This window comes from Ruegeria sp. B10 (assembly GCF_056539825.1).
The window spans coordinates 111,590-169,260 of record NZ_JBQFVP010000012.1; the positions used below are offsets into that span (position 1 = coordinate 111,590).

A 57,671-nucleotide genomic window follows, 5' to 3' on the forward strand; every position below is an offset into this window, starting at 1 on the left:
TATGCGGCTGAAAACAATATCGAAACGCGCTGCAACTAAAGCGCTCTGAACCAAGCGGGGCGGCGGTTTGCTGCCGCCCTGACCCGAACACGCGAACGAGGATAGGCGCTGATGCTGGATGCGGCCCAAACCACGGATGTGCAGGCGGAAACCCTGCTTGAGGTCAACAATATCGAGGTGATCTACAATCACGTGATCCTCGTGCTGAAGGGCGTCAGCCTGACGGTTCCCAAAGGCGGCATCACGGCGCTGCTTGGGGGGAATGGTGCGGGCAAGACCACGACGCTCAAGGCGGTGTCGAACCTGCTGCATTCCGAACGGGGTGAGGTCACCAAGGGCTCGATCAAGTATCGCGGCCAAAGCGTTCATGAAAGCGACCCGGCGGATCTGGTGGAAAAAGGCGTCATTCAGGTGATGGAGGGTCGCCATTGTTTCGAGCACCTTACGGTCGAGGAAAACCTGCTGACCGGGGCCTATACCCGCAAGGACGGCAATGCCGCGATCCAGAGCGATCTGGAGCTGGTTTACAATTACTTCCCGCGCCTGAAAGAGCGCCGCAAAAGTCAGGCGGGCTATACCTCGGGCGGGGAACAGCAGATGGTCGCGATGGGCCGCGCGCTGATGTCACGACCCGAGACGATCCTGCTGGACGAACCCTCGATGGGGCTTGCCCCGCAGCTGGTCGAAGAGATTTTCGGCATCGTAAAAGACCTGAACGAGAAAGAGGGCGTCTCGTTCCTGTTGGCCGAACAGAACACCAATGTTGCGCTCAGGTTTGCCCATTATGGCTACATTCTGGAATCCGGCCGCGTGGTGATGGACGGCCCTGCTGCCGAACTTCGCGAGAACCCGGATGTGAAGGAATTCTATCTCGGCATGTCAGATGAAGGCCGCAAAAGCTTTCGCGATGTGCGCTCGTACCGCCGCCGCAAGCGGTGGTTGTGATCTGATGGAGGATATGGCGATGACCTATTTCGACGCACTCGAAACGCGCTCGGCGGATCAGCGCGCCTCAGATCAGGCTGTGGCGCTGCAGGCGCAACTGGAGCGGGCGCGGTCTGCACCTGGGTTTATGGCGCATTTCGCTGAAACAGACACTAATACGGTGAAAACGGCCGAAGACCTGCCCTTGCTACCGGTGTTGCGCAAGTCGGACCTGACCCGCGCGCAAGGGGAGCGCTCGCCCTTTGGGGGTTTTACAGTCAAACCCGCGCGGCACTTTCACCATGTGTTCCAATCCCCCGGCCCGATCTATGAGCCGGGCCGCACCGACCACGATTGGTGGCGCATGGGCCGCTTCCTGAACGCCGCCGGTGTTGGCGCGGGCGACATCGTTCAGAATTGCTTTGGCTATCACCTGACGCCTGCGGGCATGATCTTTGAAAACGGCGCTCGCGCGGTTGGCGCGGCTGTTCTGCCTGCCGGGACCGGCCAGACCGAGCTGCAGGTGACCGCCGCCCGCGACGTTGGATGCACGGCCTATGCGGGCACGCCGGACTATCTGAAGGTCATTCTGGACAAGGCCGATGCCATGGGCGTTGCGCTGAGTTTCTCCAAGGCCGCTGTTGGTGGGGGCGCGCTGTTCCCCTCGTTGCGGCAGGAGTATGCGGATCGCGGCATTGCCTGTCTGCAATGTTATGCCACGGCCGATCTGGGCAATATCGCCTATGAAAGCGCGGCGATGGAGGGGATGATTCTGGACGAACACGTCATCGTCGAAATCGTCACCCCTGGCACCGGCACTCCGGTTGCGCCCGGTGAGGTTGGCGAGGTCGTGGTGACCTCACTCAACCCGGATTACCCACTGATCCGGTTTGCGACGGGCGATCTGTCGGCCATCATGCCGGGTCAGTCGCCGTGCGGTCGTACGAACGCTCGGATCATGGGTTGGATGGGGCGCGCCGATCAGACCACCAAAATCAAGGGCATGTTCGTCCGGCCCGAGCAGGTGGCCGCGCTGGTCGACAAACATGCCGAGATCGTCAAAGCCCGCGTGATCGCAGCCCGTCAGGGTGAGATGGACACGATGACCGTCCAGATCGAAAGCGCGGGTGGCGATGACACGGCTTATGCGAAATCCGTGGCTGAGGTGCTGAAGCTGAAAGGCGCAATCGAGGTTGTGGCCCCCGGGTCCCTGCCTAAGGATGGTCTGGTGATTGAGGATCAGCGCGTCTATGACTGAGATCTGCGGCGTTTGATGCCGCAGATTTGTTGCAAGATTTGTTGTTCTGGGCACTGGCGTTTCCTAGCGTTTTAGTCGAGAAAGAGGACGCCCTCGCCACCTACAAGCCCGGAAAATGGCCCAGATCGAATATTCTGAAAATGGATCACGAAACCGCGGTGTGCGTGGCACGCGGCTTTTGGCGGGTATTGCCTATGTCGTGGCGGCGGCCTGTCTGTTGCCAATGGTCGCGGTGGTTCTGGCGGCGCTGACCGGTGGCACGGAAACCATCTCGCATCTCGCAGAAACCGTGCTGCCCCGCTACACGATGACCACCGCCATATTGGTGGTTCTGGTGGCCGTGGGCACGTTCAGCATCGGGACCGGAGCCGCTTGGCTGGTGACGATGACGCGGTTCCCCGGGGTGCGCCTGTTGGAGATCGCGCTGGTCCTGCCATTGGCCTTCCCGGCCTACGTTCTGGCCTATGCCTACACGTTCATATTGGACCATCCCGGTATCGTGCAGGCCACGCTGCGCGATGTGACGGGCTGGGGGCCGCGCGACTACTGGTTCCCCGAAATCCGCTCGACCGAGGGCGCGGCGGTGATGCTGACGCTGGTGCTTTACCCCTACGTCTACCTGTTGGCGCGGGCGGCGTTCCTGCAGCAAAGCGCCACCGCGTTTCTGGCGGCACGGGCGTTGGGAAACAGCCCCTGGCTGGCGTTTCGGCGGGTCTCGCTGCCGATGGCGCGTCCTGCCATTGCCGGAGGCGTTCTTCTGGCGATCATGGAGACTATCGCCGATTTCGGAACCGTCTCGTATTTCGGTGTCCAGACCTTCGCCACGGGCATTTATACCAGTTGGTTTTCGCTGGGTGATCGCGCCGGGGCTGCGCAACTGGCCTTTTGCTTGCTGACCTTCGCGCTTGTATTGGCTGTGGCTGAACGCACGCGGCGCGGCAAGGCCAAGTATTATCAGGCGGGCAAGCAACATGCGGCTCTGCCCGCAGCGCAACTGACTGGATGGCGCGCGATTGGGGCTTTTGCCCTCTGCGCCATTCCCGTGTTTTTTGGGTTCCTGCTGCCGGTGGTTGTTCTGTTCGAGATGGGGTTGAAGTCTGAGCAGAACCTACTGTCGCCTCGCTACCTCGGCTTCATTCAGAATTCGCTTATCCTCGCCGGGACGGCTGCTGTCATTACCGTTATTGCGGCCGTCAGCGTTGGGTTCTTTCAGCGCTTGAGACCGGGGCGGCCCTCGACCATCGCGGGCTATATCGCGCGGCTAGGCTATGCGGTGCCGGGCGGGGTGATCGCCGTTGGTCTGCTGGTGCCTTTTGCCAGCTTTGACAATTCGTTGGACGCGTGGATGCGCGCGACGTTTGATGTATCGACGGGCCTGCTGGTGACCGGGTCCATCTGGCTGCTGGTGGCGGCATATATGGTGCGGTTCCTTGCGGCAGCCCTAAGTGCCTATGAAGGCGGGCAGAGTACGGTTCACGCCAATATGGACGCCGCAGCCCGGTCCTTGGGGCAAACGCCTCTGGGCACGCTAAGGCGGGTGCATTTGCCGATCCTGACGCCCTCATTGTTGACGGCCCTGTTGATCGTCTTTGTCGACGTGATGAAGGAATTGCCCGCAACGCTGATCATGCGCCCTTTCAACTTTGACACGTTGGCAGTGCAGGCCTACCGGCTGGCCTCGGACGAGCGGCTCGAGGGGGCGGCGGTACCATCCTTGGTCATTCTGGCCGTTGGGTTACTGCCTGTGATCTTGATATGTCGACAAGTCGGACGGCGGTAACACCCGTTGACGAATTGTGGCCCGCTTGCGCATCGGGCTTGATTCAGCCGCGTTTTCCGGCAAGGCTTGGGGTATGAACATGCAGCCTCCCAGCCGGTTCCCAACAAACTCGGCCCAGATGCCCGTCGCGTTCGACCGGCGCGAGATGTCCCATATCCTGTCCGTCTATGGTAAGATGGTCGCCGCCGGAGAATGGCGCGACTACGGAATTTCCAACCTGCGCGACATGGCGATTTTTTCGATCTTCCGACGGACCGCCGAGCATCCGATCTACCGGATCGAGAAGCACCCCCGTCTGCGCCAAAAGCAGGGGATGTATTCCGTTGTGGGGATGGACGGACGGATTCTGAAACGCGGCCATGACCTGCGCACGGTCTTGCGGGTATTGGAGCGCAAGCTGATCCGCTCAGTTTCCCCGGATTAGAGCCTTTTATGGGCCGTCACAGGCCCGTCGCCTTGCGCCTGAATGCGCGTGATGGCGTGATCCAAGGATTCATACGCGACTGCCATATGATGCGCGTTGGCATGCAACAGCATATTCGGCCCGGAAACCCATGCGACATGGCCTTTCCAAAACAACAGATCGCCGCGTTTGGCCTCTGATCCTTCGGGCAGAGTGATACCAAGGGCCTTTTCCTGATCGCCGCTGTCGCCGGGACACGCCATACCGCAGGCCAGCAACCCCACCTGAACCAGCCCAGAACAGTCGATCCCGAACCGACTGTTGCCGCCCCACAGATAGGGTGTGCCTAGAAACAACTCGGCCACAGCGACAGGATCACGGTTCAATTCGGCAATCGGGGCCGTGTGGGTTTTTGGGATGAATCCCAGCTCAGTTTCAACAAATCTGTCCGCTTGGGAGAGGGCGTGTACGAAACTTCCGAAGCTTAGCGAGGTCAGATCGCGGGTTTTCATATCCGCCTGTTCATAGGCATGTGTGGCAGGTGCAACAATCCTATGGGTCGTGGTCTGTTGCGGCCCCAATTGGGCCGAGCGAACCCATCCGACATAGCCATCCTTGTCAGCCTTGACACGACTCCACCCGTTTTTCTGCTCTGCAAGCTGTACTGTGTCTCCGAACAGCAACTGACGATCGCGCGGGCCATCAGGGCTACGCAGCAGGTCAACGACCGGGTCCAAGACGCGTAGGTGGGTCATAGGCCCAAAATCTCGGGCAGTGCGGTCAGTAGGGCGCGTGGGCCTTGCCCCAGACCTCCCTTGCTGCGACCCGGTTGCTTGCTGGGCTGCCAGGAATAGATGTCAAAATGCATGTAATTGCTGTCTTCAACAAATCGGCGCAGGAACAGGGCTGCGGTGATCGACCCCGCGAACCCGCCCGAGGGCGCGTTGTCCAGATCGGCAATGCCAGGTTCGATCATAGTCTCATAGGGTGTGTGGAAGGGCATGCGCCAGACTGGATCAGCGGCTTGGGCGGCAGCTTTGCTCAGCGCCCCGGCGGCGCAGTCGTCATCGGTGTAGAACGGCGCCAGATCGGGCCCAACGGCCACGCGCGCTGCGCCGGTAAGAGTAGCCATCGAGATCACGAGAGCCGGTTTCCCCTCATCCGCCAACGCCAGCGCATCGGCCAGAACCAAGCGCCCCTCGGCATCGGTGTTGTTGATCTCGACAGTCAAACCCTTGCGAGAGGTCAGGATATCGCCGGGGCGGAAGGCGTTGCCTGCGACCGCATTCTCGACCGCCGGGATCAGCACCCGCAGCTGTAGCGGCAGGTTCAACGCCATGATCATCCGGGCCAGACCCAGCACATTGGCGGCCCCGCCCATATCCTTTTTCATCAGCCCCATCGACGCGCCCGGTTTCAGGTTCAGCCCGCCGGTATCGAAACACACACCCTTGCCGACGAGCGTCAGCATCGGCCCGGTCGCGCCCCAATTCATCTCGATCAGGCGAGGGGCCTGATCTGCGGCTCGCCCAACCGTATGGATCAACGGGAAATTCTGTTCCAGCAACGCGTCGCCGGTGATCGTTTTGCACGTGGCTCCGAATTCGTCCGCCAACGCCTCGGCTGCCGCTTGCAGTTGATCCGGCCCCATATCGGAGGCTGGCGTGTTGACCAGATCGCGGGTCAGCGCCTCGGCATTTGCCAGTACCTCTAACCGCGCGGCATCAACCCCCTCAGGAGCTACCAGACACGCCTTGGCGGCGGATTGAGGCGCATAGCGATCAAAGGCGTAGCCGGTCAGCAACCAGCCCAGACACTCCATCTCCAGATGTTCCGCCGGGACGCCGGCCGCGATGTGGTAGCTGCCTTCGGGCAGCGCATCCGCCGCAGCGGCCAGAGGGAACCGCTTGCGGGCGCGCTTGCCCTCGGTCCCGTATCCGGCCAGCGCAAACCCAGCACCGCCGTCCGTGCTTGGCACCGTCAGGACCTGACCCAACGCGCCTTTGAACCCGTTCGCGGCAACCCAATTCCGGATGTGATCGGACTGACCGGCCAGCCAATCGTCCAGATCAGGTTGCGCCACCACATGCAGGGGCACAGAGTTGTCAGAGGGTTGGGCAAAGCTGAGGGTCATAGGCGTCTCGGGCTGAGTGAATTTGCGACCAGACTATCCGCCTGCGGCCTGCCCGCAACCCCCGTCACACCGAAAGGTCCTGCTGATCCCAGATCGCAGTCAGAGAGCGCTCTCCAACCCGGATCAACCGCCCCAGCGTTGCACCTGCTGCAACCGCATCGCCCGCATCTACGGCGCCGGTGACATCGTTCGCAACCCGCGCCAGCGCCGTCATTCCGATTTGATCGGCGATTGCCACCAGCGATTTGGCGCATTTGCGCAAGGCCTCCCAATCGCGCTGCCGCCAGTGCCGTTCGCAATTCGACAAGCGCACGGCCAGCTCCTCGACCGTGCGGCACAGCACGTCCAACGCGTTCTTGTCGCCCAATTGCCGGTACAGCCCGCTGAGGCGATCCGGATCCAGTCGCACGGTTTCCTTGTGTTCAAGCCTGAGTATGTTTTCCACCACATTCACCCTAGTTTAATCGCCCCCACGGCGTGGCATTGATCCTTGCTGTCAATTCCTTTGCAAAACCTTGCGATGAATTTGGATAATGGCTCGAATTTTTCTTGAATTCGGTTTACAGCAGCCTACGCAACGAAAGACGGGAATGCCGAAATGGATTTAGCCAAACCTTTGCCGACCTATCTGGTGAAACGGTATCACGGCTGGAAAGCGACGACCTATTCCGAAAATCAGGTCTGGTATCGGCGTTTGGCGGATGAGGGGCAGCGCCCACGTGCGATGGTGATTTGCTGTTGCGACAGCCGGGTTCATGTGACCGCGATCTTCGGTGCCGATCAGGGCGAGTTCTTCATTCACCGCAACATTGCCAACCTGGTGCCGCCTTACGCTCCGGATGGGGATCACCACGGGACCAGTGCAGCCATCGAATATGCGGTGACCGCGTTGAAAGTGGCGCATCTGATCGTGCTTGGTCATTCGCAATGCGGTGGGGTGCAGGGCTGTATCGACATGTGCAAGGGTGAAGCTCCGCAGCTGGAAGCAAAAGAAAGCTTTGTTGGCCGTTGGATGGATATCCTCAAGCCCAAGTATGAACAGGTCGCGGATATCGAGGATGGCGTCGAGCAGGCCCGCCAGTTTGAACGTCAGGCCGTCGTTGCCTCGCTGGAAAACCTGATGACCTTCCCGTTTGTGTCTGAGGCGGTCAAGACCGACACGCTCAGCCTGCACGGGCTTTGGACAGATATCGGCGCGGGCGGGTTGGAGTGTTTCGATCCCTATCAGAAAAAGTTCGTTCCGGTCTAACACCCTAGCATCGCGGTAAGCGGCGGTTCCGTCCAATTTTCTATGATATGCTCCGGACAAGGGAATTACCCTTTGGAGCATATTATGAAATTGATTAAACGCGTTTTTCTTGGCCTGATCGTTCTTGTACTGGCACTGGTCGGCATTGCGTACCTGCTGCCCTCAAAAGCTGATGTATCCCGCAGTATCACCATCAACGCCGCGCCTGAGGTGATTTTTCCCTATGTGAACTCGATGCAGCAGACCGAGCATTGGTCACCCTGGTTGCACCGGGACCCCGAGACCAAGCTGACCTATTCCGGGCCAGAGTCGGGGGTTGGGAATATTTTGAACTGGAGCTCTGACGACCCGCAGGTCGGCACCGGATCGCAAGAGATCGTGGCGAGCGTCGAAAACCAAAGCGTCCAGACCGCGCTTGATTTCGGACCGATGGGAACAGCCACAGCCGCATTCCTCCTGCAGCCCGATGGGGATCAGACGCAGGTTACATGGGGCTTCGAATCCGAGTTGGGCATGAATCCTATGTCTCGTTGGATGGGGGTAATGATGGACCGCTGGCTAGGCCCTGACTATGAGCGTGGTCTGATGAACCTCAAGGTTTTGGTGGAAGGGCAGGGATAGCCCTATCCTCGGAAACGCCCTTTAATTGCGTTTTGGCTCCGTCGCCAGCCAAGGCTGTTCGACCTTCATCCCCTGATAAATCGCGTGCAGGAAGGTATGTGCCACAACCGGATCGCTAGAAAAGGGTGAGACGTCCAGCTTTCCTTCTCGGATGCCTTTTTCAGCCTCGTAGACAACTGTATCGTTCTTAACGGTCACCAGAACCTGAAGCTCGGCCAGGGTTTCCGGGTCCACCACCGTCGGATCGTCCGAAAGGATGACGAAGTCGGCGACCTTCCCAACTTCGATCGAGCCCTTCTGATCCTCTTCGAAATGCTGCCATGCGGGCCAAATTGTCATGGCCTTGAGCGCGGTCATGACATCGACACGTTGATGCGGTCCAAGGATGTCGCCTGACCGGGTGCGCCGCGTCACTGTCGCGGCCAGAACACGCATGCTGTCGGGCAAAGCGACCGGCGCATCGTGATGCGTTCCGAACATCATTTCACGCTCTCGTATCCATCCGGTTGGCGAGATGTTCTCACCGTTGATCGGGCCGACGGTATGGTCGCGATGCCAGTCTCCCCAGTAGAACGTGTGCATAGGAAAGACCGACGGGAATACACCCAAGCGCTTGAAACTGGCGACCTGATCCTCGCGCAGAAACTGGCCATGGATCAGAACCGGGCGGTTTCCGGGGTCGCCGTATTTCATTTGGGCTTCTTCCAGAGCGGCGATCAGCATATCCGATGCGCCTTCGCCATTCGAATGCACCAGGATCTGAATGCCGTTCTCATAGCACCAGTTCACTGCGCCCTGAAGCTGATCCATCGTGATCGCGGAATAGCCGGCATAGCCTGCAGGGTAAGAGCCGACCGGGTCGTAGTAGGGACGGTCGCGCAGTGCCGTGAACCCCTGGGGCGAGCCATCAATAGTTAGCTTGCAGCCGCCGACGCGGACCCTGTTCGTGTAATCCTCTGAGACATTGCTGCCAATGTAGTCCTGCGCCTCTAGAACGTCGGGAAAGGCAACCACGTCAATGGGCAGTTCTCCATTGGCTCCAACCTTTTTCAGCACCTCGACGATCTCACCGGACGATCGGCCCTCTTGCCCCGTGGTGTATCCGAACCGCGCCCAAAGCGCGCTGCCGGCGCGGGCAAATTCAGCCAGACCGTCTTCGCCCAGATCGCCAAGAAGAGGCACTAACAAGGCAAAAAACGCGTATTCTTCTAATACGCCGTTGGGTTCTCCGTTTTCATCCCGCTGGACAACGCCGCCGGGCGGTGCCTCGGATTCGGCCGTGATGCCCGCCAGTTCCAGCGCCTTTGAGTTGCCCACACCCAAATGTCCGGATTGGTGGATGATCACGACCGGTGTGGTGGTGGAAACGGCGTCCAGATCCTGGCGCGTGGGATGCCGCAATTCGGCCAGTTGCGCATTGTCATACCCAAAGCCAATGATCATGTTCGCGTTTTCCACGGCGTCGGAATTTGCCTCGGCCCAAGCTGTCAGAGTGGCCTGAAGGCTGGCGATGTCTGTCACCTCTCCGTCCGGAGGTGCCAGCATGTTGGCCGACAAGGCTTGCAGCCCGCCCATCACAACGTGCCCGTGGCTGTCGACAAATCCAGGCAGCATGGCGCGCCCTGCCAGATCAAATGCTGTGGTCCCATCGCCTTGATGCGCGGCCATATCGGCAAGCGATCCAACCGCCAGAATGCGGCCATCCCGGACCGCGACCGCCTCGGCCGAGGGCTGGTCATCATTGATCGTTAGAATGGGACCGCCGGAATAGATCGTATCGGCGATCTCCTGTGATTTCGCGGACAGCGGAGAAAGAGCGGTGAGTATTATGAAAGGAACAGAGAAAATGCGCATCGTGAAACCCTTTGGGTGGTTTTCTTAAGGCTATGGGCACAACTTAGCACGGATTGCTGTGTCTGTCCTTCGTCTTGAGCGGGACCATTTCGAAACACGCAAAGAAAAAAGGCCGCTTCTGACGAAACGGCCCCTTGCGAACAATATCAGGTCAGGGATTAGCCCTTTTTCAGAACCTCACGGCCCAGAAGCTCGGCGATCTGGACCGCGTTCAGGGCGGCACCCTTGCGCAGGTTGTCCGAGACGCACCACAGGTTAATACCGTTCTCAACGGTCGAGTCCTGACGGATGCGGCTGATGAAGGTCGCGAAATCGCCAACGCATTCAGTGGGCGAGACGTAGCCGCCGGCCTCACGCTTGTCGATCACCATGATGCCCGGTGCTTCGCGCAGGATATCGCGGGCTTCGTCTTCGTCCAGGAATTCCTCGAACTCGATGTTCACAGCCTCGGAGTGGCCAACGAACACAGGCACGCGGACGCAGGTGGCCGTGACCTTGATCGACGGATCGACGATCTTCTTGGTCTCGACAACCATCTTCCACTCTTCCTTGGTCGAACCGTCTTCCATGAAGACGTCGATCTGAGGGATGACGTTGAAGGCGATCTGCTTCTGGAACTTCTTGGGCTCAACCTCGTTGATCGGGTTGTAGACGGCTTTGGTCTGTTCCCAGAGCTCGTCCATACCCTCTTTGCCAGCACCGGAGACCGACTGGTAGGTCGAGACGACAACGCGTTTGATCTTGGCGCGGTCATGCAGCGGCTTCAACGCGACGACCATTTGCGCGGTCGAGCAGTTGGGGTTGGCGATGATGTTCTTGTTCTTGTAGTCGTGGATCGCCTGCGGGTTGCACTCGGGCACGATCAGCGGGATCTCGGGGTCGTAGCGATAGAGCGACGAATTGTCGATCACCACGCAGCCCGCCGCAGCGGCCTTGGGCGCATAATCCTTGGTCGCGGCAGAGCCGACGGCGAACAGGGCCATATCCCAGCCGGTGAAATCAAAGGTGTCCAGGTCTTTGGTCGTGAGTGTCTTGTCGCCAAATGTCACCTCAGTACCCAGCGAACGACGGCTTGCCAGCACGGCAATTTCGTCCACGGGGAACTGGCGTTCCGCCAGGATGTTCAGCATTTCGCGGCCCACATTACCTGTGGCGCCGACGACGACGACGCGATAGCCCATTTCATGTCTCCAAAGTTAAGGACGCGCGTTCATAGCCGCGTTGCCGTCGGGACAAAAGAGCTTTCGCAATGTATTTTAACGAATGACGCCGATTTGAGGCGCTTCACGCGCTCAGCAGGCGCTTGTAGAGGGCCACGAGGGTCTGTGCCTCGCCGTTGATGTCGAAATTCTGCTCGACATGGGTGCGGGCGGCCTGTCCGGCCTGAGACAGGGAATCACGATTTTCCAACATTTCCGCCGCCGCATCGGCCAGTGCCGGGATGTCACCCGGGGTCACCACCCGGCCCAGAGACGGGTCGCTCACGATCTCGGAAAACGCGCCGACATCGGTTGCGACAACGGGCACACCGCAGGCCATCGCCTCAAGCGGGGTGAGGCCGAAACCCTCCCACCGTTGGGGGGCGATGAACAGGTCCAGTACCTGATACCATTCGGCAATCTGATCGACCGTCACCTCGGGCATGAAGAGGATACGGTCCGACAGGCCCGCCTTGGCGACCTTGTCTTTCAGTTCGACCAGAAAGGCCGTGTGTTTTTCAGTCGCGCGGCCCATGACGATGCCCGAGACGTCCTTAGATCGCGCGCAGAGATCAATCATGGCGTCGACAAAAGCATCCGTGCCTTTTTGATGGCGGATGCGGCCGTAGCAGCCCAGCAGCAGGCCATCTGGTAGCCCAAGCCGCGCACAGAGGGCGGCTTTGTCCTGAGGTGGTGTAAAATCGTCCAGGTTGATACCATGCATGATCACCTGCGCGTCTCGGTCCAGATAGCCCGCGGTCTTGCGCGAGGTCGCAACAATCGCATCCATCTTGTCGATCAGCCATTTGGTATAGCCCGTATGCGCTCGTTGAGAGGCACTGGTGAACAGCAGTTTCAGCTTCAACCGGAACACGTTACGCAGGATCAGGCCCAGCAGCATCTCGGTATTGCGGCGCGCATGCCAGACCCGCAGCGTGCGACGGGACAGGAAGGGCAGGCGGCCCAGCGGGATATGCGGAATGTCGGCGGGCAGCCCCGGCCCGGTGGCGGCGATGTCGATGTGTTGCGCCTGCAAAGGGACCAGTCGCGCAATCGTTGCCGTCACGCCCGAAAGCCTGCGTTTGAGATTGGGGGCAATGACGACGGGGTCTTTCACCGGGCTCTCCTGATCGTTGCGTCAGTCGACGCTATCCCGGCTGAATAGATAGATCACGCATCCAATGGCAAGGGTCACCGCAAAAAAGCCGAATATCGCCGTGTACGGAGCCGTGGGGCTGACGTCGGAAAAAGCGGCGTGAATCTGCCCGGTGGCAAATTGCGCAAGCCCTACGCCGCCGATGCCGAAAAGGTTCAACAAGGTCACGCCGCGCCCAGTCAGATGCGGCGGGATGAAGGCTCGGCCATGGGCCATGATGACTGGAAAGCTCGCGCCCAGAAACCCGATCAGCGACAACATCACGACCGACACCCAGACAGCGCTATCGACCCACAGGCACAAAAGACCAAGCGCGACCGCGCAGAGGACATTGCCGCCGACAATCACCCATTTGCGGGTGCCCAAAAGGCGGTCCAACGGGCCGTAGACAAAAGTCCCCGCGATCATCGCGGTTCCCATTACCAGCGTGGCCGTGCCGATCTGCGTGGTGGTCAGGCTGAACACATCGTTCAGGTATGGCCCCGCCCAAAGCCCGCGCAGTGCAGCCGCCGGAGCGTAAGAGACCAGCATCAAGGGCAGGATGAGCCACAAGGCAGGCTCTTTCAGCAAGTCCAGCAAAGATCCTTTGTGGTCGGTCTCGACCTTTTTCGGATCACGCACGCTGAACCAGATGCCCAAGGCGATGGCGGCGGACAGAACCGCCAACCCAACCATCGTGGCGCGCCAGCCCATCAATTCGACCGCAAGCGCCGTTGGGTAGGACGCAACCAGATTGCCAACCGACCCGACGCCCAGCATCAGCGCCGCCAGCGTAGCAAACCGAGCCGGAGGATACTCGCGTGCAAAGATGAAGTACGAGGCCATCAGAACCGGTGAACAGCCAATGCCGATCAGAGCCATCGCAATGCTGACATGCAGCGGGCTGCTGGCGGCGGCAAAAACAAGCGCCCCTCCAGCCCCGCCTATCAGCAGCAGGACGGATGCGCTGAGCCGTGGTCCAATACGATCCAGCGCCCAGCCCACCGGCAGCTGCATCGCTGCAAAGACCAGAAACCAAAGGCCCGAAGCAAAGGCCAGATCCTCGGGCGAGGCACCGATATCACGCGCCAGATCAAGGCTGAGAACGGCAAGGAACGCGCGAAAAAACTGGCTCAGGACATAAGCCAGACATAGTACAACCAAACCTGCCTGCATGAACGGCCCTTTCCTGCGCATTTCCACCGCCCTGATTGGCACGCCGTGGCAAAACGCACAAGCACGTGTACTATGTTGCAAGGGGAGGACAGCGAACACATTCGGGCTAGCTTAACCCCCAATTGGAACAAAGGGGGGACGATGAAAGACCTCCATTCAGATTTTTACGAGTCCCTGCCGCTTTGGCGCGATTTTACCCTTCTGTCGGACCCGGCGCAGTTTGCCTCGGTTCCGGACGATTGGGTTGTGGGTGTTGCCGACATTGTGGATTCAACCGCGCAGATCGCCCAGGGACGGTATAAAACCGTCAACATGGTCGGTGCTGCGGTGATCTCAGCCATGATCAACGCTTTGGAAAACAAACCTTTTCCTTATGTCTTTGGTGGCGATGGGGCAGGCTTCGCCGTGCCACCCAGTGCGGCGGATATCGCGGCTGGAGCGTTGGCAACCCTGCGGCGCTGGGCCGAAGAGGAGTTTGAGATGCCGTTGCGCGCGGCCCTCGTTCCGGTGGCCGAGTTGCGCAAGGCTGGAAAAGACCTGAGGGTGGCGCGCTATGCCCCATCCACCGGGGTGGACTACGCCATGTTCTCGGGCGGAGGCCTGGCCTGGGCCGAGGCGCAGATGAAATCCGGGCACTATTCGGTCGAGCCCGCCGCGCCCAGCGCGCAGCCAAACCTGACCGGCCTGTCCTGCCGCTGGTCCAACAGTCCTGCGCAGCATGGTCAGATCGTTTCGGTCGTGGTGCAGCCGACGGTTCAGGCGACCGAGCGGGATTTTGCGGATCTGGCGCAATCTGTTGTCACCATGGCCGCCGAACTGGATCGTTCGGGGCATCCGGTTCCGGAAAACGGACCTCCGATGACATGGCCGCCGCCGGACGTAGGTTTGGATGCGCATGTCTCGCGCGCAGGGAGCAATCTGTTTGCGCAAAAACTGAAGCTGCTCGGGCAGAACCTGTTGATCGCCCTTTTGTTTATGACGGGCAAGCGGCTTGGGCAGTTCGAACCCGGTCACTATCGGCGGATGGTCAGCCAAAACGCAGATTACCGCAAATTTGACGATGGCCTGAAAATGACGCTGGACTGCGACCCTGCCACGTTGGACCGCCTCCAGCGTATGCTGGATGAAGCCCGCGGTCGCGGCAAAATCCGCTACGGCCTGCACGTACAGGATGAGGCGATGATGACCTGCTTCGTCCCCTCAGCCATGCGGGACGATCATGTTCATTTCGTGGATGGGGCTTCGGGTGGATATGCAAAAGCCGCCGAGGCGATGCGGGTGTAGCTTGCCACTAGCAGCTTTAAACTGATATTTATCAGTGCCTTATAGACCTTTCCTCTCAGGACGGCTTGAGACCTTCCGCTTTTTCGGCGATGATTCAGCATGTCCGATCAACTCCCCTTGGTGTCGCGATCCCTTCCCATCGCGTTGTTGCGCGCCCGTGAACGGGTGATGGGTCCTATTCGCAAACTGCTGATTGATGCCGGGGTGACCGAGCAGCAGTGGCGCGTGCTGCGCCTTCTGAAAGAAGAAGGTGCAAGTGAGCCCACGGATATCTCGGAACGGGCCTGCCTGTTGTTGCCAAGCCTGACGCGCATCCTGCAAAAACTGGAAGACAAGGGCCTTATCAAGCGCCGCTGTCACCCCAAAGATCGACGACGTCAGATCGTCGAGATCACCGCGAAGGGCGAACAGATCATTCAGGACAACCTGACGGGGATTGTTCAACAGGCCGATCGCATGCGCGCGCATCTTGGTCCCGAAAAGCATGAAACGCTTCTTGATATCCTCAACGAGCTGAAAGAGTTCGAAGAGTAACCCTCTGAATCAAAACCCCGCCGGAGAAGGTAGGGGGAATTCTCCGACGGGGTGGCCAGACCTGGGTTGGATTCTGTGCCTGGCCCAAGGCCGTTGCGTGTCGTCTTACCCGACGGCCCGGCCCACGTGTCGGAAGGCGCGTCAGCCCTGAAACAGGGTCTAACACGGGCGAAACTCCCAGGGGGATGGGTGTCTTCGCCTGCCGTCTCCGATACGTTCACGTCCCAATGCCGACATGTTGAGGCGTCCGCAAGAGGTATCTTCAGGTCATTTCAGTCGTATTGATCTTTCCGGCAGAACTTCTGTGCCGGGCAGGTGGTGGGGGTGCCATCAATTCTCAAATCTACTACGCGATCTAGCGCGATTTTACCTGTTTCCAAGGGATTCATACGCCCAGATGCGCCGCGGAAGGAATTGGGCGGCTTTGCGCCAGATCACGCCGCAGATGTCGGCGTGAACCGGCGCATAGCTACGGCTTGCCAGTTGCGTGCCAGACGATAAGCTGCGCGGCGCAACACTCAGGGGATCGCCATGCCGTATCTGTTTTCTCTACCCGCACCAATCTCGATCCCCGTGATCGGCGAGCAGGCGACCTATCCCATTGGTCGGATTTTCTGCGTTGGGCGCAACTATGCGGCGCATGCCGCTGAAATGGGTCACGAGGTAGACCGCGAGGCGCCGTTCTATTTCACCAAGTCGCCCGCAAACGCCATTCTGACCGGAGCCAGCGTGCCCTACCCGCCGGGCACCGAAAACTACCATCATGAAATGGAGTTGGCCGTCGCCATCGGTCGCCCCGTGTTCCGCGCCACCCCTGCAGAGGCGTGGGAGGCAGTCTACGGCTACGGCTGTGCGCTGGATATGACCCGTCGCGATCTGCAGATTCGCGAACGCAACAAACAGCGCCCTTGGGATCTGGGCAAGGATGTGGAGAACGGCGCTGTCTTTGCGCCTTTGACCCGAGCCGCCGAGTGGTCCCCAGAGGACAACAAGCGCATTCACCTGAACGTCAACGCCGAGGTTAGGCAAGACGCGACTTTGCATGAGTTGATCTGGAAAATTGATGGGATCATCTGCCACCTGTCCGGTTTCTATCACTTGCGTCCCGGCGATGTGATCCTGACAGGAACCCCCGCCGGGGTAGGTCCGGTTGCTGCAGGGGATGAGATCGAAGGTGGGATAGATGGGTTGGAGCCCATTCATCTGACCCTGACGGACGCAGAATAGAGTCTATTTAGGCTCTTTCAGCCAGTCATTGGCAAATTCGACCGTATCAAGACCGGCAAACCGGCGCAGTCTGTCCAATTCGGAATCCAGTCGTCGCTTGCGCGCATCCGACCAGCGTATCGCGCGCTCCGGCCAGAGGGCTTTGACGCGCAGAACGCCTTCGTCGCGATGGGCTTTCATGTCGATCCGGCCAATCAGCTTGTCGCCTTCCAGCAGCGGGAAAACATAGTAGCCATAGGTCCGCTTGGGTTCAGGAACGAAGACCTCGATCCGGTAGTGAAAACCAAACAGCCGCTCGGCCCGGTTCCGGTCTCTCAGCATCGGATCGAACGGGCTGAGAACCCGGATGCGGCCTGTTGGTGCGGGCAGATCGGCCGCACCATCGGTCAGACCGGGGCGGGCAAACAGTTTGCGCACGCGCCCGTCGACGCAAGCGATTTCGATCTCCTCCAGTGCGCCTGATTGCAACCCTTGGGCGCACCAGGCCTTAGCCTCAGCCGCGCTAACGGTATCCCAAAACGCGGCCAGCTCACCCGAAGTGGCAAAGCCAAGCCGGTCCAGCGCCGCATTGCAAAGCCAATCAACCGTCGCCTCGGCGTCATAGGGTCGCTGACCGGGGCAGAGATGAGTTTCGATCACCCGCTCGGTCAGATCATAGCGTTTCTGAAACCCCTCCCGCCCGACAACGGTCAGCGCGCCCGAGCGCCACAGATACTCAAGCGCGGTCTTGGACGGGTGCCAATCCCACCACCCGCCAGAGCCCTTCTTTTCATCCTTCCCCACGTCGGACGAGGACACTGGCCCATGATCGCGGATATGGCTCAGAACCGTTTCGAACTGCTGCTCAAACCCATCCCGACGCCAGTTCTTCCACCGCGATTTCAGCAGATCCGCATCGCGCTGAAACCGCAGATGCCAATGCGCGTAATACTCCATCGGAATGACGGCGGCATCGTGGGTCCAGTGTTCAAACAGCGCCCGGTCACGTTCGTACAAACGTTTGAGGTTCCCGCTGCGATAGCTGGGCCTGCGCGAGAACAGGATCATGTCATGCGCGCGCGCCACCGTATTGATGCTGTCGAGTTGAACGAAGCCCAGCCTCTGGATCAGATCCAGCAGATCGGTGCCCTTAGACCCGCCCGAAGGTGCCTCGGCCAGCGCGTGGCGATCCATGAAGATCGCCCGCGCCGTGCGATTGTCTAGCCGTTTCGCCGCCACGATATCAGCGCCGTTTTAGCGTGTCCCCAAAGTTGACCTTGGGGGTCAGAGTCACGCGGGTCTCGATCTCGGCATTCGGATCGTCAAGCTGCGTGGCGATGATCTTGGCCGCTTGCTGTCCGATCTCAAGTCGGCAGGCATCCATCGTCGCCAGTTTGCGGGGCAGGCCCTGCAGAAGCTCGACATTGTTGAAACCCGCCAAGCCGATCTGACCGGGAATGTCGATGCCTTGCTCTAGTAGGTACAACAATCCCCCAGCGCCGATCATGTCATTGGAATAATATAGGAAATCCAGATCGGGTGAGCGTTCCAGCATGGCTTGCGTCATCTCGCGTCCCTTGGCCAGAGCCGAGCCGCCGGAATAAAATTCCCGATCCTCAATCTCGATCCCGTGCTTGCCCATAACCTCGGTGAAGCCTTCGAACCGTTTCCGTGCCCTGTGGTCCAGAGGCATCTTGGTGCCCATGAAGCCGATATGTTCATAGCCCGCTTTCAGGATCGCCTGAGCCATTTCGCGCCCGGCGCGACGATGCGAGATCCCGACCATCGCATCAACCGGTTTGCCATCGGTATCCATGATCTCAACCACTGGAATTCCGGCGGAATCCAGCATCGCCCGCGCCGCGTCGGTATGCTCCAGCCCGGCAATAATCACCCCCGAGGGCCGCCAGGAGAGCATCTCATACAGCACTTTTTCCTCTTTCTCAGGCAGGTAGTCGGTCACCCCGACCACAGGCTGCAGATCGGTGTCCTCTAGCACTTGATTGATGCCGGTCAGAACCTCGGGAAAGACCATGTTGGACAGGGATGGAATGATCACCGCGACCAGATTGACCCGGCTTGAGGCCAGCGCGCCCGCGATCTTGTTGGGCACATAGCCCAGTTCTTTCGCGGCGGCCAAAACGCGGGTGCGCGTCGCATCCGACACATCGCCCCGATTGCGCAGGACCCGGCTGACCGTCATCTCGGATACCCCAGAGGCCTCAGAGACATCGCGAAGGGTAAGCGGGCGTTTTGTTTCTGTGTTCACTGAGGGCACCTGCGTTGTTGTTTTATCTGATGCTAGCGTAAACACCGTGCAGTTTACAACTGTTCAGCACGCCTACAGCAAACCCACAGTAAACCCCATGACAAGCCGAAAAAACAAAGGTAGAGAGGGCTTTGCACGGCCCCGTGGCTCAACTGGATAGAGCAGCCCCCTCCTAAGGGGCAGGTTGCAGGTTCGAATCCTGCCGGGGTCGCCACTGCAAATGCCGGAAATGCCTTCAATCAACGGCGAAAACCTCATTTTGAGGTCGGTGTTGGCACTATGGCATTTTCCTCAAGCAAAGGTTTGAAATCTGGGTTAGAAATCAAACACGATGTCAATGATTGGCATTGCGCAATACACAGGTATCTTCTTGCCCAGCGGACTAGCCCCTGCCGAACTGATCGCAATCCTTGTCGCCGTGACCGACAACCAGCCGCGTGTCATGACCTTGCGGGGCGGTGAGGCGCTGCCATCGGGGCCGTTCGAATCTTCTCATCGCAGCCTACAGAGCAGCCTGCGTGCTTGGATTGAAGCGCAGACCGGCCATCCCGTGGGGTATCTCGAACAGCTTTATACCTTTGCGGACAGGGATCGCGATCCTCGGTCTGGGGATGTAGAAACCTCGCAGCGGATCTCGATCAGCTATCTAGGGCTGGTGCGCGAACAGGATGCAGCCGGGGCAGGGCGCCCGTCCTGGCGAAGTTGGTACCGGTACTTCCCGTGGGAAGATCATCGCGACAGCATCCCCGAAGAAGTGCCGCGCATCGCCGATCGCCTCACAGCTTGGGCGGGGGTGGACCCGCTTAAGGCACAGCGTGTCGATTATCTGTTCGGTCTGAACGGAAAGACGTGGAACGAGGAACTGGTTCTGCAGCGCTATGAGCTGATGTATGAGGCCGGTCTGGTCGATGTGCCCGAGTTTGGCTTGCCCATGGCGGGCGACAACCGCCGCATCCTTGCCACTGGCATTTCGCGGCTACGGGCCAAGATCAAATACTCTCCGGTCGTGTTCGAGCTAATGCCCGAAAGCTTTACCCTGCTTCAATTGCAGCGCACGGTCGAGGCGCTGTCGGGTCTGCACTTGCACAAACCCAATTTCCGCCGCCAGATCGACCAGCAGGAACTTGTTGAAGAAACAGGCGAAATCTCGAGCGGCACCGGTGGTCGTCCGGCGCGCCTGTTCCGATATCGACCTGCTATTCTTGAGGCCCGCATGCTGTCGGGCGCAAGGCTGCCTCTGTCCAAATCCTGAGTTGCGCTTGACATAATCTCGAATCGAGAATAATCACGGCTCAAATGTACTCGAATCGAGTATAATTGGAGGAGCCGATGAAAGATTTCCGCCTGCCAGAGTTGTACGATCGGGTTAAGCAAGTCATTCCGCCAGCCGAATGGATGCAGTACGAAGAGGATCTGGAAGCCATCCTCGACCTGAAGCGGCAGCAGAATGCCGTCATCCTTGCGCACAATTACCAAACGCCCGAGATCTTTCACGGCGTGGCCGATATCGTAGGCGACAGCCTGGCCCTGGCGCGCGAAGCCGTTGAAGTCGACGCCGATGTCATCGTGCTGGCGGGCGTGCATTTCATGGCGGAAACCGCCAAGCTGCTGAACCCGGAGAAGACCGTGCTGATCCCCGATATGGGGGCGGGATGTTCGCTGGCGGATTCCATCACGCCCGAAGACATCGCGCTGCTGCGCGAAGCCCATCCTGGTGTGCCGGTGATCACCTATGTCAACACATCGGCTGCGGTGAAGGCTGCCTCAGATATCTGCTGCACCTCGGGCAACGCGGTGAAAGTGGTGGAATCCCTCGGGGTGCCGCGCGTGTTGATGATACCGGATGAGTACCTTGCCAAGAACGTCGCCAAAGAGACCGATGTTGAACTGATCGCCTGGCACGGGCATTGCGAGGTGCATGAGCTGTTCACCCCGGACGACATTCGGGCTATGCGCGAGGCATGGCCGGGTGTCACGGTGCTGGCCCACCCGGAATGTCCACCCGAGGTCGTGGCCGAGGCGGATTTCTCAGGCTCTACCGCCGTGATGTCGGACTTCGTCGGCGACAAGAAACCGGCAAGGGTTTGCCTTCTGACCGAATGCTCCATGAGCGACAACGTGGCACTGAACCACCCAGATGTGGAGTTTGTGCGTCCGTGCAATTTGTGCCCGCATATGAAGCGCATCAGTTTGGGCAATATCCGAAAAGCGCTGGAATTGGGTCGCCACGAAGTCACCGTCGATCCCGCCATCGCCGACGATGCGCGCCGTTCGGTCGAGCGGATGCTGGCCGTGAAATGATCCGGCTTGAGAGGCTCCATGACCGGATCGCCATCATCGGTGGCGGTATCGCAGGGCTGGTGGCTGCACTGGAACTGGCGCTGCAGCCTGTGGTGCTGATCACTCGCGCCGGGCTGGGGCAGGAATGCTCGAGCGCTTGGGCGCAAGGGGGGATTGCTGCCGCGCTGGGCGCAGATGACGATCCGACCCGGCATCTGGCTGATACGCTGCGGGCCGGAGATGGGCTGTGCGATGCAACTGTCGCCTCGGGGATCCTGTCAGAGGCCGCCGAGGCGATCGCAATGCTTGAGCGATACGGCGTTCGCTTTGACAGGGCGCAGGATGGCACATTTGCCCTTGCGCGCGAGGCCGCGCATTCCCGCCGCCGCATTCTGCATATCGGCGGTGACCGGACAGGGGCCGAGATCATGTCCGCTCTGATCCGCGCGGTGCAGCATTGCCCCTCGATCACCTGCTTAACGGGCGTCGAAGCCCGGCGTCTTGTAACCGCCGACGGGTGCGTTGCTGGTGTTCATCTGCAAGCGATGGGTCAAGCGGCCGTATTGCGGACAGCTCAGGTCATCATGGCGACAGGTGGCTGCGGGGGTCTTTTCGACGCCAGCACCAACCCGTCCGGCAATTTCGGGCAAGGTTCGGCGATGGCCGCACGTGCAGGCGCAGCTCTGCGCGATATGGAATTCGTGCAATTTCACCCGACCGCACTGGCGACTGACCAAGCACCTTTGGACCTGATCAGCGAGGCGGTGCGGGGCGAGGGGGCAACTCTGATCGACCAGAATGGCAAGCGGTTCATGGCACATATCGCGGATGCCGAACTGGCCCCACGGGACGTGGTGGCCCGCGCTGTGCATCAGGTCATCGCAGGCGGAGGGCGCGCGTTTCTTGACGCTCGTGCCGCGCTGGGTGCGGGCTTTGCTGAACGGTTTCCTGGCATTCAGGCCTTGTGCGCGGCCCAAGGTATCGACCCCGCGCACGACCCGATTCCGATACGCCCGGCTGCGCACTACCACATGGGTGGCATTGCCGTTGGCCAGACCGGCCAGAGCACGCTGCCCGGGTTTTGGGCGATCGGTGAATGTGCGGCGACCGGTTTGCACGGGGCCAATCGCCTTGCCAGTAGCTCTCTGCTTGAGGCTGTTGTAATGGCTCGTCGCGCCGCCAGCGATGTTGCGGCCAGCAAGATGCGAGACCGGGCTTTTGTCCCCAACCCCGCTGCGTTGCCTGATCCCGATCCCGGCGCTGTCCGGCCGATGATGTCGGGGCATCTGGGTGTGATCCGGCATGGGGCCGGGATGCGGAACGCGATCTCGAACCTTTTGCCGCTGGTTCGGTCGTGCGGGCCTGCCTCGGACCCGGCCCTCGTGGCGCTTGCAATCGCAGTTTTCGCCGAAAAGCGCCGAGGCTCCTGCGGCGGGCACTATCGTAGCGACTTCCCTGAGCCAGAGACTAATCCGCGATCAACCCTGATGAACCTGACCGAAATCCTGTCGCATGCGGGTTCGGTCGACCAAGAACCCCAGCTGAGGACAGCCTGACCCATGACCGCCATGCCCCTAACCCCGTTGCCGCGCACGATGTTTGAGCCGATGATCCGGCGCGCTCTGGATGAAGATCTTGGCTTGGCGGGCGATGTCACCTCTGCCGCCGTAATTCCGTCGGATCACCGATCCGAGGTTGTGGCCTGCGCCCGCCAACCCGGTTGTATCGCCGGTCTCGACTGTGCGGAACTTGCCTGCGCCTTGGTTGATCCGGCCATCACGGTGACCCGCCATGTGAACGACGGAGACTCGGTTGCGAGCGGTACGCCGATCGCAACTTTCCAAGGGCCGTCCCGCAGCCTGTTGATCGCTGAACGAACCGCGCTCAATTTCATGGGTCACCTCTCGGGCATTGCCAGCGCGACCGCTGATCTTGTGCGCCGTGTCGAAGGCACGCGCGCCTCAATCGCCTGCACCCGCAAGACAACCCCGGGTCTGCGCGCGCTGGAAAAATACGCCGTGCGCGCGGGTGGAGGCATGAACCACCGCTATTCCCTAAGCGATGCGGTGCTCATCAAAGACAACCATGTCGCCATCGCCGGAGGCGTCGGCCCAGCCCTGACAAGCGCGAAACAAACGGTCGGCCATATGGTCAAGATAGAGATCGAGGTCGATACACTCGCGCAGTTGGAGCAGGTTTTGGAGATCGGTGCCGATGCCGTGCTGCTCGACAACATGACCCCGACCACATTGCGCGAGGCAGTGGGTATGATTGATGGGAGAGCTATCGCCGAAGCCTCGGGCGGGATCACACCTGACAGCGTGCGCGCTGTCGCTGAAACCGGGGTTGATCTGATTTCCATGGGCTGGATCACCCACAGCGCACCCTGCCTTGATATCGGTCTGGATTTCGTCGCAAGTCACCCCTGAAAACACTGGCCGCAGATTACTGGACACTGCGGCCTTCGCCGGCCCAGAGGGTAAGCTTCCCCGATATTTGGAATACAACAAGTCATAGAGTCGAGGGTTTCATGGATCCGATTGGACCTGGTCTCTTCTCGTCCAGAGAGGGCGGTCATCCTCAGAAGATGCTTACCCGGTAGGTCTACGTCTTGGATACGTAGGCGATACCAGTGATCATCCAATTGCTGAGAAGTTCTTTGCGCTCGGGACTTTGCGGACGCCGCTGATCTTGTCCGCAGCGAGAACGATATTTTTCTGGTGGTATAGTGGTGATCGAGGTCCTTCGGGACCCGCCGTGTGAAGTACAAGCCCCCTGCTTTCACAAATGAGAAGGGAACGGTTTTGTTCTCCAGCATGTACTACGTCCTTGGTCAACTCCAGTTAAAGCCGAAGGGAACCAGTAGCTTATCTATTGCGAATGGTGCCGGGGGCGGAATCGGTAAAGTACGTTAAGCATCTCAATTTAATCACTAAAATCATACCCCACTTACTTCAATACCCCCTTTATTACCCCCGACGAAGTTCTCTTTTCATTTCAAGTATTTGATTTATCTATGTGATTCCGTGTTTTGGAATCGCACCAATCGTCCTTTTGCGTCCATTATTGTCCTATTCAATGTAGACTAGTCCAACCGTTAAACGTCTTCCAGTAAGCTTCAATCTCTTTCGAGAATGCGTCCAGCTGTATGGTTAAACCGTTTGTGCTTCAGCCGCCTAAGAGCCGCTGACCCAATCGTCGGTTGGAGATCAAAGCTGCCCCAAACTTCCAGTTCCTAGAACAACTGCTTTGCGGACGAACCAAACAGACGGGCCGCAGGCTTCAACGTAAACAATCGGCCTAAACAGGTCATTGGTACATCCCTGGAATGCTGCGTTGCGCCAAGAAAAGCTGCCGCTGGAGGCTTTGCGGCAAAACGGTATTCCGTTCGCTATGCGTTTTCCAAATACGCTGACGAAAATTTGCACAAAGCAGTCTGATGCTATTCAGCACAAAAAATCCGGAGGCGGACGCCAACCGACTGGCATGCGGAGTATGTAGAGAGAACTAAGTGATAGAATTGAAGCACGTGGGGTTCAGGTTGCGGCTTATTGAACTCCTCTTCGAGCTTTTTGAGCGAAAGCATGCCGCCTGAACAAACCAGCCAAATCTCTCTGTCCGTGGTTGGGCTCGTACGCAACCGCTGGAATGCCTTACGAAAGGCTTTCGATCCTCTACCATGACGCTTGCGATCGACTGTCTGGGTAATGTCTGATTTAGCCTTAGACAGTTTCCAACGCCCGTCAAACCGCGTCTCGCTCCCCGGAAGTGCGGCCCCGTCGCTTTTCATATATGCGAGATTCTTAAGGCCCTGGGCGCAAACATCATAGAAGGCTGAAGCTGACACGCCTGGTTTTCCCTTTTTCCACTTCCCCGCGACCACAATCGCTGCAGGAATTGGGGACATCTCGTCCAACCCAAGAAAATCGCCGACTTCGTCCTGCAGATCGTCGCACACTAAGTCCGGAAAACTCCGTCCGAAAAGATGAGGTCCGCGATCGGGCCGAAGCGACTTATCGATTAATTCGAATAGCGAGCCCTCTTTCCAAGTATCGACATGGCCTTTGGTTAATTCGCCTTTTTCTGAAGTCACTTTGTTAAGACCAGGGATTGTCTTGATTAGATCGAGCACCAACTTCGACGCTCCTTTGGAGTCACGTAGGTCGAGATCAATTCTGTAAAAGTCGCCACTAACATAGGTGTGGACTAAATCGCGTGTGATTATGCGAAAAGGCTGCAACTGATTCAGGCGGCGGGTTAGAGAGATCTTCGGGTTGTCTTTGGTTTTGATTCGACTGAGGCTTGGAGAAATGAGCCAGTATTTTCCCTTTTTAGCGTTCCAGCCTATCCACACAGAGTGGTCCTCTCCATCTATGCGTAGGGTGAAACGGAACGGCGCTGGCGCTTTTTGATCTTTGTCTTCTTCAACTTCAACGCATAGATCCTCTATGGTGACAGCGGCGGTCTGTCCCTTTGCAACGAACTGATCGTCTAGCTCAGCCATGTCGACAAGGATATTGAGTGGCGTCGGGTCAGCGGGAACCATGTCGGGAGCCGCGAACCGAGAGAAGATAGAAGCCGCTTGTGTGGCAGCTTCAAGTTCCGAAGCAACTACATCACACCAATCCGAGTACTGCTGCGGTGTAAGGTCATTTCCTTTGCCGTCACGTACACGCGATCTGGTAAAACCAACAGATCTACGAGTACCGTCCTGGGTGTTTTCAGCGTGTATGTAGCCGCTAGCACGTGTCACAACATTGAGATGCTCTCCCATAAACACACCCGATCGATCAAGTGAGCGTGCGGACAGGCTGCGGGATCGTAGTGCCAGCGGCCCAAGATCTGTATTTTTTACGCTCATGAACGAAATATTGTTGTACTGACCGTCGGGCAAAAGTGCGCGCAAGGCTTTTGCATTGATGCGTGGGCCGATGCCTTCCAGTTCATTTATCCAAAGTCCGGCACTGTCGAAAAAGAAAAGTCGGCCGTTCTTTTTCGCATAGATCGTCGCTTCAAGGCTGGGTGATTGGAAAAGGCTTCCCGACAAGAAAGGTGACGGAGTTAGTCGGAGCGTGACATGATACCGGCAAAGACCGTCAGCGGTTTGGCCGTTTAACACCTGATATCGATCATTGTTGGACAATTCGGCTTGGATGTCCGCTTGGAGGTCATCCAAATTGAGGTCTTGTTCGATCGAAAATGCGACTGCCGCGCTCGGGAAGCGCAGGTCGTCATGGAGATTCGGGTCGTCTAGGTCAGGCCTTTCTCGGAAGCGTCCCATCACGTAATCGAGAGTAGGAAGGGCAGCAATCAGGTTTTCCAAAACCGTTGCGTCGTTGCGCACGTATGGCTTATTTCCATTCTCTTTCGAAGCGTTGTCAAAAGAAAGAAAACTATTCCAATCGTCAGCCACATTGTGACCGCTGGACGCAAGAACATAGGCCTTTGGTATTGGCCCGCCGATAGGTCCTGGATGGCGGATTAGCCTTCCAATCTGTTGGACCAACATGCGCGTGTTCGTGAATGGCTCGTAAAGCGCAAGGACCGTACAAAGTGGGTCGTCGATGCCTTCAATCAGCATAAACTGGTGAATAAGAAAGCGTTCAGGTTGTTCTGAAAGATTCCGAGGTACTTTTTTGAGAATCCCATCATCAGGCCGATCGGGGAAGTTGTTGTGGATCGCGACGACTCCGTCGGTGCGGCCTGCGAGCGCAACATTTAGTGCCTCATGCATTTCCCGAACCGATTCCTCCCGATCACATCGCACTATTACTTTGTTCGCCGCTGAGAAGCGCCCATTGGCAACAAGCGCATCGACCCTTGCAACTAGCTCAATAGCATAGTCGTCAATTGAAACGGGCAACTCCTGTTCGTCAATTTCGACATCTCGTATGACACCCTGATCAACCGCGTCGGAAAAGCTAAGAAAATGAATATGGTCGTCATCAACATCGAAGATTTTCAGATCGCCTCGAAAAGGCGTGGCACTAAATAGTACCGTCGGCACACAAAATCCGCGAACGACACGTGCCCAGCTAGGCGCTGGTTCGCGATGCCCCTCGTCAAACAATATCGTGCCGACACGGCCATGTAGTTGCCCTATCTGGCCGTTGGCGTAGACCTGCTGGATGGCCTGAACAGTTCCGACCAAAATGATCCGTTTACCGTTATGGGTGTCTAGGTCTTTCGTGAGCTTCTCGATGTTGCTTGGTAAAATTGTCCAAACTTCGTCAGGCTTCCATTCTGGGGCTGCACCAATCTTGTCCCAGAAGCGGTCCTTGAGCTGCGATGACAGTTGCTCGACCAACGCCGCTGAGGGGCAGACGACGAGTACCGCTTGCTCGTGGGCGCGTTGGCATGAGATTGCCGCCATAACTCCAGTTTTTCCAGTACCTGTGGGCATATTGACAAGACAAGCACGGGCGCTGCCAGAAGCAAAATAGTTGTCGACTGTGTCGAGCGCTGCATGCTGATGCGGCCACAACGCAAGTGCCGCTCTTGAAAACTCATTCCCAACCAATTTGTATTCCCCAAGAAATTTGAAAAATGAATCTCGCGCTTATCACTGTCGCCGATCTCATGGAACTGGGTTCCACAAGCCTTCATTAAAACACTAGAAAGCAACAACCTAGAGGTGTTTTGGGAAAAATTTCGGCAAGCACGGAGGGCTAACCTTCAAGCTAGCTTGGCAGTATGGCTTACACCAAGACCGTAGAGGTAATGTCTGATTTTTGGATAGCCGAGAGCCTGTGTCGCAATCGCAGCGAACTTCCGCTTCCCGCCTGGAGCGGCGAACGCTGCGCTCATCATCTTTTTCGTCTTTTGAGCTCAATGCTGACGCTCAGTGACTTCCGATCAAAGTCTGCTCTGCGGGCGAAGCCGGCATTTGCCATGAATGCAATCTGCTGGGCAAAACAAGGCATAGTCAGCCACACAGCTGCCGTTCACCGCGTTTGCGACACGGTGCACCACGAACGGCAGCGTTGCGCAGGAAGCGGTCGCTCTAGAAAGCCAGCTAAGCGCCGGAAGCAGTATCACGGATAAGATAGGTCTCACCTTACAAAACCGAGCCACCCGGCCATGATCCATCCATCATTATGATGTGGTCAAATGCCCAGTTTTAGAAACGTCAAAGTTGCCGACGTAGCTATTTCAGCTGTCTTTGACTTGACACACGTTCTTGCCCAGCTCACCCCTCGCGGACTGATAGTGAAAGAATAGCTGGTCCGCCGCCTTCCGCTATATCCTTACCCCTAGCTGCCATGATGGTTTTAACTAGATCAGCGTTTACGTCCCGATCACCTGTCGTGCAGCGGAAGAAGTCAAAGAAAAACCTGAAAGCCGTTAATTCGCAGTTCCCATATAGGTCGCGAGCGTTCGTCCTGCTAATCTTATTTGCCGAACTAGCGCGCACCCCAGAGACAGAATAGTCGAATACGTATGACGCTGGAGAATGAGAAAGCATATCCTCGCATTGGCTTTGCAGGCTCGTCAATTCATCCTTGGAAAGCAAGCCGCCACGCCCAATCTTCTTAGATTGAATGAGAACTCCTTTCTCGTAGTCTCGGCCAATCCCTTTCGTGGCTATATGCAGTAAGATGTCGGCTCCTATAGCCTTCTCTTCTGCCGCTATCCCTTTTCGATGGCGTAGGATTTTCGCATTCCAGTTGAACCCACCAATTTGGCCGCGAAGCGCTGCATTCAACTCACCAATCAGCACTCCTGTAACATCATCCTCATCGGTTACATTTCCTTTCGACATCTCCCGCATGGCCGCTTTCGTTGCGTCGGCAGCAATATGCGCAGCCTTCCGCATTGCATCGTCAAAACTCTTTGGGTCCATTGTCTCACAAGCTCATGGTGATGGTTAAGTGTACAGTTGGAATAGCTGGTCATAACCTTCTTAAATCTAAAAAGTATTTGCAGTGCGCCCTGTACGGCGGCATCACTTCGCAAAAAAAATGACTTCCGAATACTCAAAAAATCTCAGCGGAGAATACTGACGATTTTTGAGTCTTCCACCTTCTGAAGATCGTACAGGATTCCGTCAACTTTTCATCTGGGCGTACTTTTTCATTCCAGATCTAAGTATCTCAAGGAATGTATGATTTCTTGCGGCAGCATCATCAACGATTGCATCATAGGAAACAACGAAAGTTGGTGTCGGAACATCGTGTCCGTCAGGGTGGGGTGTCAGGAATTCTTGGTAGAAGACCTGCCCCTTGGAAAAGAACGGCGTCCACTTCATTTGTCGAAGTCTGAATGCTATCTTCTCATCAACATCCATGATTGCGTAGTACCATACCCTTTGAATATTCTGACAGTGTGCTACGAGTTTTCCAGCCCTGTCCAAAAGTTGATTTACAGCGTAGAAGTTGTCCTTCTCGTCATCCTGCTTCTTTTTGATCTCAACAACAACAACGTCCACAGGCTCCTCGTCTTGCGGGTCGGCGGAGAAAATCATCGTTATATCTGGGCGACCGGCGTCGCCAATCTTTTCATCATCAAGTCGAATTGCCTGAATGGCCGCATCCATCGTCTTTTCGCTAAGTATTGTGCGGAATACCATGAACTTGTCATCCAAGAGCCATGCATTGTTTTGGTAGAACCCCGTATGGAGCGACGATTGAGAGAGCTCGCTAAATCTTGGAGCGATGAGGTTATGTATTTCAATCTCAGCATTGGCAGGCTTCATTGCCTTCATGCGGGCAATTATTTTCTCTCGATATAGCACATATTCAGTGAGCGTGCGGGATGACATTTCGAGAGATTTTTCGTATGCATCATCACTAAGTGACTCAGATTGAAGTATTTCCTTCTGAACTCGAAAAAATTTTTGCTGCGCTGAGGAGAGCGCATCGTCGCGATTGATCAGTCCCACCGTATTCCTTTCAAAATATCCCAGAAGATGAGGGAACTGATCCTCGAAGTCCTTCTCGACTCTTTCATTGCTCTCCTTCACCTCAGGCACGCTGTCTGAAAGGACGCGCCCCATTTCACGACGAAGGACGTCATAGAGACGACTCTCTTTGATCCCATCTGGTAATATTAGTTTCTGTCGAGAACTGTCAGCTTTTGAATGGAAGAGTTCGGACTCAAACAAGAACACGCAGAGATACCCAAGCGGGAATGATGAGTGAGATATTGGGGTTGTTGGTATCGTCCTGCCATCAATACTAAATGCAACCAAAGACCTGCCGCGACCCGATGCCGGAGCAATGTGATAGCTCATTTGTATGCTTGATATTGCGTCAATCGTGCTATCTTTTATTTCGACCCTCGTCATTTCCGGCAAGTCTCTTGGCCCGATCAGAACCTCGTCCGAAAAGAATTCCTTTTGGGCGTTGTTCTCAGCGGTCTTGAGCGTCAGTTTGATCTTGAAGTCTTTTCCGTCCCGCTTTCGCGCGTCGAGGGTTGGGAGGAAATGCTCTATCAGAAGATGCTTCAACGCGTCAGGTTTTAAGTCATCGTAGGACTTAATACGTTGACCGGAGAACCCGTTAAACACGAGTGTTGTACTGCAGGTGCTCCTTGGTGCCATTTTCTCTATGGGAGCGCACCCATCGAAGCCATCTGTAAATGTGAATCTCCTGCGCCAATCCTTTCCGAAGCTATCAACCTCTACGCGTTTAAAATAATTCAGGAAGACAAGGCGGCCAATGCCTTTGTGGAAGCGGTCTCTCGGTCGAAGGAGTTTTCGAAAACGATCAAAGTTTTCATCCGTGAAGCCGTCGCCATTATCTGAGACTGTGATCGTCAATGATGAGGGTTCATCAAAAGATTGAATGTCTATGGATACATCTATCTCTGTTGCACCGGCGTCCAATGCATTTGCGACTGCCTCGAAATACACTAGGGATAGCGACGGATTGGGAAAGAATAGTTTTATCGCTCCTGCCGTTTCGATGTCCACCTACTAGCTCCTCAAGTCCTCTGAACTAGCGTTGGTGTATCAACTCTTCGACGAAAATGGCAAGCGGCCGGACCCTTTAGATTGCCTCTTCTTCGAAGCTTTCAACCGGCATAGATAATGCGGCTGTCTAGCTTTCGTCTATTTCGATTGCGCCTCTTCTGATGCCTCGTCGTTCACGACCGGAAACTTTGGGCTTGAAACCCGCCGGATGTATTGCGGTATCTTGGCAACCCGGCAAGGGCAACTCAGGGTACTAACCGCGCAGTCAACAGCCTGCAAGCTAGTTCCTGTGTCCCCCATCTAAATGAGAAAGTCTCAGAGACCTCAAACCAACTTGAGTCACTCCCCGTACCATGGTTTGCACCCATACAAGAACACTGGCATTCATGACCCACTGCATTCTGGCAAGCCGGGGCACATTTCTCTTGCTCTCTGTAAGGCTGAAAAATGTAGACGCTTCCATAGCGTTCAAGAGCCCGCTCGACAAAGTCATTGAACCAAGTTTTGGGTAGTTCCCAATAGCGACCTTTAGCTACCCAAACGGGATTATTTCGGCGGCCATTCTGTAGCCACGCGCGGTTACAAGTTGCAAACGGGAGGCGAGCACGAAGTTTTTGCCCCTTGCCCGCACGCCTAAGAATCACGGGAACATTTTCCTGATTCCAAATGATCTTTTGTTGCAGTGCTTCATTCATGCGTGCAACTTAAGGTCGTTGCGAATTCAACTCAATGAGCCAGTGTTCGAGTGACTGCGGTGCTTGACCGCAGTACTACTGCACTCTGGGATGGCAAAGTCAGCAATGGGGCTAGCTTACCGACTGAACCTGCAGCACTTAGTCTGCATCAGAACGGCGGCTCAGGACCAAACCACTTGTTTGAATCCACTGTAGAGGTTGACTGCTCCGAGCCAACATTGACCGTTTGTATACCGCGCCCCACGGGCAGCTGTGCGCAGTTACCGTTGAAAAACGGTTTAGGAATTGTGCAATTGACGACGCTAGGAGCAGATTGGATTGTCGCCGTAAGGAAAAATGCTGACAATCATGCTTGCATGACAGGCATTAAACTTTTTCGTTCACACCCCTAGTTCATTTTTCCTATCGTCCCTGTAAGCCTCAACGGCGTCCCAATCTTTTGCCGATAATCGGATCATGTCGTGGATGGGGATAGCATTGTATGATATCAGCCGACGAAACACCTTTGTCCGCTCCTCTGGTCCGACAAGTTCTTCAATGCTTTTACCCAAATGAATGATGTTGTGTCTTAGGCCATTGTTCGGACCTCGTGCCTTGCCAGGCTCAGCCGAAAGGAATTTGAAGTCCTCGAGGATAGTATTGTATTCGCTGATGTCTCGGGCAACATGTCGGGCGATCTGCTTCTTCACATCTCCCATTTTCATATACACGAATGGAGACGCAATGTACTCAATCAAATTCATTAACTGAATGAACTTTAGTGTTTCGGAAGAGGCTGTCAGAGCATTCGAGTAGAGGCGGAGTGCATGTCTTGCGATCATGCCAACTTGGCCGTCATGCACTGGTTCTAGGCAGGCAAAGTGATCAAGTTCAAGACCCAGTCCACGGACAAGAACACTAGGCACGACCTCCCCAGAAATCAGATACGTTTCATTGTCGCTCAATGTATAGAATAACCCTGCTGTGAAGCCACTCTTCCCATGAAAGCCGGCAGTATTCGGAAACGTCTGCACGACCATGGGATTGCAGTAGTTTAATCTTAACAAGTCCATCGCCTGTTCGGCTTTGGCAGACGCTCTTTGAATGCACTCCAAGTGAAACTCATAGGAGGGTGGCAACAGAAAGGTTGCCCATTCGATTTCTACCAAAAATGCGATCAAAACCCCGGAAAACAACTCATCGCGGTCGATTCCCGTGGCCGCCGATTTGATCCAGTGTAAGTCATCGCCTGAAACCGATACGAGGCCCTCGGACACAGTATTTCTGCCGCAGATTTCGTAGTATCCAAAGCGGGGCCACCAGACCAAATTCAAATCATCTGCGGACAGCGAATCCGCAGGGTAGACCACAAAATCGTCACTTAACTCTATGATTTGTTCACAGTGGAGTTTATCGACAGGCAAGAGGCATAGAATGGAACCCGTTCGCAGGCCATCAAAGAAGTATTTGATTGGATGGCATTGACTGTCGCTGCTCAAAGTTCTGCTCCTACTCTTTTTACTTCAGTGTGGACCTGTCACCTTTCGTGCCGCCCCAAGTGTTCGTTTAGGCAACTTTCCGTTCGAATGCGACGGGACATTGCACTTACAGCGAATTACCGGAAAGCCGGCTCAACTGCCATCTACTACCTGGTTCTGAACGTCCGGAATGTGCGGTTCACGACATGCTGCGCTATCAAAAGCAGTTGTGCTGGCGGAGGTCCGGGCATAGCTCAAGCCACCTAATTGGACCCGGTGTAGAGAATGGCCGCATCGAGCCCGACCTACCAAGTTGTTGCATCGTAGCGAACGTCGGCTACGAAGTGCCGCCCGCCACAACGATGGCGGAGGGCTGTGCTTTTTAGAGGGCTTTGCGGAAGATGACCTTGTCGTCGCCATCGGCCCAAAAGTCTCGGATACGTGCTTCTTCTTCATAGCCATTCTGAGCGTAGAACTTGCGCGTCAATGCGAAGTCGTCAGTGCCAGACGTGTCTACGATCAAGATGCGTTGCCCCTTGTCCTTTAGGTGCTGCTCGGCTGCATGTACCAATGCCGCCCCAAGCCGTTTGCCTTGCAAATCTGGGCGCACCGCGAGGGCGAGCATGTTCCACGTCCCATTGGCGAGTTCCTCGGGAACCGTGTAGCACAGGCCCACGGCTTCTCCGTCGCTATGGCAGGTCAGCCAAAAGGCTTCTGTCTCGCCCGCCAATGACGGGGCCAGCATGTCTGAGAGCATCTCGCTCGGAAAAAGCTCTGTCCCATCCAGTACGGCCTGGAGCCCCGCAATGTCATCGGCGGAAGTGGCGTTGATGATTGGATTTGTCACTTTTTGTAGTCCTTATCGGTTGTCATACTGAGGGTTCACGGAACGAATGCCGAGCCTTGTGGCGCGATAGGGTTGTCCGTTTTCAGATTTGATGAACCGCCGTTTCTTAAGGCGGTCGAATAGCTTCAAGGAACATTCAGCCAGAACATGGCTGTCGCGAGTGAAGCAGGAAACTTCGCGCACTTTGCCGTTCGCCATGCGCTCAAAATGGATCGCTCCACCTTGCGCCAGAACGTGCAAAACACGCTGTTCGTGTTTTGAGATATTCAATGGATTGTCTCTTGGTCTTATATCAGCCGAAAAGGCATCCGGCATCTCGCGCGGAAGTCTTTTGGTTCAAATTGGTCCAATCAGGTGGACCTTAGCGGCGGGCCGCAATCGTAGACATAAAATCTCCATCGCCCTGCATCCGCGCAGCGCGTAGCCGGGACTTAGAGCGATAAGTACCAGTTGGCAAGCGGACATTTGGAAAATCAATGGCAAAGGCAGGAAAGTCCGCTTAACTTCCAATTGCTACTGGGTTCCAAATGTCCGGAATGCGCGGTTCGCAACGTGCCGCGTTTGCAAAAGACCGAATTGTGATCGACGGCAGCTCTGGGCTCTTTGCGTCGGTTAGTACCCAACTCGACGTGGGCGGGTAGCATTTTCCGAACGAGGCAAATGTGGTTTACAGACGCCGACCTAAGCCAACCAACAAAGCGTTCCAAGATTCAAAATAACTCAGGGCTGGTTTTGAGGCTATCGCTTAGCAGCAGGAACACTGTTCTGCAGCCCGGTGCTGCAAATCATATGAGCGCGAGTTTGTCTAGGCTCCAAGATCCTGATCTTCTCATGGTTTCACACTATGGCGCTGCCGTTACAGGTAAGATTCAGCCTCCAAGAGCAAAAGCGATTGAGCTGTCGTGTCCGAGGGATTGGGCAACGTATGTCGGCATCCTTTTTCCAGCACTCTTAAGGATCAAAAAAGCAGCTGAATGGTCGTTGGAAATGACCTATCGGTCGAAACAGAAGCTCCGCGGGGACCGCAATCTTAGGTGAGCAAAAAGAACCACTACTATCAGCCTTCAGAAACATCCATCAAGATTTGTCAAAGCTCTTTATCTCTGGAATTCTTGCAGACGGAACGTCAATCTTCACTTGCCTAACTCGGGCCCAAGTCTCAGCCCTTTTAGCCACTTCCGAAAACTGACGACCTGCACCAATCTCATTGAAGGCTTCGTTGACGCTTACTGAGCAATTCCAAAGCATCGCCTCCAGTTCGCGAGAGATCCCCTGCCGATGCCAAACCTGGTCGAGGTCGATAAGCTCGCCAAGTTGTTCAGCGATCAAGGCAACTGTGTAACTTGCAATATTAACATAGCCTTGCCGAAATATCGCTTTCGCCTCCTTCTTCTTTATCAAGCTCTCAATCGATTTGAACAGAATAACTTTGGCTATCAATCTTTTGTACCAAGTTGCATCAAGAGGTTCCGGTACGATAGTGGGGTCCTCATCAAGAGCTGCCATAAAAGCGGCAAAGTTCTTTTCTCCACCTAATGCTACTTGGGAAGGTAGACCACGCCAGCTCTCATGATACTTTGCCACATCGTTTTTTGTTAGTTTTCTGCGTGTTGGTATCATGGCGGTAACTTTACGCCGTTGCGCTGGGGTCCGCCCTTCGCGCAGCATCAGCACCTGATATGAACCCGCGGCGCGCTCATAAAACCACCGCCCCATTCCATCCGGACACCATGTGTCATTCGAAAGTTTTTCGAGCTGTATATGAAATGGTCGGTTGGCGGAAAGATCCGATGTTTTTACAGAATTCTGACTATTGGCAAACTTGGAGATATTGGAGATCAGATGTTCTCGTCCCTGTTCGTTCTCTCCTTTCAGAATAATGATCTTTGCCGGAACCATTACACGCGAAACATCAATTTCCCGATTGTCCCGTTTTGCAAAATAAATTGATGAAGTGGTTTGGCCTCCGTTGACGATCTGAAGCCCGCGGATCAATGAAATTCCAGTTGTGCCGTCTTCTCTTTTTGTAAGGAGCGCTTCATCACACACGACGACGAGACCGTTATTGAATGCCATAAAATGCCCAGGCTCTTTTGCCAGCGTTTCGGCTATGCCCTTATTCACTTTTCCTCTGGTTCCAAGGAAAGAACGCACGTTAGCTTCAAGGAGCATTGTGTTGTATCTTTCGTAAAGGCTTCTCACAATTTCACCGGGAATCGCGGCCAATGCATACTCGTAGTCCAATTCAGGATCCGGAACGTGAACACATGGAAGAGGTTTGCCCAAAGTTTGTTCGAAGCTGATAACGATTTCATCCCTGGGTTTTCCAGAGGTGTGCCGAAAGATACGTTCTATATCCATGGCCTCAACCTGGACCAACCGTCCGTCTACCTCCTGCGGCTTTAGGCGCTTAGACTTGGTTTGTGCGTCTGTGATTACAAAAATTCTTAGTTGATCCAGTTCCGCCCAATGGTTTTGCAACAACTCAACCAAAGGGATAATCTCACTTACTGGATCAAGACGAGGCAGCAACTTCCCGCGTGCACTTTGAACTGCAAAATTGACCGCTTGCTTGGCTGTGTTTTTGACTTCGCTATCCGCCAGTTTCTCCAATGAGTTTGAACCGAAATAGTGCGTAACGAAAAGATCAATCCTCGACTGATCGTCGGATACGCTATACCCCGAAATCCGAAGCTTTGAGTTTCCGACCGTACCTGTCCAGTGACAAAGTTCCGGGACTTCGCTAATGCCCGCTTCAGCAATGTCATCCATTACTAACTCGGCAAAAACCAACTCTTCCGACGGGTATTCTATGTCAGGGTTTTTAGCCCGCTCCTCAACAACACTGAGAACATGTTTTCGAAAGTCCTCGTGAAACTCGCTTAAGTTCATTGATCGATTGCGCCTAGTTGAGCCATCATTTTGTCCAAAGACAAACCGGCGGTTTCTATTGAATCAACATCCAGATCATAAACGACCTTTGTGATTTGGTTCGGAAGCTTTGCGCGCGCGAGCCTCGGGAAGCCTGGCTCCTCAACGTCGAAACAACGAACCTCTTCGACCGCAAGACAGCGTTGATACAAGGCCTCATGTTCTTCAAAATAACGGGACGCAAAGAGGCAAGCCTCAAATGATCTTACAGCGCCAACTGCCCTTGCCCTCTCCTTCAGTCTCGACACCAAACTGGGTAATGCCTCCCCGCTATCCTTGTCTGAAAACCGGATTGTGGCCAAAAACAACGGTGACCTGTCACAATCCAACTGCTCAATGCTATTAATCTTCGCCTTGAACCCAGCGGCAGCAGCAGTGCTTTTCACCTCGACAGCGCCCAACCCGATTTGAAAGTCCTGTGCTGCTCGAAAAGGGCCTTCCCACATGCCAATGGCGCGAGCCAGACCACCCACCGCATGCGACAATGACTCGAGAAAAACAAGCTCACCCATCAGTCCTGCTTGCTTCTCAAGTGAGAGGGGTTTTCGCCGGTCCGCCGCCATAAATTTCTGCCAGTCGCCGACGCGCTTGATAAAAGCGGGCAGCGCTGAGGCGGAAGAATTTTGGGCCGCATTCTCCACGCGGCGGAGAACGTCCACCGCCATCATCGCAAAAATATCGAGAGAGCCTTCAGCTGACTTCGCAAGTGTGATCAGACTATTGTCGTACCGCCCGCTTTCATCTTTGACGCGTTGAACTTCAAATCCTTGCCCGGTGGGAAGCTGAAGATTTCGAACCATGTTGTCAGCAGGAAATTGAATACCTACTGCTTCACGATTTCCGGGTGACACCCTACCCGCAACAAATTGAATTGCCCCCAAATCATGCAGGGCATGCATACGCGAGCCCTCTTCTCTATTCTCTGCAAGTGCTCTCCAAATTCTGTCCAAGCCCACCTCAGTCCACGAAATCATTCAAGCCCCCCCAAAACACAGAATTCGCCATGTAGCCGGCATTGCTCACTGTCCGACTGGAGCTGCTCCCGGGAAGACTTATCGCCCAAGCGAGAATCGGTTCCGCACCATTCAATCGCGCCTCACCGCTCTTTGCCGGATCCGGGTTAACCAGATAGAGAAGCAACAACCCGCGTTCGGTCGCAGGTGACAAGCCATAGTCTGTAGCGTGAGGGCCAAGGATGTGTCTGATTGCCGGTCCTTTTGGCTCCTCGGGCTCCTTGGCCCCTTCATTTCTGTCGCGATCATTTCTCCACGTTTTATGGCTGTGTTGTAACGCGGCGCGCCACTGAGCCTCAGATAAATCAATTGATTGATCCCAGGAAGAAATCAGTGTCTTTATCGAGAACCTGTCTTCATGTTTTGCAGAAGACTTCCTTTGGAGCATATTTACTTCAAGGCCGGCAAGAGTTCGTATTGCATCCTTTCCTCCTGTGCCAACCAGAGCAACCGTCCAATTAGTTAACTCACTATCTTTGTTCATTTCCTCAATAAATTCGGCGATCAACGGCGAAACCACTCGGAATGACGAAGGGTGAGTGCGATAGTTTCGCAAGAACTCGATAACTTTTGACGATTGAATACTGCGCCAAAGATGGCCGTTCCAGCGATGCAAGCCAGGATCATAGGCTTGATTGGTCAGCGGAATAGGATCCCCTAAGCTTTCAACAAATACGTCACCCGCTTGCAGGTTCGCTAGCAATTCATCTTTATCGAGAGGAAATGTAATTGTCTGAAGAAGGTCGCCAGAGAACGTAAGTCGGATTGGTTTGGCGCTTTTCATTTTGGCGCGCGAGGTAACAGTCAGAATGGAGTGAGACTTAACACGAAGGCCAAAATCCTTTGGCGTCATACCAGCGGCAACCATATTGTCGAATTCCTGGCGCAGCTCTTCGGCGGCATCAGCAATGTGCCCGAACCATTGAATCATTTCATGCGTTGTATAGAGACGACACACGTCGAGGTACCTGTCACGATATCCGAACCAACGTCCCATCTGCATCAGTGTGTCATACATCTTTGCGGTTCGAAGAAAGTAACTCGTACACAGGCCTTCTAAAGTCAAACCGCGAGCAAGCTTATCGCCGCCAATCGCAATGACTTTCAAACCCGTGGCATCATTATCTGCGTAGTCCAAGGCCTCTTTGGCCGACCCATTGATCTCCTTGACATCAATATCTTCGAGCACTTCAGGCAGCACATTCTGAATATCTGCCCAGCTTTGAATATCGCATTCCTCGTCTTCCGAAAACGCTTCACGAATGCGTTGCATTGAAGGCATATATTCATTCTCAAACTCGTAGCGCATCAAGCTTTCGGTTTCGGCTAGGTCAATCCTTCTCACGAACCGTCGTCTCAAGCTGTTAACGTACTGAGAAACCTGCGCAACAATTTCGGATTGAACTGAAGTGAAGCGAGATACGTGAATTAGCATAGAAGAGTGTTTTCTACCCTGGCCACGTATCTTTCTGACAGCGCAAGCGTAGATGAAGCTTCTGATCGCTTCTTGTAAACTATCAGGCAACCGCGCTTCACCTGAGATTCTTGGTAGATGACCGTTTTTGTGGCGTTGTGGCATCCATTCCAGGTAGTCGTCTTCCAACGGACGGATAAGGGGTAGCTCTTCTGCGGCACTCGATGATGAACCAAACACACGACCAGGCCCCACATAGTTCGTCGGTGCAGCAAGGTTTGTTATGAAAGCGGAAGGAAAAAGATCGGGGCCGTGCTCGTCAGTTGCACCTCGATCATGAATGAAAATATTTGCAAACGGAGTAGCGGTGTAGCCGACATATGCTTTCTTTGTAAACGAATGCAGCAACTGCCTGATCAGGCGATTGATGGTCGTCGGCTCATGTTCGAGGTCAGGTTGCCCGAATTCATCGACGGGTTTCTCACCTGTATCTACAGAACCATGATCAGATTCATCATCAATAATCAAAAGCGGCAACTTTGAAACCAACCGCCTCCCGGTTTCCGGATCTTTCATGTCATAGGCATGATTCTGGACCCAGTAGAGCAGCCTCTCAAGAACCGTTTTGTTCTTCTTTACCACAAACAGCCATGGTCGCTCTTCCGGCTTGATGGCTAGTTTTCTGGCCGTCGCCTTGTCAAAGTCGCCTCTGTCGGATCGATTTGTTGCACAGTTCGGTCGGATATGCGGGTCATTGTCCAGCTCTCCAACTCCGGTCAATGGTAATTCATCGACATTCGCCAGGGTCGCATAGCCGAGGAAGCCCTCATCTAGCCGAATTTGTGTTTGCGATCGCAGATTGTTGTGAAGACCCGCGAGCACGATTATGATTTTGTACCCGGCGTCCGCGGCTTTGCAGATTAACCCAGTGTAATTACCAGTCTTCCCAGATTGAACATGCCCAACTACCAGCCCCCGTCTGTCCCATGCTCCCTCACGGTTAGGGTCTTCCAGGTTGCCCAAGACTTCATCAGTCGCGCGGTCCAATTCCTCAACAGCCAACAAGGGAAGTTGCGTTTCGAGATGCTCTGAATAGCGCCGCCAATACCGCCAGTCGCTCTTTCGCTCAGCGACGAGCCAGGGAACATGATCTTCGCCACTGGAAAGAGTAGCGCTCTTACCAATGCCGTGGCTGGAACGCCTGATCAACTCGTCGATAAGCTCTTCCCGATTGACTATACCGAACTCCTCGAACATGAGAATTTCCAGCTTCTGCAGTTCCTGATCAATAAGATCGGGTGTCAAAACTTCACCTGATTTCTCGATTCTTCTTCGCAGCAACGTTTGCGCCATCTTTAAGATGTCGTTGAATGCCTTTTGCTCGATAAGGCTCATGTTGTTTTCTCCTGAGTCCCCAGTTGCGCCACCAGTTCCGGGTAGCGATCGAACGGGTTAGTACGGCCTATTCTCATTCTTGCTTGTTCTTTCGTTAGCCCGCTTGAATGAACCAAAGCATCAAACAGGGCATTCATGGTCTCGAGCACAGTTTCGTCGGGCGCATCATCAAAGGAGCTCTGAGGCGGATCGTTATCTTCAGCTGTGTCCAACCAAATTCGTTGAACTGGCACTGTGCCTTCAATTAAGCGAATAAGCGCCTCCAAGTCTTTCTTCAGCGGACCGGAGCGCTCAAGGATAGATCTCACCAGGTCATGTTCCCTCGAAATTCGGTATGTCGTGCCGTCAGACTTTTTGTAGGCAGACCAGACGTCTCTCACCGCTCCCGAATTTTCGGAAGCGTCTGCAATCAACCTGCCTCGATGGGCAAATACTTTCCGCGCACGCTCTCTCGTTTCAGCAGCCAGTCGTTGGAGATCCGCTCTGAGATGCACCGGGGGCGTCGCAGTGGATTTTATAATATTGATATTCCACTCTGCATCCGCCGAGTTTGGAATATCCAACCGCAGGCGGGCAAGTTTGTGCGGTTCGTCTCGTGTGAATATCCGGCCCCGCGCATCTCTCAGACGGAGCCATCCACCCAATGCCAACAGGCGACGATTACGGTAGATGTAAAAGCCTTGTTGCGATGTCCACCCGTTTGGACCGGCAGCGGCTGAGAATTCTTTCTCGGACAGCCGGTCTTTGTGAGGAAGAACATGGCATTGTACGACCACGTCTCGCTTTGGTCCAAGGAGATAGTCGGTTGTCTCGTAGGACTTGCTGGGGTGCCCCTTCATAAAGGGATCCCAAGGCTGAACGGGCCTGCCGTTAAGATGAATGCTCACTGATTTATCTTCGATCAATCGGTGAAATGTCATCCCAAGATGCTGATCAACACCATCTGCCAACTCAAGCATATCGTCAGGGCCAAAGCCTCTGGTAACGACACGATCCAATGACTGCCAAACGACAACCGTTCCGCTCGCCATTTGATCCAATGGGCTGAGCAAATAGTCTGAGTCAGTTGCTGGGCCTTCAAACAAAGGCCAGTCACCATATTTAGCGTCATTGAAACTATCCAGATCCCATCTGAGACAGGAAACCTCCGACGAGATTGTCTTACTGGCGACAGTTAAGCTGCGCGCCTGGGAAAAACTTGCTGTCTTCAATCCCATGCCGAAGCGACCAAGATCGTTGCTCGCACGAGCATCTCGAGGATCCTTGGCGCCCAATTGCATGGCTTCTTCAAGCTCAGAATCCGGCATTCCCCGACCGTCATCGACTATCCTGATCCAGCTGTTTTCACTGGCCCATTCAATCGAGATTTCGATAGTCTTGGCTCCAGCCGAAATGGAGTTGTCCACAATATCGGCAATCGCAGTGGGAGTGGAGTAACCCAGCCCCCGCAGAGACTCGACCATGGCCGACGCTTTCGGCGGTCTATTCCTCGCCATTCCCACCATTTTCAAAGACGTTCTCTAAGCTGTTTAAGCCGGGCGGGATGTCTGGCCCAGTCCAACGCTTTTGCCTCGATCTGCCTGATACGTTCACGCGTAACACCATAAATCTGACCAACTTCTTCGAGTGTCATTTCGTCTCCGGAGAAACCGAAGCGCTTAATCAAAATATCACGGCGTCGTTCGGGCAGCTCTGCGAGAAGATCCGATACAACTGCAGTCCTCTCGACGAAGTTAAAGAACACTTCTTCACCGTCTGGCGCTGTGTCGAAGGCATCCACCTGCGATGCATGAAAAGTTGAAGCAAAGCGCGGTACGTCAAGCAATTCTTTTATCTTGGCGATCGGCTCACCCATATCCTTTGCAACTTCGTCAAGCGTTGGCTTACCTGAATTACGCTTCTCAAATGCGGCAACAGCTCCGTCAAGCCGGCGAAGGTCTTCATGCCGGTGGACGGGAATTCTGATCGTTTGACTGCCATCCAGTTTGGCACGGCTTACAGCCTGCCTGACTGAATACTGCGCGTAGGTCATGAAGCGATTTCCGGAACGAAAATCGAATTTTTCAACTGCGCGTTTGAGCCCAAAGAACCCTTCTTGAAAAGCGTCGTCAGACTCAAGTTTAGAGTCGGAGAGCCGCGTAGATATTCTCCTCATTTCACTGAGGTAGATTTCCACCGAACTGTGCACCGCGCGTTCAAACTCCTCCAGTGCAGCAAGTACTGCCTCTACGCCGTCTATCTGATCCGCGTTTTTAGAACTCGTGTCGCACAGGGAACGTAAGAATTTAGGTGTTACGGCCATCGCTTTCAGCGACCGTACACACGAGGACGTCTGTTGGCCCAGCGAACTTTCCTCAGCCAATATTGCACTGGAGAACTTCTCAAGACCGGCTGCAAACCTGTTTCTCACATCGCAATGCCTTTGGGCGTCGAAACTAAGACTTGTCAGCACTGACGGATTAGCCCGACCGTCAACAACGTCTTGACCAACCGAAATAACTTCTCTGGACAAGTACTTGCTTGAAACCAATGCCCGGTACATGGCTTCAATAGAAGCTTCAATTTTTAAGAAAGTCTGCTCCTCTTCACGTCTGGAAACGAAGCTGCGCCTTACGCCCGGGCTCAAATTGCTTCCGCAACAAATTGACTGGAGCAGTTCAACCAACTCATCTTCATCATACGAACCCAACTCGAATGTAAGCTGTACATCGCTATGTTCGTTTGGATCTCTAAAAAGATCCAATGTCTCCAGTTCTCGACGGATATTGTCGGTCAGAGCATCGAATTCAAAGCTTCCACGGCAGAAGCTCACCAATTCCTCGATTTGCTCAACATAAGCGCCACCATTTGCTACAGTTTCCGAGACCCAGTCCCTGACAAGCGCCTCGTCGATCGCATAGTGCTCCGACCACGGAGCCTCCGCGAAATGATGAGATTTACGACCATGATGAACTTCAAGAAAACTTCGAAACCTAGTCTTCTCCGGGTCCTTAGCAACAACAAGATTGCCCGGTGCATGCAGGTCGTCGGCCTCAATCCTCTTGGCAAAATTCCCCGTCGCCCAGTCGCTCGAACTATCATCGTCGTCATCGTTCAGAGCAGTAATAGTTTCGTCGACGCTCTCAAAGTCAGCAGACCACTCGGCCAGATCGAGATCGGAATGAAATTCATCAGCATCTTGAACCGTGTCAAAATCAAGCTCAGCGTAGTCTTCGTCACCTATCAGGCTATCCGTTGCGAAATGTAGGGAATCTGACACGTCTGCAGCGGACTTCTGGGCGGCCAATGTTTCTTTGGCATCCTTTCTGCGCAGCTGCAAATCTGGTCCAGTGTCTTGCCACGAGTTTAAAGAACCCTTGTTGAAGTCGTTTGCTGGATTCTGTTCAGCGGCTGTACCCCTGAAGTTTACCTCTGCAGCGTCAGTCTTTGTTCCAACCCACCCGAATTCGGGTTCCACAATACGGGCGCTGTCCAGAGAAGAACTATAACTATTGCTCTGCATTTGGCTGTCTTTAGCTGAGGTGCCCTTAACCCCAATACCACTGAGCTCAGTGTTTGCGCTCAGCTCACTAAGCTCAGGATCCCTGTGCCTCTCGCTTTTGAGGAAATTGCTGTCGGAGTTTGCCACCATAGCAGGCATTGTTTCCGAAGGAGCATGTTCTAATTGCGACGACTTGTGAGTTTTTGTTTGGCCAGTGCTATTTTGATCTGAAAATAATTGACCAAAGATTTTTCTACCAAAATCTCTGAGCAAACTGCCCATTTTTCTCGCACCTTCAACCATTCGTTTTATATCAAAATGAGAATATGATCACAAATTTGTGAGTTCAACACAACGACCGTCACCCACTAAAACTTACGTCGCGTCACCACTGCCAAAAATACCTCTAATCGGCAAGCGTTTCGAATGCTTCGACCGGAATCTTCTACCGCTCTAGTTGCATATTCTCCCACCAATGCTTTTCATGACGGTCACCATGAATTTTGATGCTCTGCAGATTTTTTGCGGGCGCTCAGGGTGACGAAACTGGAACTGCTCTGCCAGCTTCCGAGGCTTTTCCACCAGAGACAAATTCGTTGAACCAGATATCACCTGAAGTCGGGCGCCAATCCGAAGCAGGTTTAATCACCCTCCGGATTTCGTCTTGTCCACAATTCACGCTGGCGTTGTCACATTTCCCGGGACCTTCGTGCCATTTCGCAACACTCAGCTTACTACTTTCAGATCAACCGCAACTGCCGCCCACGCATGTCTCTTACGATCTCCAGAAAGTCTGCCATCTTCATCAGCCAGGTTCGTTGGTCTGGGCTATAGGTACGGTGCAGAGAAGCTGGCAGAACCAGTTGCAACCCCTGTGTCTGCATTTCACTGGTCTGAACTTTGGATATTGCCGGCTCCAGCGTAAGCAAATGCTTGGTGCTGATCCGGTCGGCTTCCGACAAAACCTGCCGCCATCGGTCTTTACAACTGGTCTTTACCGCCAACATGACCAACTGGTCACCGGGAAACTGGTTGTCGGCGTATTCTTCCTCGCCGGGAAACAAAAAATCCGCAGCATGACGTTTCTCAGTCGTGGCCTCACGTGTATAGCTCATACCGTGCACATGGAGAACCGCTTCTACATGGTGACCAAATGCGTAGCCAGCCCGCGATTTTCTCCGGTTCTGCACACTCAGAGAAAAGCTCAAAAACTCATCGACATCGGCTTCTTCAGCAGTACTAAAACCTGATTTCAACCGGGTTGAAACAATTTCGCGTTCCAAATGCCGGAACAAAGCTTCTTCATGCTCCATCCAGGCGACCAGTGCACCGTCAGGGTCCGCCAGAGGATCAATCTCTGGTAACGTTTCCCGAGCGAATACCGAAAAAGGAATGGTTCCGGGAAATTCTCGCCCAAACTTTTTGATCAGTAAATCGAACGCATCAGGTTCGGGTTCCTCCACAGTGATGCCAAGCTCTGACAGAACGCTTCGCGCCGGGTACCCAAGTTCGATGTTGCTGTTATGATCAATCCGCCTGGCGACTGACCGGCCATCATTCAGCTCCAGCCCGAACAGCCAGAGCAGTTGCTGGCCGATTGTGGAACCCTGGGGCGCTAAAACTACCAGGAGCCCACTGTCTTTACGACGTGCGATTATCAGTTGATCTCCCGCCTTTGCGGACCGCACAACCGGACGAGCATCAGCAGAGTAGTAAAGATGGTATTCTGCTGATCGCTTTTCATCATCGCGCCTCACGTCACTCCAGGTGCAGAACGATCGGACAGGTTCAGTTGGTCTGTCCAGTTCATCTGTAACCCAAAAGAAATCTGCCGCCATTTCGAGTTTTTCGTCCGATTCCCCGAGAAATGCTTTGAAACTCTTTACGCCCTGAAACTCGTGCTGTTTTGCCAGTTCATTTGCGGTGAGAACTTTGGCTCCGGCCCCGTCAAACAGATCTGATAGTACGCCGAACTGCATCAGTTCCTCACCGAAGCATGATCGTCAGGCAGTGCCTCAAGTTTCAGGTCACCTTCGTGTTCCTCAAGCCATTCCAATACGGCATCAAGTATCTCCCCGAGAGGTCGGCGCCGACGGCCCTTTAAAGCGCATTCCCAGACGGTTCCGATGCGCCACCCGGCTTTGTGCAGAGCCTCTATGACGCGTTTGTCGCGTGCAACATTGGTCCCGATCTTTTCACGCCAAAATTTTTCCCGTGTTCTCGGCCATTTAAACAGATGGCAATTGTGGCCATGCCAAAAACACCCGTGGACAAATAGAACGCAGCGAAACTTTGGGAAGACCAGGTCCGGTCGCCCGGGCAATTTCCGGTCGTGCAGTCGGTAGCGCAAACCACAGGCATGAAGCCCACGGCGGATCAACATTTCCGGATTTGTGTTTACCCCCCGAATTGCCGCCATATTGCGGCTGCGGGTTGCCTTGTCATGTACGTCAGCCAACTTTGCGTCCAGCCTCTGCCCTTATTTCCAGCTGGGACAGAATATGCGGGCGCATTAGCCGTGCAACCTCAGCAAAAACCGGTACGGCGACTGAGTTACCGAATTGCTTGTAAGCCTGAGTATCGGACACCGGAATTCGGAATTCATCGCTATATCCCATGAGCCTCGCGCATTCGCGTGGTGTGAGCCGGCGTGGGTTCTCTCCTTCGCCGCGGCTCACCAGTATTTCCGAACCGTCTTTGTAATAACGAGCGGACAATGTCCTCGAGATGCTGTCGCCATCTACCAACCCAAAACCAAAGCCATTCCCTGCGGCCTTATGTTTTGCGGCATATCTTTGTAGGTAATCCCACAACTTGTCTGAGAGCGTATATTTGTCGCTGACAACTGCATCACAGCCGACAGTAAAATGCCCTTCGGGTTGTTCTGTGCCGTTCTGCGGGTGAAAGATATCACGCATTCTCTTATGCCCACGCGGGGGCAGGAACAGATCTTCGAAAGAGAATGAGACTTCGGATCGGAAACCAACCAATACGATTCTCTGGCGATGTTGCGGGACAAAATGAGCGGCATCTATGACCTGCGTATGCAGAGTATAACCCAGTTCTTCGGTCAGCTTGCGGCAGATGACCTTGAAGGTTCTGCCTTTATCGTGACTTCTCAGGTTTTTTACATTCTCCAGCAGAAATGCGACCGGGCGATGATGCTTCAAAACCCGAAGCACATCAAAAAAAAGAGTTCCTTGTGTTTCATCTTCAAACCCGTGGGCGCGTCCCAAAGCATTTTTCTTGGAAACACCGGCAATTGAGAAGGGCTGGCATGGGAACCCGGCTACAAGAACGTCGTGGCCCGGGATCGCCGCTGCATCAACCTCGCGGATATCACCGGCGATCGGCCTGTTATCAGCAAAATTCGCCAGGTAGGTCTGTTGAGCGAACTTGTCCCACTCAGACGTAAAGACGCAGCGTCCCCCCGCGCCTTCCATCGCCTTTCGCAATCCACCGATGCCAGCGAAGAGATCAATGAAGCTAAAATCGCCCGCTCCGCTGACAGGGCGTCGGGCTTTAATCTCCAGCTCCAGCAAGCGAGTGACGCTTTCTCGCGGCTTTTCTTCACCCCTGATCCACCGATAAATATGACCTTCAGAATACTCGAGGTATTCAGCAGCTTCCGGGACCGAATAGCCTGCTTTTTGCAAAAGGATTCCGAAGTCTGTCATTGCTGCTCACACCCTGGGTATTTTTCTGTCATTATGTCGGGAGGCGACCCGCTTCGCAAGAACATAGTGCGTACATCTGGTGCAAATTTCATCTTGCACCACTGCATCCAGGTGGCGGACAATACGTTAAACAGTGCGTCTCTGGATCAAACCAGCGCCTGAACACCCGGCAACAAAACATACGAATTTGCTGCTGGGTGGGCCAGATTTCATCTCACGGCAACGCGTCTGAGCCGAACTCATTCCTCAGCTCGAATCGGTAAACAGTACCGGCTCAGAAAGGCTCTGCGTAAACCGATCAGAACGGGTGTCTCATACTGGCTTCCAAAAATTCTTGAACACCGGGCTCAGCGCCACCCGCGTTATTGAATAGTAACCAGATGGGACCCGTTTCAATTGATCGCGTTCTGCACAGTCGGGACCTTATACTTCGCAGTCTGATTGCGTCTGTTTTTACAGCGACCGTTGCAGCCAATCCGAACCACACGCCTGAACAGGTTCCCCACCACTCTGAGATCTGTTTCTCAAGCTCAGGTGTCAGGTTTTCCCGCCCCCTGCGGGGACAGCGGCCCCGCCTTAAGGGGCCCGTCACCCCCCGTAGGGGGGTAGTGTTTGAACAGGCCCGCCTGAACCCGTTTGCAGGCTAAATGACGGCTATATCAGAGGTGTTCGAAGCCCGAATTAAGGGCGTTAGAATGCTGATTTGGGGGTTTGAAACACGTTTGAACTCCGGTCCGTTTTCAGTTTCCTTTGAAGTTTCTAGCCACCTGTGAAACCTCCGTGGCTCCTGACCAGCCGTGTCGTCTGTCGCGAAGGCGGCCCAAACTTCTCAGCTGACAACCGCTCGTCCTGGAGCAATTCCTTCATGGCTTGCACGAGGCGCGATTTGCCGATTCCCATCGTTTTTGCTTGCGCCTCGAACAGGGCGGGCGCGTAATTGGCACCGGTGTAGGGAGAAACTCTCTGACCGGCTTCCGTAGCTTCATCCAGCAACCGAAGAAACGCCATCTCAGCCTTTACCTGCAACTCAGCTTCATCGTCTTCAGATACTGCATCGAACACGCCGTTCCGCCACCGCAGTGTAATCTGACCACCAATTCTGCCGTAGTTCGATTTCATCGTTTCAAGGATGCGAGCATCAGCGTCGGATTCGCAGCCGTTTTCTTTAACCCGGCGAAGATACAGACGAGAGCGAACCGAGTTGTTCCATGCCATGGATCCGCCGGTTCCGGTCCCGGATGTAATACCCGATAGAGAGGGGTGAGCGAGCAAGAGGACGGTGCAATTGTAACGAACACAAAGTCCCCTCAATAGGGTGATGAACTGCCTCGCATGGCTTTGATCATTTTGATCACCACTATGCAGATCGGCAAGGGTGTCGAGGACGACAAGTCCGGGGCTTGCACTTGAAATGGCTGTCTCCAGTTTCTTGAAAATGTTGGTCCGGCGCATCTTTCCACTTCGCCGGTCCAGGTCCGCCAGAATGGCCCCCTCTCCTGCCAAAGATCGGAACAAGAGATCCGGCAGGTCGGAAAACGAGATACCGAAAGCTTCCGTTACCGACGCCATGCGACGGTGCAATTCATCCCGTTCGTCTTCAGCAGAAATATAGACCACTGGACCAGGGCGCTGCACGGTGTGTCCGATCCAGTCGATCCCTGTGGCGGCCGCCACGGCAAGCTGCAAGGCAAGAAGTGATTTTCCGGTTCCGCCGTCACCGCCTAGCAGCGACACCGTGCGATGAGGGATAAGAGCCGGAACCATCCACTCACGCGCAGGCACGACTACGCCATCAAAAATGCTTGCTGCTTCCAGGAAGCCAGCCTCCCGATCCTCAGCTTTACTGATCACCGGGTCTTCACCCAGAAGCTCTGCAATGCTCATGCTGCTCAGCGGTGCAGTGTCATCGTCCCATTCTTCATCTCCTACAGCCGGATCAAATGGCTTCCTTACGCCTGCCTTAAGTTGAGCGTCGATGATCCGTTCTACCTCGGCTTCATTTCCGCCAGCGTGGTCCTGAAGATATCCGTTTTCCACCATGGCCGGCAGGAAAGCCTCTGTAACCTGATCCCGCGTAACGAGGCGGTTAGCGAGGAGGCCCCCGGCCAGATAGGCCTCCCGACAAAGACTTGCATTCCTCGCGGCTTCGGTCTTCGAAAGCCGTTCGGCGGCACTATCCAGCATTCGAGCGGCCTGTGCGGTCTTCCAGGCATCACCCGATAGATCGATGGCGACACCGGGCGTGTTCTCTTTCAGTCTGGTTGTACCGATCGCGCATTCATCGAGGTCAGTACAGAGATCTAAAAAGCGACCATTGACCGTTCGGGCCACAGGTGGCGGCTTGCCCGCAACCGCTCCGAACGCGAATGACTGAGAGGCAGTAAATGACTCTCGTGCCAGCACATTACCCAGAAGTCCGTTAATGCGAGCGACCATTGGAGCGCGCTCAGCTGGAGTAATTTCCTGCGAAAACGGGCAGAGAATGCGCCAGCGGTTACCGTTTTCATCCTGCTGATGAGACGGGGTTGTATAGATAAACGCGGCTACGCCCGCATCTTCCAGGGCAACAGCTGCTTCTTCAACTGACATCTCACCGGCATCATAGTCGCACTCAATCCCGGACACCGCCAAAAGCGCGCTGTTGTGCCGGTATGATCCGCGCTCCGTTTTTTCACCGGAGAACCGCGCCAGCTTTATATGACGCATGCCGTCTTTGGACTGGTGCACATTGTTCGCTATACGCGCCGCCAGCTCCCTGACAGACATCGTGCCTTCCTTCATTCTGAGTGCACGTCGGTTGGCAAACACCGTAACGTGTATAGGAATGTCGAGAGGGTTTTGACGGACTATCGAGTCCTCGTAATCCACCGCTTTTTTCAGCGTCTTCATTGGCTTGCCTATTTTGAGGGTTGCGCGCACACCTTTCTTTCACCGCCGGTGACTTACGTCGTCTTTTGGCTGTGGGGTAGAAATCAGATCCGCGTAGTCTGCAAACTTCTTGTTGTTCCCGATGCAGTGTCCTCCTCATAAGGAAAACACCGCAGGCTGTTTTTTTGTAAATCAGAGACCGTCGTCGACAACGTGATCAAAGGGCCGTTCAGTCAGAGGTCTGAGAAAATACGAGTCCTTTACAGCGAGTGGGAATTCCGGTCGTTTCAACACGGCAAATATCGCGTATTGCGCTCCCCACTCTTCCTCAATTTTTTTTCGAGCGGCTACCTCGGTCTGCGCAAATTCCAAAGCCTTACGGCTGTTCCAGCCGAAATAGACCAGCTGCTCTGTGCGAGCTATCTCGTAAGTGTCCCAGTATTCTGAGGGAATTTCCGGAAGATGGGTCATCATTTCAGTTGCCCTTTCTCACACAAAGCCCTCGCTCGGTCCTGTACAAACGCGTCCAGCCAAGTTTCTGGCATTGCTGAAGCGCGTTCACTGAGTTTGATAAACGGCGGAAAACGTCCTTCTGAGATCATCTGGTAAATCTGACTTCGGGAAAGTCCGACGCGGGAAACGACCTCCTGCGGACGGAGCATTTGCCCGCCTGGAACAACGTCGCTCCAGCTTCGATCGTTTTCGGGTGATTGAGCCTGCATTCTTTGTCTCCTGTTGTTCAGGACCGGGGCATGCCGGTCAGCTGTGGAGATCATTGTGCAGGAACGTGCGAACAAAAAAAAATCACCGGGTTCAGAGGTTTGCGAAATTTGGTGTTTATTGACAGCCTTGCCAAATCTGGGACTCATAAAACCTGCAGTTCACTTCCCAGAGCTTTTTGCCGTCAGTGCTTGAAACACTGTTTTTCCATTCGTTTATCTTTTTTCGGAGGGCTACCATCGAGTGGAACTGCCAGTCCTCCATGTTAACCCCCTCAATTTCCGAGACCACGAACAGAGTCTCCGCATTCCTGGACAATTTTACTTCGTATAAAATTTCTCTCACAAACATGACGGCCGCGCTAAGCTCAGTTTTTGTGCCCGGATTGAATGTTGGCGTTGGTTCTTCATGAAATAAAGCCGCATACAAGCCCAGAGTCTCCGGATAAAAGTTCGCCTCCCACCACTTCTGCGGAAGCTTTTCGTTCAACTCTTCCGAACGCTTAAACCTTGAGATTGTCTCTTCGAGTTGCTGTCTGAGTTCATCGCCAGCAGTCCTGTACTCGAAACCAAGCTTGTTCAACCTTTCGACTACGTCAAAGTACCTGAGGGCGGCGGCAGCGTCTGCAAAGAACTTTTTCTCATTGAGGCCCAAAGCCTGTTTGAAGTGCCCTTGCATCGAAATCGCGACAGTTTCGTTAAGAGCGCGCCGCGCTCTTTCCGATACCTCAGCACTAAACGAGGCAGGAAAGACTTTCTTCGGCGACCTTAGCCGGTGCCTGACGATTTCGCAGGTCTTTTCCAGAACGCGCTCAAAAGCCTCACTTGTAATCCAGTCATCGGCCGTAATCAGATCTGCAATCCGAACCACGTCACTGCTCCGCCGCATCAGTTCGAAGCTGGTCGAGTTTTTCAGCCCACCAATCCGCCATCCGAATACGCTCCTCCCAGTGTTCTCCCCGAACATAGGCGCGTCGCACGTCGTTGCCCTCAACATGGGCCAGAGCGCGTTCAACCGCGTCTGCAGCCCACAGGCCGCTCTCGTTTGCGAAGGTGCTGAACGTTGCTCTGAAGCCGTGTGCGGTTATCTGATCGGACGAGTACCCCATCCGTCGGAGTGCAGCGTTCAGAGTGTTTTCCGACATGGGTTTCTTCCAGGAGCGCGCGGAGGGGAAAAGATAGTCACTTGTTCCCGTATGCCAGTGCAGCTCTTTCAGCTGATCCAGCGCCTGCCGTGGCAACGGAACACGGTGAGGGCGGCGCATTTTCATTCGTTCCGCCGGGACACGCCATGTCGCCTCCTGACGCTCAAATTCATCCCATGTCGCCAGTCTGAGCTCTCCGGGGCGTGGGGCCAGAAGGGCAAGCAGATGCAGCGCATGTTTTGTCGCAGGCTGACCCGAGAAAGCATCGATCCGGTTCAGAAGCAGGCCAAGCTCTTTCGGATCAAGAATCGCTGATCTGGAACGCACCTGTGGACGGACAAGCGCGCCCTTCAGCGCCTCTGTGGGATCTTTATGCGCCCGCCCGGTCGCAATTGCATATCGAAACACCGAGCCGATCGTACTCCTGAGCCGGCTGGTCGTTTCATACGTCCCTTTGCTCTCAACCTGCCGTAGCAGGCGCAGAACATCCGGGGTCTCTATCTGCGCAACAGGGCGCTCTGAAAGCATCGGCTCAGTCTGACTGACGAGCCAGTTCAGCTTCTTCAAAGTAGCTGGCGCCCGTCCTTCTTTTTCGAGCTTTGCGACATACTCCCGGGCCACCACGCCAAAGGTCACTGCGCGTTCCCGTTCGGCCTCAATCCGTGCCAGTTTCCGCTCCTCTCCCGGGTCTTTGTCTTCCAGCAAAAGCAACTTCGCGGCATCACGTTTTTCGCGTGCAAGTTTGAGGCTGACGAGGGGGTAAGGACCCAGAGACAGGAGCTTTTCTCTACCCCCAAACCGGTACTTGAGTCGCCAGAGCCTGGACCCACCCGGATTGATCAGCAGGTGCAAACCACCCCCATCGAATATTTTGTAAGGTTTTTCGCGGCTTGCGGTGTTTCGGATGGCTGTATCGGTCAGTGGCATGGGAACAGGAATCGAATTAATGTGGTTTTGAAAATACCCCCGGAAATACCCCCAGATCGTCTGACTGCCCCCGGAATCACCTGAACGACGCTGGACTCAGAATGTAGCAAAATCATGGCATTACCGAAAATATCGGACAGTGCTGGATGCTGCTGAAAGTATAAATGGTGCCCGGGGGCGGAATCGAACCACCGACACGAGGATTTTCAATCCACTGCTCTACCCCTGAGCTACCCGGGCACGGGAATGGCAATTGCCATTGGGTGGAGGCCTTCTATGACTTGCACCAAGCAGTGTCCAGAGGCTTTTTGACATTTTTTCAGTGTGGACGGCGGGGGATGTCTTCGGGTTCGGAAATCGTGTCCTCGATGTCCTCTTCGCGCTGCGAGGGCACGGCGTAGGATCCGTTCAGCCACTTCGCCAGATCCAGATCCGCACAGCGTTTGGAACAGAACGGGCGGTATTTGGAAACCGTCTTTTCCTGACAGATCGGGCAAGTCATCCGAGCACCTCACTTAGAGGGATACGCCCTCGTTTGCGTTGCAACTCGAAATGGCCCAGTGGTGTCCAGCCTGCGAGCGTCGTTTCGATCCCGTCCGTCTTGAACGCGGCGCGTAGGGCTTGCTCCAGACCGCGACGGTCTTTCTTGGGCATCGGGGCCATGTCGATCGTGATTTGCCCGCCCAAACCACGAACCCTCAGGGCGCGAGGAAGGGTCTTGGCGCAGGCGAAATTGGCCTTTGTGCCAGCGGCGAGCGAAGTGTCGGCTCCGGTATTCACATCCACCGCAATAAGCGCGCGGGTGGGTTCGATGTATAGATGCCCTCCACCCGGCAAAGGCTCGGCAATTCCGCGGGCAATGTCCAGCGCGTCCAGAACGCCGTGATGTTCGAACCCACCGGCCTCGGTCACGACATCCGCTGGGTCAGTCCAATCTCGCCAGGCCAGGATATGTGGGCCGTCACCCTCGGCCAGGGTTTCAGGCTCGGTACCCGGATCGTTCAGGACCTGTTCGGCCTGTGTCAGCATGGCGCCGATATCTTCGGCGATGTCATCCGCATCCGCACCAACACAGCATGACCGCAGAATCAGGCCATAGGCGCTGTCACCCATGACCTCGTGGGCGATTTCCAGCAGGCGGTCGCGCTCATCCTCATCCTTGATGCTGCGCGAGATGTTCAGGCCCGGAGCTTCGGGTGTGACAATCGCATAGCGGCTTTTAAACAGAACGCGGTCGGTGACCGGAACGGCTTTGCCGGGTTCGGCAAAACCTGTCACCTGCACCAGCAGAAGCGCTCCGGGCGCGAGGCCCTTGACCTGACGCAGAAAGGCTGGCCCGTCCGGAGTGGTGAGGAACATGCCGCCTTGGCCTTTGACCGGGCGATCTGCGCGCGCGCGGTAGATCGTACCGGGGGGTGGCGCGTCTCCGGCGATCAGAAAATCGTCGAGCTTGCCGTCGACCATAAACGCGGCTGCTTCGCGGCCCTCGATATGGTCCAAAACGATTGTGCGGCCTTTCATTGCGCCTCTCTGTACAATGGGTAGCCGATTGCCTGCAAAAGTGCGGCGGTCTCGGACAGGGGCAGGCCCACGATGCCGGTGAACGATCCGGAAATCCAGGGAATGAACGCCCCGGCCGGGCCTTGGATGGCATAACCACCCGCCTTGCCTTGCCAGTCATCTGTCGAAAGATAGGCGTTCACCTCGACATCCGACAAGCGTTTCATCTTGACCTGAGAGACCACGTCACGCTGCAACACACGGTCTCCGCAGCGCACCGCGACCGATGTCACGACCCGGTGCCGACGTCCGGACAGAGCATGCAGAAACTCGGCCGCTTCGCCTGCGTTTTCGGGTTTGCCCAGAATGCGGCGCCCCAGCGCCACCGTGGTGTCCGCGCACAGGACAATATCTGCACTATCCGCCTGAACTGCCTGCGCTTTTTCGCGCGCAATACGGCTGCAATAGGGAACCGGAAGCTCACCCTTCAAAGGCGTTTCGTCAATGTCAGGAGGGCGCACGGCATCGGGCTGCACGCCAAGCTGCGCCAGCAGGTCCAGCCGCCTTGGGCTGCCCGATCCGAGGATAAACGCCATGAGGTAGGGCGTTACTTGAAGCGGTAGTTGATCCGACCCTTGGTCAGATCGTAAGGGGTCATCTCGACCTGAACTTTGTCGCCGGCCAGAACACGGATGCGGTTCTTGCGCATCTTGCCTGCCGTATGTGCGATGATCTCATGGCCGTTTTCCAGCTCGACCCGAAACGTCGCATTAGGCAGGAGTTCCTTCACGACACCGGGAAATTCGAGCGTATCTTCCTTGGCCATGTTGTCTCCATCATTACGTTGCACTCGCAGAATCTGCGAGGATGTGCGCTTAAATGAGCCTATTTTTCCCTTATTTCAAGGGCGGAATCATTAAAGCGCGGAGAATGTGACAGATTCGACTCGGGGGGATTGCTCGTCCCAGTGGGTTCGATTCAGGACATGCCCTTCGGCGCGGACATCGGCGATAGCGCTCAGGTCGATATCGGCATAGGTCCAGCCCGGTTGGTTCAACACCCCTTCGGCCAGAACGCCGGTTTGTGGAAAGCCCTTGTCAGGCGGGCCAAAAATGCCGCCTGTGCCGGTGTTCATATCCACGGCCTCGGACCATTCATTGTTCCCCACCAAGGACGCCATGACCGTAACGCATTGATTTTCCAAGGCACGCGACATCGCCCCGATGCGCACGCGCCAATACCCCGCTAACGCTTCGGTACAGGAGGGGACAAGGATCAGATCCGCATCGCTCAGGGCGCGGCCTAGCAGGGGGAATTCGCTGTCATAGCAGATCAGTACGCCGATCTTGCCCAATGCCGTGTCGAACAGTTTAAGAGGGCCGCCGGGGGCGATGTCCCATTGTTCGCGCTCGAACCGGGTCATGATCTGCTTGTCCTGATGGTCCTGACGGCCATCTGGCGCATAAAGTTCCGCCCGGTTCACCGGACGCCCTGCACCTGTTGCGACTGGGGCCGAAGCCCCTAGGATGTACGTCTTGTATTCCTTCGCCAAGCGCTGGTGCAGGTTCTGCACATCTTCTATCCGGTCCGAGACCGCCTGAATCGACCGCTCCAGATCAACCGCCACGTCGGCCCCGTCCAGTGTCGAAAGTTCCATTGCGCCGTATTCGGGAAAGACCAGCAACTCGGCCCCGTTCCCGGCGGCCTGCGCCACCCAGGCGTTCAGCTTGTCCTCGTATTGCGCCCAACTGTCGAGCCAATCGAGGTCATAGGCGGAGGTGGCGACTCTCATGAATCTGTCCTTCGATACTGATTTGCCGGGACACTAAGTGACGATTGCTGGGCATGTACAGGCCCAACCTTTCAGTCGGACAAAACGACGACAAAGTGAATTGGAGGTCTAAGGCCCATGTGGTTTAATCGCACCCGGAGGGCACCATGCAAAAACCTGAAAGCTTCGAGAAGTTCTATTTCGCCAAGGTCGGCATGGGTGAGGCCTGCGGCTGCGCGGAACGTGTCATTGACGTCTATGAGTTCAATCGCAAAGGCGGCGCCCAGAGCAAAGACAGCGTGGTCCCGAAAAAGCGCAAGACCAGGTCACTCCGCGGCTGGGCCGTGAAATACGGTCTAATCAGTCGAAGGCGTCAAGGTTGAGAACTTTGCCTCGCTGGTCTTACAGGACTTTCTCAGAACGTGGCTGCAGTTTAAGCCTGCGTTGATTGGGTATGGCACCGGAGACTGCCGGCAAGGCTCATGCTGACAAATCCCGGATCCAAAACTGCAATGGCTTGAGTGTCTCGCCCTCGTCCCCGACATCTTTCCACGAGAATTGAGCGATGGCTCCGGGTAATGGTTCGTAGCCGCGGGATCTCCAGAACGTATC

Annotated in this window: 50 protein-coding genes and 2 tRNA genes (2 of these 52 running past the window's edge); 16 read left to right on the top strand and 36 right to left on the bottom strand. The window is 55.3% G+C overall.

Translation table 11 applies throughout. The features are described from left to right. From ACR0J4_RS17135 to ACR0J4_RS17155, 5 genes are all read left to right on the top strand, one after another. Nucleotides 1-39, top strand: partial view of an ABC transporter substrate-binding protein gene (locus ACR0J4_RS17135; RefSeq protein ID WP_170380266.1) — the 3' end only. 1,245 nt of this gene lie to the left of the window's left edge; only the last 39 of its 1,284 coding nucleotides appear in the window; its start codon lies beyond the left edge, outside the window; the stop codon is at nt 37-39. Nucleotides 40-111: 72 nt separating this feature from the next. Beyond that, nucleotides 112-945: an ABC transporter ATP-binding protein gene (locus ACR0J4_RS17140; RefSeq protein WP_170470807.1), complete on the top strand. Its 834-nt coding sequence runs from the start codon at nt 112-114 to the stop codon at nt 943-945. A gap of 19 nt (nt 946-964) precedes the next feature. After that, entirely contained in the window at nt 965-2,182 is a 1,218-nt protein-coding gene (locus ACR0J4_RS17145; RefSeq protein WP_170643495.1) for an acyl-CoA synthetase family protein, read from the top strand. A 115-nt stretch (nt 2,183-2,297) separates the two neighbouring features. Continuing rightward, nucleotides 2,298-3,962 (top strand): ABC transporter permease, encoded by a 1,665-nt coding sequence (locus ACR0J4_RS17150; protein WP_170643459.1) that lies wholly within the window; start codon nt 2,298-2,300, stop codon nt 3,960-3,962. Between the two features lie 73 nt (nt 3,963-4,035). Further along, nucleotides 4,036-4,386: a DUF2794 domain-containing protein gene (locus ACR0J4_RS17155; RefSeq protein ID WP_170380289.1), complete on the top strand. Its 351-nt coding sequence runs from the start codon at nt 4,036-4,038 to the stop codon at nt 4,384-4,386. Here the strand turns inward: ACR0J4_RS17155 and ACR0J4_RS17160 are convergent. From ACR0J4_RS17160 to ACR0J4_RS17170, 3 genes are all read right to left on the bottom strand, one after another. Then, a complete protein-coding gene (locus ACR0J4_RS17160) occupies nt 4,383-5,120 on the bottom strand; it encodes an NlpC/P60 family protein (protein WP_170643460.1) in 738 nt (245 codons plus the stop codon). The genes ACR0J4_RS17155 and ACR0J4_RS17160 overlap by 4 nt on opposite strands. Further along, complete coding sequence (locus tag ACR0J4_RS17165) at nt 5,117-6,499, bottom strand: M17 family metallopeptidase (protein WP_170643461.1); 1,383 nt, start codon at nt 6,497-6,499, stop codon at nt 5,117-5,119. The genes ACR0J4_RS17160 and ACR0J4_RS17165 overlap by 4 nt, the downstream gene beginning before the upstream one ends. 64 nt (nt 6,500-6,563) lie before the next feature. Next, the gene (locus tag ACR0J4_RS17170) at nt 6,564-6,953 is read right to left on the bottom strand and encodes a hypothetical protein (protein ID WP_170550657.1); all 390 of its coding nucleotides are present in this window, start codon (nt 6,951-6,953) and stop codon (nt 6,564-6,566) included. 144 nt (nt 6,954-7,097) lie between these two features. Between ACR0J4_RS17170 and ACR0J4_RS17175 the strand changes: the two genes are divergently transcribed. Together ACR0J4_RS17175 and ACR0J4_RS17180 are read left to right on the top strand one after the other, a co-directional pair. Next, nucleotides 7,098-7,748, top strand: coding sequence for a carbonic anhydrase (locus tag ACR0J4_RS17175; RefSeq protein ID WP_170470818.1), 651 nt, complete (start codon nt 7,098-7,100; stop codon nt 7,746-7,748). Nucleotides 7,749-7,832: 84 nt separating this feature from the next. Beyond that, on the top strand, nt 7,833-8,369 hold the full coding sequence (locus ACR0J4_RS17180; RefSeq protein WP_170643462.1) for an SRPBCC family protein: 537 nt from the start codon (nt 7,833-7,835) through the stop codon (nt 8,367-8,369). Between the two features lie 21 nt (nt 8,370-8,390). On the opposite strand, the gene ACR0J4_RS17185 is transcribed toward ACR0J4_RS17180, so the two are convergent. The 4 genes from ACR0J4_RS17185 to ACR0J4_RS17200 all read right to left on the bottom strand — a co-directional run bounded on the left by ACR0J4_RS17185 (nt 8,391) and on the right by ACR0J4_RS17200 (nt 13,733). Further along, complete coding sequence (locus ACR0J4_RS17185) at nt 8,391-10,223, bottom strand: amidohydrolase (RefSeq protein WP_170643463.1); 1,833 nt, start codon at nt 10,221-10,223, stop codon at nt 8,391-8,393. A gap of 158 nt (nt 10,224-10,381) precedes the next feature. Beyond that, entirely contained in the window at nt 10,382-11,404 is a 1,023-nt protein-coding gene (locus tag ACR0J4_RS17190; RefSeq protein WP_170380274.1) for an aspartate-semialdehyde dehydrogenase, read from the bottom strand. Nucleotides 11,405-11,507: 103 nt separating this feature from the next. Further along, nucleotides 11,508-12,539: a glycosyltransferase family 4 protein gene (locus ACR0J4_RS17195; protein ID WP_170643464.1), complete on the bottom strand. Its 1,032-nt coding sequence runs from the start codon at nt 12,537-12,539 to the stop codon at nt 11,508-11,510. A gap of 21 nt (nt 12,540-12,560) precedes the next feature. Then, nucleotides 12,561-13,733: an MFS transporter gene (locus tag ACR0J4_RS17200; RefSeq protein WP_170643496.1), complete on the bottom strand. Its 1,173-nt coding sequence runs from the start codon at nt 13,731-13,733 to the stop codon at nt 12,561-12,563. 141 nt (nt 13,734-13,874) lie between these two features. Here ACR0J4_RS17200 and ACR0J4_RS17205 point away from each other — a divergent pair, with 141 nt between their 5' ends. The 3 genes from ACR0J4_RS17205 to ACR0J4_RS17215 all read left to right on the top strand — a co-directional run bounded on the left by ACR0J4_RS17205 (nt 13,875) and on the right by ACR0J4_RS17215 (nt 16,778). Further along, nucleotides 13,875-15,017: a DUF3095 domain-containing protein gene (locus tag ACR0J4_RS17205; RefSeq protein ID WP_170643465.1), complete on the top strand. Its 1,143-nt coding sequence runs from the start codon at nt 13,875-13,877 to the stop codon at nt 15,015-15,017. A gap of 99 nt (nt 15,018-15,116) precedes the next feature. Next, nucleotides 15,117-15,551 carry a homoprotocatechuate degradation operon regulator HpaR gene (gene hpaR / locus ACR0J4_RS17210; protein WP_170550645.1) on the top strand — a complete coding sequence of 145 codons (435 nt, stop codon included), beginning with the start codon at nt 15,117-15,119 and terminating at the stop codon, nt 15,549-15,551. Nucleotides 15,552-16,082: 531 nt separating this feature from the next. Beyond that, the gene (locus tag ACR0J4_RS17215; RefSeq protein WP_170643466.1) at nt 16,083-16,778 is read left to right on the top strand and encodes a fumarylacetoacetate hydrolase family protein; all 696 of its coding nucleotides are present in this window, start codon (nt 16,083-16,085) and stop codon (nt 16,776-16,778) included. Between the two features lie 3 nt (nt 16,779-16,781). Here ACR0J4_RS17215 and ACR0J4_RS17220 read toward each other — a convergent pair whose 3' ends face one another. Both ACR0J4_RS17220 and ACR0J4_RS17225 read right to left on the bottom strand, forming a co-directional pair. After that, nucleotides 16,782-17,996 carry a DNA glycosylase AlkZ-like family protein gene (locus ACR0J4_RS17220; protein WP_170643467.1) on the bottom strand — a complete coding sequence of 405 codons (1,215 nt, stop codon included), beginning with the start codon at nt 17,994-17,996 and terminating at the stop codon, nt 16,782-16,784. Nucleotides 17,997-18,000: 4 nt separating this feature from the next. After that, complete coding sequence (locus ACR0J4_RS17225) at nt 18,001-19,026, bottom strand: LacI family DNA-binding transcriptional regulator (protein WP_170380279.1); 1,026 nt, start codon at nt 19,024-19,026, stop codon at nt 18,001-18,003. A gap of 137 nt (nt 19,027-19,163) precedes the next feature. On the opposite strand from ACR0J4_RS17225, the gene ACR0J4_RS17230 reads away from it, so the two are divergent. The 5 genes from ACR0J4_RS17230 to nadC all read left to right on the top strand — a co-directional run bounded on the left by ACR0J4_RS17230 (nt 19,164) and on the right by nadC (nt 23,735). Beyond that, a tRNA-Arg gene (locus tag ACR0J4_RS17230) sits at nt 19,164-19,240 on the top strand. Nucleotides 19,241-19,363: 123 nt separating this feature from the next. Further along, nucleotides 19,364-20,278 (top strand): NUDIX hydrolase, encoded by a 915-nt coding sequence (locus ACR0J4_RS17235; RefSeq protein ID WP_475217201.1) that lies wholly within the window; start codon nt 19,364-19,366, stop codon nt 20,276-20,278. A 77-nt stretch (nt 20,279-20,355) separates the two neighbouring features. Further along, nucleotides 20,356-21,327, top strand: coding sequence for a quinolinate synthase NadA (gene nadA, locus ACR0J4_RS17240; protein WP_170643468.1), 972 nt, complete (start codon nt 20,356-20,358; stop codon nt 21,325-21,327). Beyond that, nucleotides 21,324-22,862 (top strand): L-aspartate oxidase, encoded by a 1,539-nt coding sequence (locus ACR0J4_RS17245; RefSeq protein ID WP_170643469.1) that lies wholly within the window; start codon nt 21,324-21,326, stop codon nt 22,860-22,862. The genes nadA and ACR0J4_RS17245 overlap by 4 nt, the downstream gene beginning before the upstream one ends. A 3-nt stretch (nt 22,863-22,865) precedes the next feature. Beyond that, complete coding sequence (gene nadC, locus ACR0J4_RS17250) at nt 22,866-23,735, top strand: carboxylating nicotinate-nucleotide diphosphorylase (protein ID WP_480668748.1); 870 nt, start codon at nt 22,866-22,868, stop codon at nt 23,733-23,735. Here the strand turns inward: nadC and ACR0J4_RS17255 are convergent. The 26 genes from ACR0J4_RS17255 to ACR0J4_RS17380 form a co-directional block, all read right to left on the bottom strand. After that, nucleotides 23,726-24,124, bottom strand: a complete 399-nt coding sequence (locus tag ACR0J4_RS17255) for a DUF6538 domain-containing protein (protein WP_480542705.1) — start codon at nt 24,122-24,124, stop codon at nt 23,726-23,728. The two genes, nadC and ACR0J4_RS17255, sit on opposite strands and share 10 nt — an antisense overlap. Before the next feature lie 624 nt (nt 24,125-24,748). Next, nucleotides 24,749-27,826 carry a DEAD/DEAH box helicase family protein gene (locus ACR0J4_RS17260; RefSeq protein WP_170643470.1) on the bottom strand — a complete coding sequence of 1,026 codons (3,078 nt, stop codon included), beginning with the start codon at nt 27,824-27,826 and terminating at the stop codon, nt 24,749-24,751. A 669-nt stretch (nt 27,827-28,495) separates the two neighbouring features. Continuing rightward, a complete protein-coding gene (locus ACR0J4_RS17265) occupies nt 28,496-29,122 on the bottom strand; it encodes a hypothetical protein (RefSeq protein ID WP_480668749.1) in 627 nt (208 codons plus the stop codon). Nucleotides 29,123-29,353: 231 nt separating this feature from the next. Next, on the bottom strand, nt 29,354-31,219 hold the full coding sequence (locus tag ACR0J4_RS17270) for an ATP-binding protein (RefSeq protein ID WP_170643472.1): 1,866 nt from the start codon (nt 31,217-31,219) through the stop codon (nt 29,354-29,356). 1,075 nt (nt 31,220-32,294) lie between these two features. Further along, complete coding sequence (locus ACR0J4_RS17275; protein WP_170643473.1) at nt 32,295-33,392, bottom strand: hypothetical protein; 1,098 nt, start codon at nt 33,390-33,392, stop codon at nt 32,295-32,297. Nucleotides 33,393-33,753: 361 nt separating this feature from the next. Next, entirely contained in the window at nt 33,754-34,218 is a 465-nt protein-coding gene (locus ACR0J4_RS17280; RefSeq protein WP_480668750.1) for a GNAT family N-acetyltransferase, read from the bottom strand. 12 nt (nt 34,219-34,230) lie between these two features. Next, nucleotides 34,231-34,488 (bottom strand): YjhX family toxin, encoded by a 258-nt coding sequence (locus ACR0J4_RS17285; RefSeq protein WP_170643474.1) that lies wholly within the window; start codon nt 34,486-34,488, stop codon nt 34,231-34,233. Nucleotides 34,489-35,295: 807 nt separating this feature from the next. Beyond that, on the bottom strand, nt 35,296-37,110 hold the full coding sequence (locus ACR0J4_RS17290) for an AIPR family protein (RefSeq protein WP_170462939.1): 1,815 nt from the start codon (nt 37,108-37,110) through the stop codon (nt 35,296-35,298). Continuing rightward, nucleotides 37,107-38,123 carry a PD-(D/E)XK motif protein gene (locus tag ACR0J4_RS17295; protein WP_170643475.1) on the bottom strand — a complete coding sequence of 339 codons (1,017 nt, stop codon included), beginning with the start codon at nt 38,121-38,123 and terminating at the stop codon, nt 37,107-37,109. The genes ACR0J4_RS17290 and ACR0J4_RS17295 overlap by 4 nt, the downstream gene beginning before the upstream one ends. Then, on the bottom strand, nt 38,107-40,971 hold the full coding sequence (locus tag ACR0J4_RS17300; RefSeq protein WP_170643476.1) for a Z1 domain-containing protein: 2,865 nt from the start codon (nt 40,969-40,971) through the stop codon (nt 38,107-38,109). Before ACR0J4_RS17300 ends, ACR0J4_RS17295 begins: the two co-directional genes overlap by 17 nt. Continuing rightward, the gene (locus tag ACR0J4_RS17305) at nt 40,968-42,434 is read right to left on the bottom strand and encodes an ATP-binding protein (RefSeq protein ID WP_170462942.1); all 1,467 of its coding nucleotides are present in this window, start codon (nt 42,432-42,434) and stop codon (nt 40,968-40,970) included. Before ACR0J4_RS17305 ends, ACR0J4_RS17300 begins: the two co-directional genes overlap by 4 nt. 44 nt (nt 42,435-42,478) lie before the next feature. Further along, entirely contained in the window at nt 42,479-44,755 is a 2,277-nt protein-coding gene (locus ACR0J4_RS17310; RefSeq protein WP_170643477.1) for a sigma-70 family RNA polymerase sigma factor, read from the bottom strand. A gap of 437 nt (nt 44,756-45,192) precedes the next feature. Beyond that, nucleotides 45,193-46,431 (bottom strand): type II restriction endonuclease, encoded by a 1,239-nt coding sequence (locus ACR0J4_RS17315; RefSeq protein WP_480668751.1) that lies wholly within the window; start codon nt 46,429-46,431, stop codon nt 45,193-45,195. Then, complete coding sequence (locus ACR0J4_RS17320) at nt 46,431-46,910, bottom strand: DNA mismatch endonuclease Vsr (RefSeq protein ID WP_170643478.1); 480 nt, start codon at nt 46,908-46,910, stop codon at nt 46,431-46,433. The genes ACR0J4_RS17315 and ACR0J4_RS17320 overlap by 1 nt, the downstream gene beginning before the upstream one ends. After that, the gene (dcm, locus tag ACR0J4_RS17325; protein ID WP_170643479.1) at nt 46,903-48,129 is read right to left on the bottom strand and encodes a DNA (cytosine-5-)-methyltransferase; all 1,227 of its coding nucleotides are present in this window, start codon (nt 48,127-48,129) and stop codon (nt 46,903-46,905) included. The genes ACR0J4_RS17320 and dcm overlap by 8 nt, the downstream gene beginning before the upstream one ends. Nucleotides 48,130-48,888: 759 nt before the next feature. Next, complete coding sequence (locus ACR0J4_RS17330) at nt 48,889-51,018, bottom strand: AAA family ATPase (protein ID WP_170462947.1); 2,130 nt, start codon at nt 51,016-51,018, stop codon at nt 48,889-48,891. 171 nt (nt 51,019-51,189) lie between these two features. Then, on the bottom strand, nt 51,190-51,471 hold the full coding sequence (locus ACR0J4_RS17335; protein ID WP_170643480.1) for a hypothetical protein: 282 nt from the start codon (nt 51,469-51,471) through the stop codon (nt 51,190-51,192). Next, on the bottom strand, nt 51,468-51,719 hold the full coding sequence (locus ACR0J4_RS17340) for a helix-turn-helix transcriptional regulator (protein WP_480668752.1): 252 nt from the start codon (nt 51,717-51,719) through the stop codon (nt 51,468-51,470). Before ACR0J4_RS17340 ends, ACR0J4_RS17335 begins: the two co-directional genes overlap by 4 nt. 115 nt (nt 51,720-51,834) lie before the next feature. Beyond that, entirely contained in the window at nt 51,835-52,587 is a 753-nt protein-coding gene (locus ACR0J4_RS17345; protein ID WP_170747391.1) for a hypothetical protein, read from the bottom strand. A gap of 1 nt (nt 52,588) precedes the next feature. Further along, nucleotides 52,589-53,788: a phage integrase central domain-containing protein gene (locus ACR0J4_RS17350; protein WP_170643481.1), complete on the bottom strand. Its 1,200-nt coding sequence runs from the start codon at nt 53,786-53,788 to the stop codon at nt 52,589-52,591. A gap of 165 nt (nt 53,789-53,953) precedes the next feature. After that, a tRNA-Phe gene (locus ACR0J4_RS17355) sits at nt 53,954-54,028 on the bottom strand. A 79-nt stretch (nt 54,029-54,107) separates the two neighbouring features. After that, nucleotides 54,108-54,290, bottom strand: coding sequence for a DNA gyrase inhibitor YacG (locus tag ACR0J4_RS17360; protein WP_170550489.1), 183 nt, complete (start codon nt 54,288-54,290; stop codon nt 54,108-54,110). Beyond that, a complete protein-coding gene (locus tag ACR0J4_RS17365; RefSeq protein WP_170747390.1) occupies nt 54,287-55,309 on the bottom strand; it encodes a ribonuclease E/G in 1,023 nt (340 codons plus the stop codon). The genes ACR0J4_RS17360 and ACR0J4_RS17365 overlap by 4 nt, the downstream gene beginning before the upstream one ends. Beyond that, nucleotides 55,306-55,884 (bottom strand): Maf family protein, encoded by a 579-nt coding sequence (locus ACR0J4_RS17370; protein ID WP_170643483.1) that lies wholly within the window; start codon nt 55,882-55,884, stop codon nt 55,306-55,308. Before ACR0J4_RS17370 ends, ACR0J4_RS17365 begins: the two co-directional genes overlap by 4 nt. An 11-nt stretch (nt 55,885-55,895) precedes the next feature. Next, entirely contained in the window at nt 55,896-56,114 is a 219-nt protein-coding gene (infA, locus tag ACR0J4_RS17375; protein WP_005978431.1) for a translation initiation factor IF-1, read from the bottom strand. A 90-nt stretch (nt 56,115-56,204) separates the two neighbouring features. Further along, nucleotides 56,205-57,080 carry a carbon-nitrogen hydrolase family protein gene (locus ACR0J4_RS17380; protein ID WP_170643484.1) on the bottom strand — a complete coding sequence of 292 codons (876 nt, stop codon included), beginning with the start codon at nt 57,078-57,080 and terminating at the stop codon, nt 56,205-56,207. Between the two features lie 146 nt (nt 57,081-57,226). Between ACR0J4_RS17380 and ACR0J4_RS17385 the strand changes: the two genes are divergently transcribed. Beyond that, entirely contained in the window at nt 57,227-57,442 is a 216-nt protein-coding gene (locus ACR0J4_RS17385; RefSeq protein WP_170462965.1) for a hypothetical protein, read from the top strand. 97 nt (nt 57,443-57,539) lie between these two features. Here ACR0J4_RS17385 and ACR0J4_RS17390 read toward each other — a convergent pair whose 3' ends face one another. After that, nucleotides 57,540-57,671, bottom strand: partial view of a GNAT family N-acetyltransferase gene (locus ACR0J4_RS17390; protein ID WP_170643485.1) — the 3' end only. 468 nt of this gene lie beyond the right edge of the window; 132 of the gene's 600 nt are visible here — the last part of the coding sequence; its start codon lies off the right edge, out of view; its stop codon occupies nt 57,540-57,542.

Excerpts from the sequence above, each read along its gene's own strand:
- ACR0J4_RS17140 (WP_170470807.1), top strand. The coding sequence starts at position 112 with ATGCTGGATGCGGCCCAAACCACGGATGTGCAGGCGGAAACCCTGCTT.
- ACR0J4_RS17145 (WP_170643495.1), top strand. The coding sequence starts at position 965 with ATGACCTATTTCGACGCACTCGAAACGCGCTCGGCGGATCAGCGCGCC.
- ACR0J4_RS17150 (WP_170643459.1), top strand. The coding sequence starts at position 2,298 with ATGGCCCAGATCGAATATTCTGAAAATGGATCACGAAACCGCGGTGTG.
- ACR0J4_RS17155 (WP_170380289.1), top strand. The coding sequence starts at position 4,036 with ATGAACATGCAGCCTCCCAGCCGGTTCCCAACAAACTCGGCCCAGATG.
- ACR0J4_RS17160 (WP_170643460.1), bottom strand. The coding sequence starts at position 5,120 with ATGACCCACCTACGCGTCTTGGACCCGGTCGTTGACCTGCTGCGTAGC.
- ACR0J4_RS17165 (WP_170643461.1), bottom strand. The coding sequence starts at position 6,499 with ATGACCCTCAGCTTTGCCCAACCCTCTGACAACTCTGTGCCCCTGCAT.
- ACR0J4_RS17175 (WP_170470818.1), top strand. The coding sequence starts at position 7,098 with ATGGATTTAGCCAAACCTTTGCCGACCTATCTGGTGAAACGGTATCAC.
- ACR0J4_RS17180 (WP_170643462.1), top strand. The coding sequence starts at position 7,833 with ATGAAATTGATTAAACGCGTTTTTCTTGGCCTGATCGTTCTTGTACTG.
- ACR0J4_RS17185 (WP_170643463.1), bottom strand. The coding sequence starts at position 10,223 with ATGCGCATTTTCTCTGTTCCTTTCATAATACTCACCGCTCTTTCTCCG.
- ACR0J4_RS17190 (WP_170380274.1), bottom strand. The coding sequence starts at position 11,404 with ATGGGCTATCGCGTCGTCGTCGTCGGCGCCACAGGTAATGTGGGCCGC.
- ACR0J4_RS17200 (WP_170643496.1), bottom strand. The coding sequence starts at position 13,733 with ATGCAGGCAGGTTTGGTTGTACTATGTCTGGCTTATGTCCTGAGCCAG.
- ACR0J4_RS17205 (WP_170643465.1), top strand. The coding sequence starts at position 13,875 with ATGAAAGACCTCCATTCAGATTTTTACGAGTCCCTGCCGCTTTGGCGC.
- hpaR (WP_170550645.1), top strand. The coding sequence starts at position 15,117 with ATGTCCGATCAACTCCCCTTGGTGTCGCGATCCCTTCCCATCGCGTTG.
- ACR0J4_RS17215 (WP_170643466.1), top strand. The coding sequence starts at position 16,083 with ATGCCGTATCTGTTTTCTCTACCCGCACCAATCTCGATCCCCGTGATC.
- ACR0J4_RS17235 (WP_475217201.1), top strand. The coding sequence starts at position 19,364 with ATGATTGGCATTGCGCAATACACAGGTATCTTCTTGCCCAGCGGACTA.
- nadA (WP_170643468.1), top strand. The coding sequence starts at position 20,356 with ATGAAAGATTTCCGCCTGCCAGAGTTGTACGATCGGGTTAAGCAAGTC.
- ACR0J4_RS17245 (WP_170643469.1), top strand. The coding sequence starts at position 21,324 with ATGATCCGGCTTGAGAGGCTCCATGACCGGATCGCCATCATCGGTGGC.
- nadC (WP_480668748.1), top strand. The coding sequence starts at position 22,866 with ATGACCGCCATGCCCCTAACCCCGTTGCCGCGCACGATGTTTGAGCCG.
- ACR0J4_RS17255 (WP_480542705.1), bottom strand. The coding sequence starts at position 24,124 with ATGCTGGAGAACAAAACCGTTCCCTTCTCATTTGTGAAAGCAGGGGGC.
- ACR0J4_RS17265 (WP_480668749.1), bottom strand. The coding sequence starts at position 29,122 with ATGCGGAAGGCTGCGCATATTGCTGCCGACGCAACGAAAGCGGCCATG.
- ACR0J4_RS17290 (WP_170462939.1), bottom strand. The coding sequence starts at position 37,110 with ATGAACTTAAGCGAGTTTCACGAGGACTTTCGAAAACATGTTCTCAGT.
- ACR0J4_RS17295 (WP_170643475.1), bottom strand. The coding sequence starts at position 38,123 with ATGATTTCGTGGACTGAGGTGGGCTTGGACAGAATTTGGAGAGCACTT.
- ACR0J4_RS17300 (WP_170643476.1), bottom strand. The coding sequence starts at position 40,971 with ATGAGCCTTATCGAGCAAAAGGCATTCAACGACATCTTAAAGATGGCG.
- ACR0J4_RS17305 (WP_170462942.1), bottom strand. The coding sequence starts at position 42,434 with ATGGTCGAGTCTCTGCGGGGGCTGGGTTACTCCACTCCCACTGCGATT.
- ACR0J4_RS17310 (WP_170643477.1), bottom strand. The coding sequence starts at position 44,755 with ATGGTTGAAGGTGCGAGAAAAATGGGCAGTTTGCTCAGAGATTTTGGT.
- ACR0J4_RS17315 (WP_480668751.1), bottom strand. The coding sequence starts at position 46,431 with ATGCAGTTCGGCGTACTATCAGATCTGTTTGACGGGGCCGGAGCCAAA.
- dcm (WP_170643479.1), bottom strand. The coding sequence starts at position 48,129 with ATGACAGACTTCGGAATCCTTTTGCAAAAAGCAGGCTATTCGGTCCCG.
- ACR0J4_RS17330 (WP_170462947.1), bottom strand. The coding sequence starts at position 51,018 with ATGAAGACGCTGAAAAAAGCGGTGGATTACGAGGACTCGATAGTCCGT.
- ACR0J4_RS17335 (WP_170643480.1), bottom strand. The coding sequence starts at position 51,471 with ATGATGACCCATCTTCCGGAAATTCCCTCAGAATACTGGGACACTTAC.
- ACR0J4_RS17340 (WP_480668752.1), bottom strand. The coding sequence starts at position 51,719 with ATGCAGGCTCAATCACCCGAAAACGATCGAAGCTGGAGCGACGTTGTT.
- ACR0J4_RS17350 (WP_170643481.1), bottom strand. The coding sequence starts at position 53,788 with ATGCCACTGACCGATACAGCCATCCGAAACACCGCAAGCCGCGAAAAA.
- ACR0J4_RS17360 (WP_170550489.1), bottom strand. The coding sequence starts at position 54,290 with ATGACTTGCCCGATCTGTCAGGAAAAGACGGTTTCCAAATACCGCCCG.
- ACR0J4_RS17365 (WP_170747390.1), bottom strand. The coding sequence starts at position 55,309 with ATGAAAGGCCGCACAATCGTTTTGGACCATATCGAGGGCCGCGAAGCA.
- ACR0J4_RS17370 (WP_170643483.1), bottom strand. The coding sequence starts at position 55,884 with ATGGCGTTTATCCTCGGATCGGGCAGCCCAAGGCGGCTGGACCTGCTG.
- infA (WP_005978431.1), bottom strand. The coding sequence starts at position 56,114 with ATGGCCAAGGAAGATACGCTCGAATTTCCCGGTGTCGTGAAGGAACTC.
- ACR0J4_RS17380 (WP_170643484.1), bottom strand. The coding sequence starts at position 57,080 with ATGAGAGTCGCCACCTCCGCCTATGACCTCGATTGGCTCGACAGTTGG.
- ACR0J4_RS17385 (WP_170462965.1), top strand. The coding sequence starts at position 57,227 with ATGCAAAAACCTGAAAGCTTCGAGAAGTTCTATTTCGCCAAGGTCGGC.